The following is a 57,671-nucleotide window of genomic DNA, read 5'->3' as shown; positions in this document are numbered from 1 at the left end:
TCATGGCGAACCCCGCTGCAATGGCGACAATACGCAGAGCCCATTCGGGGCGTTCGCGCCGCCGGGCTAGCCACTCCCAAAGCGCCAGTGCCAGCCCATTAAAAACAAACATAAACCAGCGCTCAGAGCCCTCGCCTACCAACAGGCCACCAAACAAACTAAAAAACGTCGAGTAATACAAAACGGCGCTTACGTTAATCAGCGCAACCCACAACAGCCAAAGCGCCGGCAGGCGCGCCACTATCACCCACGGGGTAATCAGTAGCGCCCAATTAAAAAATAGCTGCCAAGGGTCGGCGCCGGTTTGGTAAACCTGCCCAAACAGCGCCATTAATACCCCGAGCAAAACAGAGGCAGAGAGCAGCGCCAACGCGGCCACCCAACGGCGCCGGTGCTGCCAACAGTAAAGCGCCACCGCCCCCACCAGCGCCAACTCTACCAGTGCAAAACGGCCCATTCGGCCCAGCTCTACCCAGTTGTAGGCGATAAAAAACAGCAGTGAAAAAACCAGACTTAACGCCCCCAGCAGCAATAGCAAGCGGTCGGCAAAATGGTGCCAGTCCGATGCACCGGGGCGCAAACCGGCGGCAGAGATAATGTCAGGTAATGGAGTATCGTTTGCGGCAAAAGCGCGGCGGCGCAACAGTTGCAAAAGTTGTTGTCGGCGAGTGGGCATAACCATCCTTAGTGTACAAATTTTGTTTTATTATAACGGCTCGCCGGGGCGACGACTATTTTGGCGTTGCGTTCGCAGCTTTTAGTCGGCGTTTTTGGCGTTTTTGCCAGTACCCGTTCAGGCGTACACCCAACAGTAACGCGGTAATCGCGCCGTAGAGTACCGCCTCAAAATAGCTAGAGCGTACCTGCCAGAGCACATGTACCCAGCCGAGCAGTAAGGCAACATACACCAGCCGGTGCAGTTTGGTCCAATTGCCCCCCAGGCGGCGCATCATGCCTTTAGTAGAGGTCACGCCCAGGGCAATTAAAATCAACACCGCCGGCATACCCGCGGTAATATAAGGCCGTTTGACGAGCTCGGAAAAAAAGCGGGCAAAATCCAAACCGAGAATAAACGTTAAATAAGCCGCCACATGGCATAACGCATAAAACAGCGCAAACAAACCCAGCATGCGCCGGTGCACCATCAGCCAGCGCCACTTGGCAAACTTGACCAAAGGACTCACGGCGAGGGTAATAAACAAAAAATATATCGTCCACTCGCCGGTGAACAAAACGATGGTTTTAGCCGGATCTGCACCCAGCTGCTGTGTGGCCGTAAGGTAGACGATCCAAATAAACGGGACAAGCGACAGGGTAAAAATAGCGAGTCGCCGCCAGGTTACTGCTCTCATAGGTTTGCTCACTTTTGCGCCTGCCTTAAGTGGCGCTTATTTAAATCTGGACGCGGGGGCCCAGTGGCTTCAACGTCCAAGTCGCTGGATTCCCGTTTTCACGGGAATGACCAACAGCAAAGCTCAAGGCTAATTAAGTGCCACCTGCGCCGGAGCCCAGACACTGCCCTCCAACATACGAGTCCGCACTCAAAAATATTTTTTCAAATCCATGTCACTGTACAGCGATGCCACCTCATCGTAGCCATTAAACATCTGGGTATCGATAATATTGGGGCTAAACAAACCGCTGGGCAGACGGCGCTCGGTGGCCTGCGACCAGCGCGGGTGATCGACCCTGGGGTTTACATTAGCGTAAAAGCCGTATTCGTTGGGCGCCGAGATATTCCAGCTCGTGGGTGGCTGCTTTTCGGTAAACTCAATTTTCACGATCGATTTAATGCTTTTAAAGCCGTACTTCCAGGGCACCACCAGGCGCAACGGCGCGCCGTTTTGGTTGGGCAGCGCTTTACCGTACAAACCCACCGCTAACAGCGTAAGCGGATGCATGGCCTCATCCATACGCAAACCCTCCACGTAGGGCCAGTCAATGGTGCCAAACGCGCTGCCCTGCGCCGGCATCTGCTTAGTATCTTTAAGCGTGGTAAAGGCCACGTACTTAGCGCGGCTGGTGGGGTTAAACTGCTTGAGTAGCGAGCCCAGTTCAAACCCAATCCACGGGATGACCATGGACCAGGCTTCGACGCAGCGCAGCCGATAAACGCGCTCTTGCAATTCAACTTTGCTCAGGATGTCCTCAAGGTTAAAAGTGCCGGTCTTTTCCGCCTCACCGCTAATTTCCACCTGCCAGGGATGCGGTTTAAGCGAGTCGCTGTGTTTTGCCGGGTCGTCTTTGTCGTAACCAAACTCATAAAAGTTGTTATAACTGGTGACGTGCTCGTAGGGGGTTAGCTTGTCGTTAATCTCGGAGGTATCCGCTGCGGCCCCGGCAATTTTATCGCGCAACCAAAGCGGGCTCGCCACGTCCGCCTTAGCCACAAACGATGGCTTTGCCTGCGCCCCCGCTACCGCGCCCGCCGCAATAGCCGCGCTACCCAGGGCGACACTCTGCCGCATAAATTGCCGCCGGGCGCGGTAAATAGGCTCGGGGGTGATTTCGCTAGAGGCAATGCGCGGCGGTCGTTTAATCAGCATAACGGCAGAATCCTGTGATTTAGAGTGCAATAAAACGTGCTTAACTCATAAGACGTCAAAATACGCTATTTGTTACAGTTACGCTCGCACCAGCCAATTGGATGTACCAGGTGAAGCCTATGAACCCTCAAGCGCCAATAGAGCAACAGATACAAACCCTCTACCAGTGCGAGTCGCGCAGGGTACTGGCCACCTTGATTCGCCTGCTGGGCGACTTTGATCTGGCCGAAGAGGCCCTACACGACGCTTTTGCCGCCGCGCTAGAACAGTGGCCTAAAAACGGGGTGCCCGATAACCCCCGCGCCTGGTTAGTCTCCGCGGGCCGATTTAAAGCAATCGATCGAATTCGCCGGCAGCAACGCTTTAATGCATTAAGCGACGAGCTCACAATGCTCAATGCGGTAGACGATCAAGCGTTATTCAGCGATGACGACCGCATTCCCGACGACCGTTTGCGGTTGATATTTACCTGCTGCCACCCAAGCCTAAGCCCCGAGGCCCGCACTGCGCTAACCTTACGCGAGGTGTGCGACTTAACCACCGAAGAAATCGCCAGTGCTTATCTGGCCAAGCCAAGCACTATCGCTCAGCGTATTGTGCGCGCCAAACGCAAAATACAATCGGCCAATATCCCTTACGAGGTACCGGGCCCCAGTGAGCTTAGCGAGCGCCTACAGTCGGTACTGCAAGTCATTTATCTGGTGTTCAACGAAGGTTACAGCGCCTCGAGCGGCGCCGAGGCAACCCGCGTACTATTGGCCGACGAGGCCATACGCTTAGGCCGACTGCTACGCGAGTTATTACCCGAGCCAGAGGTAACCGGGCTACTGGCACTTATGCGGCTCAACCACTCTCGCCACCAGGCGCGCACAACAGCCACCGGGGGCATCATTACCCTGGAGGAGCAAGACCGCAGCCTGTGGGACACAAGCGCCATTAGCGAAGGCTGTGCGCTGGTACGCGAGGCATTAAACGCCGGGCCACCGGGTGCCTATGTGATTCAGGCGGCTATTTCGGCGGTGCACGCCGAGGCGCCAAGCTGGGCAGCAACCGACTGGGCCGAGGTCGTGGGGTTATACGATTTACTGCTGCGCGTACAACCCTCGCCGGTGGTAGCCCTTAACCGCATTGTCGCGCTCTCCTACCACCGCGAGCCGCTAACCGCCCTCACCGAGCTAGAAACACTGCTTGCCACCGGCGAGCTTGACCAATACCTCCCCGCGCGCGCCGCGCAAGCCGATTTACTGCGGCGCTTAAATCGCCTCGATGACGCCGCATCGGCTTATGGTGCCGCCCTCAGCCTAACCAATCAGCAGCCCGAACAAGCGTTTTTAACCCGCCGGCTTAACGAGTGTAAAAAAATAGATAACCCTGTCGATTAACCACCCGGGATTTCGACTATAACTAACTCATTAACGTTTTTACGCGAGCCAGCGCCTAAGGAGCCCCATGAAATATTTATGCTTAGTGTACAGCGACGAAACCGACTTACACGGCCTGCCCGATAGCCCACAAGATTCAGAGTGCGCCGCCTATGCGCAATCGCTACAGGACAAAGGCCAGCTTTTGGCCGGCCAGGCGCTGGAGCCCGTTGCCACCGCCACCACGGTGCGAGTACGCGCCGGCGAGGTACAGATAACCGACGGCCCGTTCGCCGAAACCAAAGAGCAGCTCGCTGGCTTTTATATGATTGAAGCGCGGGATTTAAACGAGGCGCTACGCATCGCCCAGGGGATTCCGCCCGCCCGGGTGGGCAGCATAGAGGTGCGCCCGGTACGGCAACTGCAAGTGGATTAAATGTTAGTGGCCCTGTCGATTTAAGAAAGTGCCAAACGTCTATCCACCGTATTAGCGCTTTTCACTTTATACAGAGACAGGAGCCACTCAATGCAGTTTTTTATCATTATGCCGGCCAGCCCCGAGACCGAGGCGGGTGTTATGCCCGGCACAGAACTTCTTCAGGCGATGGGCGAATTTAATCAGCAACTGGCAGCGGCCGGAGTACTGGTATCAGGCAACGGCTTACACCCCACCTCACGCTCGGCGCGGGTAAACTTTAGTGACTCTGGCGCCGCGATCGAGCCGGGGCCATTTACGTTTAGCCCCAACACCATCGCCGGTTACTGGGTCTGGGAGCTGCCCTCGCTGCAAGCGGCCTGCGACTGGGCAGCCAAAATCCCCAACCCCGCCGAGGCGCACTACAGCGAAGAGATACGCCCGATTTTTGGCCCCGATGACTTTGGCGAAGCACTCACCCCCGAGCTTCGCCAGCAGGAAGAGAACCTACGCCAACGCTTAATATTAAGGAGCTAACCATGCCCAGCCAAATTTTTGTCAACTTACCTGTCGACAACCTCAACAAGTCTATCGAATTTTTTACGGCGCTAGGGTTTACGTTTAACCCCGAGTTTACCGACGAAAACGCCACATGCATGATCGTTACCGACACCAGCTACGTTATGTTGCTGGTAAAGCCGTTTTTTCAGGGCTTTACCGATAAGCCCGTCGCGGATGCAAAAACCAGTACCGAAGTATTAACAGCACTGGCCTGCGACAGCCGCGATGAAGTTGATAGCCTGCTTGAAACAGTTTGCGCACAGGGCGGGCGAGAACACCGCGAAGCCAAAGATTACGGGTTTATGTACCAGCGCAGCTTTGAGGATTTGGACGGCCATATTTGGGAGCTGTTTCATATGAGCGGCAAACCAACCACAGCCTAAGTAACGAGGCCACTTTCAGGAGGCAGCCCATGAACGTTAATCCCTATATTTTTTACAACGGCAATTGCGCCGAGGCTTTTACCTTTTACAGTGAGTGTTTAGGCCTGCCCATTGATTACATGGGCACCTACAAAGAAGCGCCCGGTGGCAACCCGGTGGACGCAAGCTTCGACGACAAAATCATGCACGTGAGTTTAACCATCGGTGGTGCAATATTGATGGGCTCAGATGTTCCATCGGGCGACTATCAAGCACCACAAGGTATCTCCGTCGCGCTGCAAACTGAAAGTGCATCACAAGCCGAAACGATGTTTAACGCCCTTAGCGCCAATGGTGAAATTATTATGCCGCTCGAAAAAACTTTCTGGGCCGAGCGCTTTGGTTTACTGCGCGATAAATTTGGCATTAAGTGGATGGTTAACTGCGATCCGGAGTAACGCCTATACCCCTCTCGCACAACCGCCTGCTAGCAGGTTAACTGGTTAGCAGGCGCCTTTCCGTCAAAGTGTGTCCGGCGTTGGCGGTATCGCCCAAAGCCTCGGGCACCATTGGCTCTGCGGGGTACTGCGCGAGCACGGCGTAGGCCGCCTGCTGAATATTGGCAATCAGCTCGGGCGGCTCCAGCACTGTCGCCTTGGGGGCAAAGCTCATCACCCGGCAGCGCGCCATATCTAAATCGGCCGTTAAGTACTCAGCTACCAGACTGCCATCCGCAAGGGTTTCGGTACTGTCCCAGCAGCAGGCGTAATCGCGGGCCAGCTCGGCGTACTGTGGCGCAAACAGTAAACGTACCCGAATCATGGGCCGGTCATCGGCGTCCTGATTAAGATACTCGTTAGGGTCAAAATCATCCGGCTTGGTAAAATGCTCCTCCAAAGGCTGTAGCGACAGCATCCGATCCACCCGAAACGAGCGCATCGCCCCGCGCAGATGGCAATAGGCCACGCAGTACTGCTGCCCCCAACTGTAAATCAGGGCATAAGGGTTTATGCGACGCGCCTCGGCCTGCTCGCGGCCACGGCCCTGATAAACAATATCCACTTGCTGGCAGCGCCGACTGGCCTGATATAGGGCCTCCAGTAAAGGCTCATCGACACCGGGGTTAGTTCGGGGCAAACCGCGGGTTAGCAGGCTGTCCTGGGCCCAGCGCACCTCGCGCAATTGCTCCTCAGGCAGAACATTGGCAATTTTACTCATGGCGCTCTGGGCCGAGGTGCGAAACAGATTACCCCATAACACCGACATCGCCGAGGTGCCAAGCGATACCGCGACGGCCTCTTCAGGTGATAGCACTAACGGCGGCATTCGATACCCGCGCACCAGCGAGTAACCGCCCTGCGAGCCGCGCTCGGCATAGACCGGCACCCCCATCTCCTCAAGCATGGTGATATAGCGCTGCACTGTACGCACCGACACATCCAACGCCTCGGCCAAGCGGGAGGCCGGCGAGTTAGGTTCGCGCTGTAGCAACATAATCAGGTTTAACAAACGGGTGGCGGTATTGGCCATAGCATCTCCGGGGCGACTCGGCGAACAGTAGAGTTTACAGGCTAGCGGTGCTATACGACAGGAACTGTCGTATATAGCCATTAGCATGCAACTTTTAACCATCCGTGTCGATTAACCTATAGTGAAAACGACAAGGTCGTACGACTATATAGCGCCCCACGCGGCTTAGAACCGCACCGGGCGCTACCACCGCAGGGAGGACTCACAATGTTTGTATCACACCGCAAAACCCAACCCGCCATAAGCGGTCACTACCACGACAAGCCAGTCACTACTCATCTGCGCGAGCTAAGCCATACACTGCAAGAAGCCGGCGCTGGCGATACACAACAGGTGCAAACAGCGGTAAACGTCTGCGCCTGGCAATTGCGGCAATTTGCCGCGCGCCAATGGGATGCCTATTATCCGTTTTTAGCCGACTACGACCCGGTGCTGGCCAACCGGCTGGAAGATCGCATCCTAAAGTTCGCCGCCGCACTGGATCGCCTGGAGTGCACCGCGCGCGGCGCCACGCTTAAGCAGGCACGCAGCTGTATACCGGCGCCAACCGTCAAACAATTATGGCGGGTATTTAACCGTGATTATCGCGCCTTTTTGGCCGAGCAAGCGGCCACGCTGCTGCCCGTACTGGGGCGCCACGGGATTACCCCCGTGGCAGGCACCCCAAGCCAATTGGGCCCTTTACTATAGCGTTCAACACGGCTGCTACCGTTACTAAAAGGAGATAACGTGCCAGATATTCTTACCCTAGAAGGCGTCGAAAAAACCTACGACACAGGCTTTACCGCACTGTCTGACGTCAATTTATCAATCCGCCGTGGCGAGATTTTTGCTCTGCTGGGCCCCAACGGCGCGGGCAAAACCACACTTATCGGTATCGTCTGTGGCATCGTCAAAGCCACAGGCGGGCGGATAATTGCCGACTCGCTCGACATCCACAAAGACTTTCGCCAGGCGCGAAAACAAATTGGCTTAGTACCACAAGAGCTGTCGGTTAATATTTTTGAGAGCGTGTGGGACACCATTCGCTTTAGTCGCGGCTTATTTGGCTGTGCCCCCGACGATGCCTACCTCGAGCAATTACTTAAAACCTTATCGCTTTGGGACAAAAAAGACTCGCGCATTATGGCGCTCTCGGGCGGCATGAAGCGCCGGGTACTGATTGCCAAAGCGCTGGCACACCAACCTAACATTTTATTTTTAGACGAGCCCACCGCGGGCGTCGACGTCGAGCTAAGGCGCGATATGTGGGCCATGATCCGGCGCCTGCGCGAAGAGGGCGTGACGATTATTCTCACCACTCATTATATCGAAGAGGCCGAGGATATGGCCGACCGCATTGGCGTTATCAACAAGGGCAAGCTGATGCTGGTTGAAGAAAAACACGCGTTAATGCGTGAGCTGGGACGAAAGAGTTTAACGATTTTTCTCACCAGTTCTGTCACTGCCCTACCGGCCCAATTAACCCGGGATGACATCCAGCTCGCCGAGGACGGCAACAGCCTTATTTACACTTACAGCAGCGCCGAGGCTGACTCGGGCATTTCGCAACTGCTAGGCCAACTACAGCAGGCGGGCATCGAGTATCACGATTTACAAACCCGTCAGAGCTCGCTGGAAGAAATTTTTGTCTCACTGGTGGAGGAAAAAGCATGAACCACTACGGTGTTAAAGCCATTTACTTTTACGAGCTGGCCCGCGCCTGGCGCACCCTGATGCAATCGATTGCCTCACCGGTTCTATCCACCTCGCTGTATTTTATTGTGTTTGGTTCAGCCATCGGCTCGCGAATTGTCGAAATTGATGGCATCAGTTACGGCGCCTTTATTATCCCGGGCCTGCTCATGCTAACCATTTTAACCGAGAGCACCTCTAACGCCTCTTTTGGCATTTACATGCCTAAATTTACCGGCACCATTTACGAGGTGTTATCGGCGCCTGTCTCCGGCGCCGAGATCATCTTGGGTTACGTGGGTGCCGCAGCCACCAAATCGGTAATTTTAGGGTTAATTATTCTCGCCACAGCGCGCCTGTTTGTGGACTACTCCATTATGCATCCGGTGTGGATGCTGATGTTTTTAGTGCTTACCGCCCTCACGTTTAGCTTACTGGGCTTTTTAATCGGGCTTTGGGCCAACAGCTTTGAGCAGCTGCAAATTATCCCGATGATGGTAATAGCCCCACTGACATTTTTAGGCGGCACTTTTTACTCCATTAATATGCTGCCCGATCTTTGGCAAAAAATTACACTACTAAACCCCGTCGTGTATTTGGTCAGTGGCTTTCGCTGGAGCTTTTACGGCAGCGCCGATGTGCACGTCGGCATAAGCTTAGGCATGATTGCGCTATTTATGGCCATTTGCCTCGGGCTTATTACCTGGATTTTTAAAACCGGCTACAAACTCAAACCTTAATAGTGTTACCGCTGCATACGTATTCATTTGTTATGTATACGTATGCAGTTTTCCCCCCTCCAAACCCTGTCGTAATCTCTCGCTGATAACAACACTTGGCCTGCCATTATTTATAAGGCAGCGCCCGCCAATAATCATAATATCTGCAAGAGGTTACCATGCGCCGTCTGACCCTAACGTGTTTGTTAAGTACCGCCGTACTCGCCGCCTGTGGCGGCAGCGATGACTCCGACACCCCGCCGGTTACATCCAGCTCATCATCCAGCTCCTCGTCTGAGTCCAGCAGTAGCGAATCCAGCTCCAGCAGCGTGCCCAGCATTGATCTGCCCGTTACGCTGGAGGACGATCAAGCCATTATTTTTTATCAGCGTGATGACGCCGACTACCAGGGCTGGGGGCTGCACCTATGGAACAACGAAACCTGCGGCGCACTCGATGACGCCGCCATCGGCGCTATTACCTGGGATGCGCCCTTCGCCGCTACCGGTATCGATGACACCTACGGCGCTTACTATCTATTGGATTTAAATGCACCCGTCACCGAGAGCGGCTGCGTTAACTTTATTGTGCATAAAGGCGACGATAAAGCGCTGGGTGATGCCGACGCCATGTTTGATTTAAGCCGTGGCGCCGTTGCCCTCACCCAACACGGTGCGGCGAACATTGACTACCCGCTCGACCACAGCAATGAAAACCCACTGCCGTTTAACCTAACCGAAACTCAGGCTGCTATTTTTTATAAGCGCAGTGATGCCAACTACGAGGGTTGGGGCCTACATTTGTGGAACGGTGGCGATTGCACTGCTCTGGCCGACAACAGTATTAACGGTGTCACCTGGGACGCACCCAAACAACCCGACGGTATCGACACCGAGCGCGGGGCATTTTTTATTCTGGATTTAAACCAGCCCGGCGGTTGCTTTAACTTTATTGTCCACAGTGGCGACGACAAAGCACTGGGCGATGCCGATGGCGTCATGGACCTAACCCAAGGCAACATCGCCTTTACCGAGCACGGCTCTGCGGCTATAACCTACAGCGGCGACACCGGCCCGGCGCAAGTTAGTTTAAGCGGCTATGCGGCTCACTGGGTGGACAGCGACACCCTCCTGTGGGACACCCCGGCAGAGACCGCCCAAGTGCAATTACTGCACGACCCCGCCGGCGCTATTAGTTTGGATAACGGACAACTAACCGGCGGCGCGACAGTTACCTTAAGCCGCAGCACTATCAGCGATGCCAGCGCTGCTAAGTTCCCGCACCTGGCTAGCTGGAGCGCCTGGCAAATCCCCACCAGCGATTTGGATATAGATCTAACACTCGCCGGCGAGCTGGTGGCGGCCGCCTTTGATGCCCAAGGCCAACTGTTAAAAGCGACCAGCGTGCAAGTAGCCGGGGCACTGGATGCCTATTACGCTACCGACGCAGAGTTGGGGGCGCGCATTACAGCCGGTAAAACGCAATTCGCCGTCTGGGCACCTACCGCGCAATCGGTTAGCTTGCAAACCTTTGCCACAAACGACACCAGTAACCCGTCCGCCGAGCTGGCGTTAACCCGCAACGCCAAAGGCGTGTGGAGTGGCGAAGTAAACCGCGACATGCACGGGGAGTATTACCGGTTTCAGGCGAGCGTATATCACTATTTAACCGATCAGGTCGAAGCCATCACCACCACCGACCCCTACGCGCTTAGCCTCGCGCAAAACGGCGAGCTGTCGCAAGTGGTTGAGCTGAACCGCGCCGACACCCAGCCCGCCAACTGGGCAAGCCATCAGGCACCAACCCTGGCAGGACCAGAAGACAGCATTATTTACGAGCTGCACATTCGCGATTTCTCGGCGCTCGATGCCAGCACTGATGTTAATCATCGCGGTAAATATTTGGCGTTTACCGATAGCCAAAGCGCACCAGTAAAACATCTAACCGATCTGCAACAAGCGGGCTTAAACACCATTCACCTGCTGCCGACGTTTGACATCGCCACCGTTAATGAAAACCCAGCCGCACGGGTTGATATTACCAACACCGTGGCCGATTTATGTGCGGTTAAAGCCGATGTCAGCGTTTGCGATAGTGTCGATAACAGCAAAACCCTAGAGACGGTGCTGGCCGAGTTTGACCCATCCACCCCGGACGCTCAGGCGCTGGTCGGCGAGTTGCGCGACATCGACTCGTTTAACTGGGGTTACGATCCTTTTCACTACACCGCCCCCGAGGGCAGCTACGCCACCAGCAGCGACAACTTTGCACCTATCCGCGAGTTTCGCGCCATGGTGCAGACGCTGCACGCTATGGACTTACGGGTAGTCATGGATGTGGTCTACAACCACACCAACTCGTCGGGCCTGTGGGATAAATCAGTACTGGATAAATTGGTGCCGGGTTACTATCACCGTCGCAACGAGTTATCGGGTGCGATAGAAACCTCTAGCTGCTGCGACAACACCGCCAGCGAACACGACATGATGGAAAAACTCATGATCGACTCGCTGGTGGTGTGGGCCCGCGATTACAAAATCGACGGCTTCCGGTTTGATTTAATGGGCCACCATATGCGCCGCAATATTCTCGCCGCGCGCGATGCAGTAGCAGCCGTTGACCCAGACACCTACTTTTACGGCGAGGGCTGGAACTTTGGCGAGGTAATGAGTAACCGTCGGGGCGTTAATGCGATTCAGGTCAATATGGCCGGCACCGGCGTGGGCAGCTTTAACGACCGCATTCGCGACGCGGTGCGAGGTGGTGGCCCCTTTGACAGTGGCGACGGCATACGCCGCAACCAAGGCTATGGCACAGGCTTATTCCACTACCCCAACAACCTCAACTCGGGCAGCGCCAGCGAGCAAGAGTCGCTTACCGACTTGACCGATCGCCTGCGCGTAAACTTAGCGGGCAGCTTAACCAGCTATCCATTAACGGACCGCCACGGCAACTCAACCACCGGCGGCGAGGTACCCTACTTTGACCTTAAAGCCGGTTACACCGAAGACCCGCAAGAGAGCATTAACTATATCTCTAAACACGACAACCAAACTCTGTGGGATAACCTGCAATACAAAGCGCCCCAAAGTATGACCACAGCCGAGCGCACGCGCATGCAAAACTTCTCACTCAGTGTGCCCATGTTGGCCCAGGGTATTCCGTTTATCCATATGGGCGTCGAGCTGCTGCGCTCTAAATCCATGCAGCGAGACAGCTACGATTCGGGCGACTGGTTTAACCGAGTGGACTTTACCGGCCAGACGAATAACTGGAATATGGGCTTGCCCCGCGAGGACAAAGACGGCAGCAACTGGCCTTTAATTGAATCCATCATTAGCGATCCCAATGCGGAACCGTCAGCAGCAGACATCAGTCAAGCACGCGAGTTGTTTAAAGAGTGGCTTGCCATTCGCACCAGCTCCCCCCTGTTTCGCCTACGTACCGCCGCTGACGTCGAACAGGTGCTTGGCTTTCACAACACAGGCCCCGAACAAAACGCCGGTGTTATTGTGATGAGCCTCGATGACTCTATCGGGCTCGATGGCACGCATCGGGCCCTGGTGGTGGTGTTTAATCCACAGGCCCAAAGCGTAACCGTCGAGAACCCACTGGCGGGCGATTTCATGCTGCATCCGGTGCAACAACAGTCGGTCGATACGACCACCCAGCAGGCAAAGGCCGATGGTACAATCCTTGTGGTGCCGGCCCTGACAACGTCTGTGTTTATACAGCTGGATTAACCCCTGCAACCTAGGTGAGCCTGCACGGGCTCACCCTGCCCCCTCCTTCGCCCCCCGGCAAAACACTAACCCATCGGTTTACGCTATAGTGTAGTTATTGGCACATATTTCCCAAACTCCATAGCACACATACTTTATGCTCGACGATAATACAGACCAAGCCTCTCCCCCAAGGCGGTTTTCCATATCCCGCTCCTACTATTTACTGATCTCTCTCGTAGTAGGGTTATCGGCTTTTACCATTGGTTACTACATCGACCGTCTGAACTATCATCACCATTTGCACCAGGTTAGGGTCGAAACCTTAGATGAACTCGCGCTCCTGCGCACTCGCATGGAGGCTAACATCAACGCCAGCCTGCAAACCGTGCAGGGGCTGGTAGCAGCAATCCAAGTCAACCCGAACATGGATCAGCAAACCTTTAGTCATTACGCCCGACACTTGTTTGGTGAAAATAACTTGCTGCTCAATATAGGAGCGGCCCCTGATTTTGTTCTCTCTCTCGTTTACCCCTATGAGCCCAGCTCCCCAGCGCTGAGGCTTGATTATCTGGCTCACCCCACCCAACACACGGCAGTAAAGCGGGCCATAGCGTCCGGCGCGATGACCATTGATGGTCCGCTCGAGCTACTTCAAGGCGGGCAGGGTCTGATTGGGCGCATTCCCGTGTACGGCGATGACGGCGAACTTTGGGGGCTGGTTTCAGCGGTGCTCGATCTGCAAGCCTACTACCAAGCCAGTGGCATCACCGAGCAATCGGGTTTAGCGTTAAGTATTACGGATGAAGGCGCTGACTCGCCCTTTTGGGGCGACGCTTCTGTGGGCACGCAAAACCCCGTGACCGCAAGCGTAGAGTTTCCTGGCGGCCAGTGGCACCTGTCCGCCATTCCGGCCAATGGCTGGCCAGCGCGGGCCCCGGACGCCCTAGCCTTGCGGCTGGCGGTAGTGTTGGTCGCATGCTTGGTTCTCGCACCGTTGTTGTGGGTTATATACCTGTTTGAGTCGCGCCGTGGTGCCGAACGGCGCCTGCATACTCTGTTTAATGCCTCGCCTTTGGCAATCTCACTGCACGATTTCGCCAGTGGCCGATTTATCGAGGCCAACCCCGCTTTGCTGCAATACTGCGCACTGACCCTAGAGCAATTACGCCAACTGACTATTGACCAATTAATAACCGAGCAACATGCCAGCGCCTTGACGCGCTTACATGATGAATTGCAGCGAACCGGGCGCTGCGGGCCGGTGCAGCTCGAATACGTAGGGCGCGACGCCAAAGTGCTGCCCATGAAACTCAGTTGCGGCCTGGTGCGCGATAGCAAGGGTCGGGGCCTGGTCTGGACTATCGCCGAGGATATTAGCGTCACCCAAGAGCAAGATCGGCGCTTGTACGAGCAACGTCAACGCCTGGAACTCGTAATAGCCAGCACCGGGGTCGGCATTTGGGATTGGGATATTTCCAGTGGAGAAACCCACGTTAATGATCGCTGGGCCGAGATCATCGGCTATCGGCTGGACGAGTTGGAGCCAACGGATATCAACACCTGGCTCGAGCACGCCCACCCCGAAGACCTCCCCATATCAGAAGCCGGCTTAAAAGCTCACTGGGAAGGACAGACCGAAAAATATGTATGTGAGTGTCGTATGCGCCACAAGGACGGCCACTGGGTATGGGTAGTCGATACCGGCGAGGTAGTGGAGTGGAACCCCGATGGCAGCCCCAAACGTATGGTGGGCACGCATTTAGACATTACCGAACACAAAAACGCACTGCGCGACGTTGAACTTTCACAGCGCGAGCTCAACCAGTTCTTTGACAGCACCAACGCTCTTTTGTGTGTAGCAAGCACCGAGGGCTACTTTGAGCGGGTCAATCAATATTTCAGCCAGCTGCTGGGCTATTCTGAGCAAACGTTACTCACGACGCCTATCATCGAGTTGATCCACCCTGACGATCTCGAGGCCACACAGGCCGCATTCGCTCAGCTCGCAAAAGGCATACCTGTTACCGCCTTCGAAAACCGCTACCGACACCACCAGGGCCACTACCTCACTCTTATGTGGAACAGCAAAATGGACGCGGATAGCGGAAAAGTTTATGGGTCTGCGGTCGACATTACCACACAAAAAGTGGCCAGTGATCAGCTAAAACGCCAGAGCCAAATGCTTAACGTCATGAGTGAGTTGGGTCAGATTGGCGCCTGGGAGTTCAACGTGCAGACGCAAACGATTTATTGGTCAGAGATGACCAAAAAAATTCACGAGGTGCCCCCGGATTATGTTCCCAACCTCGACAGCGGCATTGAGTTTTACAAAGCTGGCGAGCACCGTGAAAGAATTCAAACGCTCGTACAAGAGGCAATGCTCAACGGCAGCACCTTTTACGATGAGTTGATCATCATCACCGCCGACAACCGAGAGCGCTGGATAGCAACCTCCGGTAAGGCAGTGATGCACAAGGGCGAGTGTATCCGCTTATACGGCTCATTCCAGAATATTCATCAGCGCAAGCTGGCAGAGTTTGACTTGCGCGAGGCAAAACAACAAGCGGAAGCTGCCGCCCAGTCTAAAAGTGAATTTTTGGCGATGATGAGCCACGAAATTCGCACCCCCATGAACGGCGTGCTGGGCATGCTTAACCTACTGCAAAGGCGCAACCTGAACACAAACGAGCAGCACAAAATTAATATCGCCAAAACCAGCGCCGAGTCACTGCTTGGAATCATTAACGATATTCTCGACTTTTCTAAGGTTGACGCCGGGAAGATGCCCCTAGAGATAGTCGACTTTGAGCTGCATCAACATTTAGAAACACTGTGCCATATTCAGGCAATAAACGCGCAAAACAAAGGCCTCAATTTAAACCTCGACACAAACGGCTTAAGCATCAGCAGCGTCAAGGGAGACCCAGGTAGACTGCAACAAATTCTCAACAACCTCATTAGCAATGCCATCAAATTCACAGAACAGGGCTCAGTGAGTATTGTTTGCCACAGCCATGAGTCACCACAGGGCGTCACCTTTACCGCGCAAGTCATAGACACCGGCATTGGTATACCCTCCACAAAACTGCGCGACTTGTTTCAACCGTTCTCCCAAGTGGACGCGTCCACTACGCGCCGCTTTGGCGGCTCTGGGCTCGGCCTGGTCATTTGCCGAAAACTCTGCCAATTGATGGGAGGAGACGTCGAGTGCCACAGCAGCGAAAACAACGGCAGCTCGTTTAATTTTTCCGTACAACTGGAGAAATCAGAACAATCGCTGTATCGCGCACCAGATTTACGCGCAGCGGAAATTAATATCATCTTGCTCAGTGCCAACCCAAAACTGCTGGACATCTACCAGCGTAAGCTTGAGCTCTGGGGCGCGCACGTTTTCTTGGTAAATACAGGTCCCGAAGCGCTATCCGATTATTTTTCGCAGCTACCAGAATCTAATCATTATCATCTGGCGCTACTGGACTATGAGTCGGTCGAAAAACACCCTGATTTATTGGCGCAGCTAAAGGGTGCCCGGGACATCAAGCACTCAGTCGCGATGATCGGCATTAGCGAGAAAGCCACCTTGAACGAATTTAATCACTTCGTTTACAAACCTCCGACAACGTCTGAACTCTTTGAGCTGTTATCTCTGTGCTGTAAGCACGACGGCTTTATTAATAAGGAGATTACACTGCCGGCGGCGACAGACAAACACACAACACTAAGGTTCGGGCACGATATCCGCATACTACTGGCGGAGGACAACTCCATTAACCGCCAAGTAGCCGAACTACTACTTGGCGAGATAAACCTAAAAGCTGACTATGCTGTGAGTGGGAAAGATGCACTAGTACAAATGAAAGCTACACAAGACTCGCCCTACCAGGTCATCTTGATGGACTGCCAAATGCCGGACATGGACGGCTATGAAGCCACACGACGTATCCGTCAAGGGGAGGCGGGCGAAGTTTACCGTGATGTACCTATCATCGCCCTGACGGCCAATGCGATGGAAGGCGACCGGGATAAATGCATCGCAGCCGGCATGAATGACTACACCACTAAACCCATCAGCCTGAGTAGCCTGGCCGATGCATTAGCGCGCTGGCTTCCTGAGCCAAGCAATGTCCTTGCTAAAAACAATCAGCAGCCTGCCCCGGCGGACAAAACAGAAAAAAACCCCGATAGCGGCCCACTTATACCTTCCGCCTGGAACCCAGACGCATTGCTGCAAAGTTTATTTGGCAGACAGGACATTATGCGTAACTTGCTAACAAGCTATCTTGGGCAATTACCGGAACGATTGGCAAACATCGCTAACGCAGTCGCCAACCAATCGCGTGACGAGCTGAAGTTTCAGGCCCACTCACTAAAAGGCAATAGCGCTCAACTTATGGTGACGAGTCTCGCCGAACAGGCCTTCGTGCTAGAGCAAGCATCGGACTCAGAAAGTTGGGATCATTTAGAACGCAGATTGCAGAGCCTTGAGCAAGAAGCCGAGCGCCAAACAGATATTATCAACGAGCACCTCGCCTCGAGCGCGGAGTAAACGTATGCACTTAAGTTTTATCTATCGTGAATTATAACGAACAGCGCATTTTAAACACCTGGCAAAGCAATGCTGACAGTTGGACACGCGCCGTGCGCGACGGCACTATCGCCAGCCGGCAACAGGTGACGAACCAAGCCGTGGTAGATGCCGTGCAGCACTGCCAAGTCACCTCGGTCATCGATATTGGCTGTGGCGAAGGCTGGCTGGCGCGGCGCCTTAGCAAAAGCGGTATCGCTGTTACCGGGATAGACGCCACACAGGCACTGATCGATACCGCCAAGGTAGCCGGCGGCGGGCACTTTCAGTGTCTAAATTACAGCGAATTGCACGGTTTGGCAGACACTTGTGGCGCGCCGTTTGATCTGGCCGTATGTAATTTTTCGCTGTTGGGCGAATCCTCTACCGAGGCGCTCCTCGCGCAATTGCCTACGCTGTTACAACCAGCGGGTAGATTAATTATCCAAACCCTTCACCCGGCCGAATGCAATAGCCACCTGCCCTACCACGATGGCTGGCGCCAAAGTAGCTGGGATGGTTTCGATGACTCGTTTACCGACCCGGCGCCCTGGTATTTTCGCACGCTATCAAGCTGGCTTGCTCTGTTGCGCCGCCACGGTTTTTATCTGCAGAAAATTTCGGAGCCACTCTCCCCCACCACTCATCGCCCCGCCGCTATTATTTTTATCGCCACATTAACGCCATAACGGCAGCACACAGAAACCTACCCCATAAAAAAACGGCGACCCGAAGGCCGCCGTTTTTTATCCAAACAACCGTGTATTACGACTGCTCGATTGCCTTAGGCTTTTTGCCGCTAATACGATGGGCGATTTTAAACACCACCACAAAAAACAAGGGCACAAAGAAAATCGCCAGAAAGGTGGCAAACACAATACCGCCCAGTACCGCGGTACCGATAGCATTCTGTGCGCCGGAGCCCGCGCCCGAGGCGATAAACAGTGGCGTAACACCCAGGCCAAATGCCAGTGAAGTCATAATGATCGGTCGCAAGCGCATGCGTACCGCCTCAACCGTGGCCTCCACCAATTCCATGCCGTCTTCATACAGCGACTTAGCAAACTCCACAATCAGGATGGCGTTTTTCGCTGACAGACCGACGGTGGTTAACAGCCCCACCTGGAAGTAAACGTCATTGGATAAACCACGGGTCATCGCGAAAATTACCGCCCCTAGAACACCCAGTGGAATCACCATTAGCACCGAAATAGGCACCGACCAACTTTCATACAAGGCGGCAAGGCACAAAAACACCACCAAGATCGACAATGCGTAGAGCATAGGCGCCTGATCACCAGACTCACGCTCTTGCAGTGACATACCCGTCCACTCAAAACCGATACCCGGTGGCAGTTTTGCTATGAGCGATTCCATTAAGTTCATGGCATCACCCGAGCTAACCCCCGGCGCGCCCTGGCCCTGAATGTTCAGCGACGATACACCGTTATAACGCTCAAGCCTTGGTGAGCCAAAAACCCATCGGCCGGTCGAGAAAGCCGAGAAAGGCACCATCTCGCCGTTATTGTTGCGCACATACCAATTGCCAACGTCGTCGGGCATCATGCGAAACTCAGCGTCGCCTTGCACATACACGCGCTTAATACGACTCTGGTCGATAAAGTCATTAACGTAAGACGCGGCCCATGCAGTCGAGAAAACGCTGTTAATTTCATCGATCGATACCCCGAGTGCCGAGGCTTTTTCCATATCAATATCGAGCTTAAATTGTGGCGTATCCTCCTGGCCATTAGGGCGAACACCTACCAGTGCTTGCTCCTGCGAAGCCATCCCTAACAGCTGGTTGCGCGCCTCCATCAATGCGTCGTGGCCCACGCCGCCCAAGTCTTTAAGCTGTAAGTTAAAGCCCGTTGAGGTGCCCAGCTGGGTAATAGCCGGCGGCACAAAGGCAAACACCATGGCCTCTTTAATGGTGGAGAAGTAGCCCATAGCCGCGCCGGCCACCGAGTGCACGTCCTGACCATCCCCGGTGCGCTCAGACCAATCTTTCATACGCACAAAGGCAATGCCGTTGTTTTGACCGCGGCCACTAAAGCTAAAGCCAATCACCGAAAACACCGAGGCTACCGTGTCATCCTGGCTTAAGTAATAATTCTCGACGTCGTTCATAACCGCAATCGAGCGCTCTTTGGTCGAGCCCACCGGCAAAGTCATTTGGGTGAACATCAAGCCCTGGTCTTCATCCGGCAAGAAGGAGCCGGGCAAGCGACCAAACAACAGGGCTAACACCAACGCAATCGCGATGTAGATCGCCATAAAGCGGCCAGTGCGCGCCAAAATATAACCAACGCTGCTCTGGTAGCCTTTAGCCGAGCGATCAAAGCTGCGGTTAAACCAACCAAAGAAACCACGTTTTTGGTGGTGATCCGGATCGGCAGGTTTAAGCAATGTAGCGCACAGTGCCGGCGTCAGCGTTAACGCGACAACCACCGAAAGCACCATGGCCGAAACAACGGTAATGGAGAACTGACGATAAATCACACCGGTGGAACCGCCGAAGAATGCCATGGGGACAAACACCGCCGACAGCACCAAAGCAATACCCACCAAGGCGCCGGTAATCTGGCCCATGGATTTACGGGTCGCCTCGCGCGGCGGCAACTTATCCTCGTGCATCACCCGCTCGACGTTCTCCACCACCACGATAGCATCGTCCACCAACAGGCCGATGGCCAGCACCATACCAAACATGGTCAGAGTATTAATGCTAAAGCCAAATGCCTCTAAGATAGCGAAGGTACCCAGTAGCACCACCGGTATCGCAATGGTCGGAATCAAGGTGGCACGGAAGTTCTGTAAGAACAGGTACATCACCAGGAACACCAACACCACCGCTTCGATCAGGGTATGAACGACCCCTTCAATGGATATTTTTACGAACGGCGTTGTGTCATAGGGGTACACAACCTCAACGTTGGGCGGAAAGTATGGTTGTAGCTCGGCAATGCGCTCGCGCACACTGGATGCCGTGTCCAACGCATTGGCACCCGAGGCGAGGGTAATAGCCAAACCGGTGGCCGACTGACCGTTGTACTCAGTTTCAAACTGATAGTTTTCACCACCGAGCTCAACCCGGGCGACATCGGCCAGGCGCACCTGCGAGCCGTCTTCATTAACGCGCAGTAAAATACGGCGAAACTCCTCGGGAGTTTCTAAGCGGGTTTGCACCACAATACTGGCGTTAACATCCTGCCCCGGCACTGCTGGCGCACCGCCTAACTCGCCGGCTGCGATTTGCACGTTTTGCGCGCGAATAGCCGATACCACATCACCTGTGGTCATTTTGTAGGTGGCCAGTTTGTCGGCATTAAGCCAGATACGCATGGCGTACTGAGAACCAAATATTTGAATACTGCCCACACCACTAACGCGGCTGAGCGGCTCGCTGACATTGGCGGCGACAAAGTCGGCCAAATCGTATTTATCTAAACTGTTATCGGTAGAGACAAACCCCAGCACCATCAAGAAGCCGGCGGAGGACTTAGTCACGCGAATCCCCTGCTGCTGCACCTCTTGCGGCAGCAAAGGCATAGCGCCTTGCAGCTTGTTCTGCACCTGCACCTGAGCAATGTCCGGGTCGGTCCCGGCATTAAAGGTTACGGTAACTTGGCCGGTACCCGATGAGTCACTGGTGGAGGCCAGATACTGCACATTGTCGATACCCGTTAGGTTTTGCTCGATGATCTGTGTGACCGAGTCCTCGACCACTTTGGCCGACGCACCTGGGTAAGAAGTGCGAATCTCCACCGATGGCGGCGCCACTTCGGGGTACTGCGATATCGGCAGCGTTTCGATGGCCAGCACACCAGCCAACATAATAATGATCGAGATCACCCACGCAAAAACGGGGCGATCGATAAAAAATCGTGCCATGGTATTTACTCTCCCTCAGCGCTTCCCGCTTCAACCGCATTAACCGGCGCACCGGGGCGAACTTTTTGTAAACCAGCCACGATCACACGATCACCAGCGCTAAGGCCGTCTTCTACCAACCAATCGCTGCCTACGGCACGGCTGGCCTGGATCTGACGCAGCTCGACTTTGCCTTCGGCATTTACCACCAACGCGGTGGCGTTGCCTTCGCGATCTCGCGTTACCGCGCGCTGTGGCACTAGCACTGTGTTGTCACGCTTGCCTTCATCGACGGTAGCCCGAACAAACATTCCGGGCAGGATCAGCGAATCAGGGTTGTCAAATAAGGCGCGCAACACAACCGTACCGGTGGTCTCGTTGACACTCATGTCCGAGAACTGCAGCTCTCCCACGTGAGCGTATTGGGTGCCATCTTCCAGCTTTAAGGTCACTTTAGGTTGTTGCTCCCGAGAAACCCGACCACTCATCAATTGCCGACGCATATCCAACACGCGAGCGGCCGACTCGGATACATCAACGTAAATAGGGTCCAGCTGATGGATTGTGGTCAACACCGCACTTTGGCCGGCGGACACAAGCGCGCCTTCCGTAATAGCCGAGGTACCAATACGACCACTGATAGGCGCCATTACCTTGGTGTAACGCAAATCGATCTCGGCGGTTTGCACCGCGGCCTCACTGACCGCCACATCGGCCTTGGCTTGCTCAAAAGCTGATAGCGCATCATCGTATTCTTGCTGGCTAACGGCTTTTTCTTTTAACAGGTCTTTGTAGCGTTTTTCCCGTGCCTGAGTGGTGGTCAGGTTAGCGTTTGCACGGGCCAAACCGGCCTCGGCATTCGCCAGCGCGGCCTCGTAACGGGCGGCATCAATTTGATAGAGTTGCTGCCCCTCCTCAACAATAGCGCCTTCGGTAAACAAACGTTTTTGCAAAATACCTGTTACCTGCGGCCGTACTTCCGCCTTGCGATAAGCAACCGTGCGACCAGGCAAAGTATTGCTTAATTCAACCGTTTGCTCCTTAAGGGTAACTACCGTCACTTCGGTAGGCGGCGGCGCACCGGCACCTGCAGCTCCTTCTTGCTGTTTGGACTCGCAAGCCGACAGGCTAACCAGCGCAAGCAAGGTTACCCACAGCGGAGAGAATTTAGAGAATGAAGACGACATGTACAACTCCTTGAATGGCGTGTTAGGGGAACAATAGGCCGCAGTACCACGCAGTTAACATGGCAACAATTAAATATGAATAAACGTTCATTTACAAGCAGATCGCCCCTCTAAGGGGCAACCTTGACGTATCTTTGCAAGCGTTAAAGCTTAACGGGAAATGGCGTCCCAGGTTGCATCCAGAATTCGCTCAAATTCCGCATCACTGATACGCAGTAAATCCAGGTGATGCTGGCTAATCATGGAACACAGAGGATCAAAACACAGCGCTGCCAGCACGTCGTCGGGTAATTCTTTAATTTTACCCGCCTGCCGACCGTTATCCAAAAGCGTCAAAAATGGCTGAAAGACCATATGCGCTGCGTCGCGACGACCGCGCAAAATATCCGGCGGCAAATGATCAAATTGAGCTTTGGTCAACATAGCCGCGGGACGCCTCATGCCAAATTGCCATACATTGCGCAAAATGAGCCGCAACTGCTGCTCAAGCGGTGCACTGGTATCGAGGCCAGAGAACGCGTGAGCCGCGATCTCCCGCACCACCTCGTCATGCAGCTTGCCAATAAGGTCGTCGCGATCTTCAAAGTAGAGGTAGATGGTGCCAGCCGCCACACCGGCGCGCTCGGCTAACTGCTTCATCGAAAAGCCGTGAAACCCACGCTCGGACAACAAGCTCAGGGTTGCATCTAAAATAGCACGACGCTTATCGGCCGCTTTTGCTGTTAACTCACATGGGGACATAAACCACACTTACACCAATGAACAATCGTTCATTTTATACCCATTGGCTCGGCAGGTAAATAGCCACACCCCACGTTGTGTAAAGCGTTAACGCCCTCCGCCGGAGGGCGTCCAATCATTAGTTAGCAGGCTCATAGCTAAATTTTTGCCCACTCAAGGCCGCCTCATACATCAATCCACCCTTAGCGTGGGTAAATACAGCCACCCCGGCGTTGTACATTGCGGTTTGCTTGCCCGCTTTATCTGACACCCCTGAGGCGCCAGCGGCCATACCAGTGGTGCCGATTTTAGCGTTAGCCCCGGCGGTAATGGCAACGGCGCTGGCCTGAGCGCCAAACTCGAAATTACCCTCGGTAAAGTCGTCAAAACTGCGCTTGTTTTCAAAAAAGATAATCTCGCTAAACGCCTGCCCACCTAGCTGAAACCCAATACTCAACTGAGTCATTGTGGCGCCACCGGTCATTTGACCATTGCGGTACACCCGGCCCTTGCCGTAAGCACCACCAATACCAATACCCCCTTTACCTATGGTGGGAAAGATTGCGTAACCATAAGCCGACTGGAAAAAATGCACAACCTGAGGGGAAGACTTAAAAGTATCAACCGTATCCTGATACGGATCGGCATGAGCCGTCAAACCAACCAGTGCAACACCTAACAGGGCCCAGTGCAGTAATATTTTCATGCGTAATCTCCAATCATTAGGTAAACACAATAACCCACTTTCAGGCACCAACCGTGCCGAGGGCCAAGCTTTAGACTGTCGCCCGAAGCGACAGCGAGTTTGACGGGGCGCTAGCGTTAAGGTTCCGGCATTCTCTGGCGACAACAATATAACACCGCAAGCGCCGCTCGCAGGCTTAAAAGTAACGAAATTCAAAGATGCGACGCAAAAGAAGGGAGCGGCCGCCCCGGTAACCGGCGCGGCACGGTAAGCCAGACTTACAGAGGCTCGTACTTAAACTTCTGCCCGCTGAGCGCGGCCTCATACATTAAGCCACCTTTGGCGTGGGTAAATACCGCCATACCTTGATTATAAATAGCTTTTTGCTTGCCGGCGCTGTCAGCTTTTGCCGAGGCACCAATAGCTGTGCCGGTCGTGCCCGCCTTAGCATTCGCGCTAGCGGTAATAGCGACGGCACTGGCCTGCGCACTAAATTCAAAGTTGCCAGAGGTAAAGTTATCGAAGCTCTCTTTATCTTCAAAAAAAATCACCTCACTAAACGCCTGCCCGCCCAACTGAAACCCAACCGATAGCTGAGTCATGCTTGTTTTACCAACGGCCTGCCCGCCACGATAGACCTGCCCTTTACCGTGGGCCCCACCTATGCCAATACCGCCTTTACCAATGGTGGGGAACAGCGCATAACCATACGCGGTGTTAAAGAACTCAACCACTTGCGGGGATGATTTAAAGGTTTTCATCGTCTCTTGATAAGGATCTTCAGCCTGCGCAAACGAACACACCATCAAAAAACCTAACAAGGTAATACGCATCAATGCTTTCATGGTCACTCTCCTACATAATATTCATTGGCAACAAAACACATGACAACCGCTATAACCTACGTTCCACTCACTGGCACCCGAATCACAGCTGCGGTACGCTAAACATTAGCACAACCTTACGATACAGGTGCCATGGGCAATATTATATACAACAATTCCAGCTTCACTGTCGCCGCGGGAGAGTCCGTTTTGGACACACTTCTCAAAGCGGGCGTTCAGGTGCCTTTCAGCTGTCGCGCAGGGGTGTGCCAATCTTGTGTTATGGTGCTTAAACAAGGGGCGGTCCCGCCTCGGGCGCTAGAGGGGCTCTCCCAGGCGCAGCGCGAGCAGCAACTTTTTTTAAGCTGTTGCTGCTATCCGGAGCAAGCCATTCAGGTGGAGCACTATGACCCGCGCGCCAGCGGGGTTAAAGCTCTGGTTGTCGCCAAACAACAGCTCAGCCGCACCGTACTCGAGTTAACACTGGACGCCCCCATAGCCTACCAAGCCGGGCAGCACACCAATCTGTGGCGCAGCGAAAGTATCGCCCGCTGCTACTCTATTGCCAGCACCCCCGAAGACCCGCATTTAAGCTTTCATATTGCTTTGCAGAAGGGCGGGCAGTTCAGCCAGTGGGCACTGACATCGCTGCAACCCGGTGACACCCTGACGATACAACAGGCCCGCGGGGAGTGTTACTACCGTAGCGAGCACGCCGGTCAACCCTTACTATTAGTAGGTACCGGCACAGGCCTAGCGCCATTGCAAGCTATCGTACGCGCCGCCATAGCCGCCGGACACTGGGGTGAAATAACGCTGATCATTGGGGCGCGCAACAGCGACGAGCTTTACTTCAGCGAACCGCTACGCCAACTCGAGCGTCAGCATAGCAACGTAACCTGCACCCAGCTGGCACAACAAATTGACAACAGCGACGTAAAAAACGTCCGCCAAGCCGATATATACCAATACGTTAAACATCACTTTCCCGACTTAAATTCCCATTTGGTCTACCTCTGCGGGGCCGATACATTCGTTAGCAAATTGCGCAAACAATGCTTTTTTGCCGGGGTTAAGCCGCGCAACGTTTATACTGACGCGTTTCTGCCAGCCAGTTAGGGCCAGCACGCCGGCGCACGCGGTATATATCACACAAATTGTGTCGCGCTAAGGCCGCAAATTAGGTACACTTTAGGCCTTTGATTTATCAGTAAAAACACTAACGCGCCGCCAGGTGTGGCTGCACCACCAAAAGCCACCCCCACCGGAATGGAACCACAATAATTGATACGTAGACAACGACATGAAACCAACCATTAAAGATGTCGCGAAATTGGCTGGAGTCTCGTTTAAAACCGTATCCAGGGTTATCAATAACGAAGGAACCGTGGGTAAGGAGCTCCAGGAAAAAGTCTGGAAAGCCGTTAAACAGCTCAACTATCGCCCCAACCTATCGGCACGCGGCTTACGCGGTGCGGCATCTTCGATTGGCTTTATTTACGACAACCCCAACAGCAACTACGTGATCGATATGCAACGCGGCATTCTGGATGAGTGCGGCAAGCAAGGCTATGAGCTGGTTATTCACCCCTGCGACGCCTCCAGCCGCACCATTATTCAAGAGGTGCTGGAGATGATCGATCGCAGCCGCGTGGGTGGGTTAGTACTGACCCCTCCGATCTCAGAGAATGCCGAGATTCTCAATGCCATCATCGAGCGCAATGTAAAATTTGTCCGAATTCTGTCCGGCTCACAGGCGCCCGACACCATCTCACCCTGTGTTTTTATCGATGACCACAATGCCGCCTACGCGATTACCGAGCACTTAATTAACCTTGGGCACAAAGAAATTGCGTTTCTCGGCGGTGACGAAGAACATAAATCCAGTGGTGAGCGGTTAGCGGGCTTTAAAGCGGCCATGCGAGATCACAAAATAAAACCAAAAGACAAGTACATTGTTCCCGGTAGCTATTCATTTGAGTCTGGCGTAGACCGAACCCGAAAACTACTGAGCAACAAGCGTGCTAAGCCTACCGCCATTTTTGCCTGTAACGATGAGATTGCCGCGGGCACCCTGTTCGCCGCCCGAATCGCAGGCATTGATGTACCCGCTGAATTATCGATTGCCGGGTTTGAAAACAGCCCTTTCTCGCGCCAGGCGTGGCCCAACCTTACCACCGCCGCGCAGCCTACCAGCAGCATCGCGCAAAAAGCGGCATCGCTGCTCATAAAGTCTATTAAGCAGCAAGCCCGCGCCGGGAAGTCAATCGCCAGCGAAGGCTATTACCCCGAACTGATCGTGCGCGACTCAACCTGCCCCGCACCGGGAAAATAACCCAGCCGTCAAGCACCTGCCGGTAATGTTAGCTCGGCGCTCATAAAAAAACCGGCAGTTGCCGGTTTTTTTATGCAGAGGCTATCTTCGCCTAGAAGCTTCACTTACAAGCGCCACTTACAGGGCAATAACAATATTTTTACGGTCGAGCCACCAAGCAACACACCACAGCACCGCCACATGAATTAACGCAAACACCAGCGAAGCATTATAGTTAGACATCACCTGTGCCAGCGACTCAAAAAAGTACTGATAAGACGACATACCATTAATGCTAAACAAGGCATAGCTCTTAACCCAGACAATACTCAGAATATAAATAAACAACGGGTTTTTTCCCAGCATAGTAAAGCCATTGAACACCGGCTTTACCGCTGCCAACTTCTCTAGCTGTACCAAAATCAGTAGCACAGCAATGCCCACACCCGACGTCAACAAAACGAATGGGCTTGTCCATAGAGATTTATTAATCGGAAACACCTGATGCCAAACCACAGCGGCAACAATGGCCGCAACCGACATACATGCTAATGCTATTTGTGCACGGCGTTTATCATCGCTACCCACCAGGATGCGGGCCGCCTCAAAACCAAAAATAACATTTACCACCGCCGGCAACGTACTTAACAAACCTTCCGGGTCGAACGCCATGCCCTTACCTTGCCACAAGTGGTCGGCACCAAGCACGGCCAGATCGATCTGACGGACTAAGTTGCCCGCTACGGTATAAGGCTCGGGCACGAGGTTTAGCAGCCCCCAATACCCCAGCAGTAAAACGGCCGAGACAATAAAGCGATACAAACCGGGCAGCCAAATAATAAACGCCGCCAAACAATACGCCAGCGCAATTCGCTGTAGCACACCCAGAATTCGCAAATGATCGAGATCACCGGTAAAAGGGTAGGCGTTAAGCAGTAGTCCAATCACAAACAGCAACAGTGTACGACGAAGAATTTTTATCGTACGGGCACTATAGGCAATGCCCTGACTGGCCCTGTTTGAAAAATACATGGCCGAGCCGACAATAAACAAAAAGAAGGGAAAGATATAATCTGTCGGGGTGGCACCATGCCAGTCGGCATGCAAAAACGGAGCGTATACGTAGGACCACGACCCCGGGGTATTCACCAAAATCATCAGGGCCAGAGTAAGGCCTCGCATTACATCTAATGAAACAAATCGCTGCTTGGCCATTCTGCCCCCGGGATTACCTTGTAATTTTAACTGTACTTACGCAACCGGCTCTGCCAAAGCCTCGTGCTGAGTGCGCGCAAAACGTACCGCACCATGCTCTGGCTGACGCAAAGGCTCTGACATACGGTCGGCAATATCATCGTCCATCCAGTCAACAATTCGTTGCGAGACACCACCCAACATAGACATACGCGGCGGATTGGTCGCCCATAAGCGACGCGCAACCGCTGTGAGATAGTCGGCCCCCTCCTGAATGATACGCAACGCGACCTCATCGCCTTGCTCGGCGGCCGAAAAAACCAACGGAGTCAGCTTGGCATAGTCGCTCGACTTAGCGCCGTTTAAACGCTCAACGATCATAATGCCACGCGCTTGCAACTGCTCAGCAACCAAGTCAGTCAACACTGTTTGGGGGCCCAGCTGGTCAGAGTCAAGCAACACCGCTTTTACACACTCTAAACCAATCCATGCGCCGCTACCGACATCGCCACAGGGAAACCCGTGAGCGCCTAAAATCAAAGACTGCCCGTTAACGTGCGAAAAACCACAAGAGCCGGTACCCGAGACAATAACAGCGCCGTCATCTTGCTCATGGGCACCGATACAGGCAATGTGCAAATCAGTCGTAAGGTATTGCTCTTTAAACGGGTGCTCCCACTGCTTAACAATTTGGAACAAGCTAGGTACATTAACCCCGGCCAAGCCGAGCCCGGCCACTAATTGAGATTTGGCGCTTTTCGGCAGGCCTGCAGCACGCAGCGCGCTGTCCGCCGCGTTATCAATAGACTCCAACGCCCGCGCGACACCATGATAAGGGTTTGCGGGACCACCATTACCGACCCCCAGTGTTTTCCCGCAAGCGTCGACGATTACCGCGCGACACTTTGTGCCGCCACCATCGATGCCTAGATATAGAGTGTCGCCATCAACAGGCAGCTGCTCCATGTAATACCTCGTTATTTTAGCTATGCCAGCTTAACGCTAGCGTACAGGCAACCATGATAACGCCACCTGACGATTAAATTCGATAGTTTGCTCATGCTCTCGCCGCACTACTGTGCAGGCTCGCGTAAAAAGGTGGTTGATGGCCAACAGGCCATCAACCACAAGGAGAGCCATGATAGATGATACTTACAGTCCCTGCGTATCGCTTGATGCAGTCCATCGCACCAAGATTTAGCGGAGCCGGCCAAAATGCCCATAATGACCCGCCCCAACCAAATTCTGTATTGCACACAAGCTTGTCTGCTTGCGGGTTTTAGCCCCTACGGCCAAGATCGGCCCATGAAAACCTCACGACAAAGACAACGTTGTCAACGACTTACACCTTATTCGCGACGGACAACGTTGTCAACACTTTAACCAAAAAAATTACTACGCGGAATACTTCTTCTAACGCTCGCCAGTGCCGTCGCCTAAAAGCACCTGGAGCCCGCGTTGCACGAGCTCCGGCCGCACCAGAGTTAGCCCGTGCCCGACCAAAGCCCCTACGGCCTTCTCTGGCGGCGGTTGAAAAACCCCTGACGTACTAGGCTTTTAGGCTGATTCGTAATCCAGGCGGCATGAAGGCGTGTGTCCACCCATCGAAAAGTGGCAACGACGAGTACGGGCCAGCCTGAAAGCCCCGTAGGGCGAGACCTGAAGCGCACATCTGCCGCGCCTTGCCTCTAACAAAGGGAACCACCCTGTCCGTCGAGACAATGCACAGCATCAGCACGCTTCAGGACACCCTGAGCAGGCAAGGGGTTTTACAACCGCCTGCTAGAGCGGGTAGGCGCCCACGCTATTGCCATGAAAGCTGGGGATATACAGGGTATGAGTCTCGTGGTCATAGCCAATATCAGCGGTATTAACCTTTTCGCTACGTCTATCCAGCAAGAGGTTTAGTGTGCCATCGGTATCAACATGGTAGACCAAGCCCGCCCAGCAAGAGACGATAAACCCACCGCCTTTGATGGCCTCAACACCGTCGATATTTTCCGCAAACCCCTCGGCGATCAGGGTTGCAGTACCCTCAGCCGCTACGCGCAACAACTGGGTACCCGCCCCGACATACAGATCAGTGCCCTCAGTATAAAGCCCGTTAGCATCGGCCAGCCCCTCCCGGTAGAGGTCAATGTTGCCATTAACGAGACGGTGTACCTTTCCGGTGCGGGTATCAGACACATACACCACACCCTTCACATCCACCGCGACATCGTTTAAAAACACCGCCTCTGCTACCGGGTATCGTGCCACCACCTCCCGGCTGCCGAGATCAATCGCCACCAGCTCGGTAATATCGGCGACATACAGAGTGTCCGCAAACACCGCCATACCTTTGGGGGCATTAAGCCCGCGGACGAAATTCTGCTCGATTACCGCACCATCCAATGCCAGCATGGCAATACCACCGGCGCCGTCAGCATCGCTGCTGCCCCCTTCTATCTCAGACACCAGCAATACCTTGCGCCCCTCCAGCGGATGCACCAATACCGACTCTGGCGTACGCAGTGATAGCGTCTCCCAGCTTGGCTTTTGCAATGCGCCCACCGCCATCGCGTTAACGGCCAGAGCCAGCAGACAAGCTCCCAGATATACTTTCATCGTCTCCCTCCACAGGTTATATTCGACGATCTATAGTACTGCAGGCACACGCAAATCGCACTGCAGTGAAAAACGCCTCCGGAGTCGTTTAACCACCCCCGCTTCTGCTACACTCGCGCACCGACAAAATAGCGAATTAAGAGCTGATTATGTGGTTTAAAAATATACGAATCTTCCGGTTGGCCGAGCCCTTTACCCTCACCGCCGAAGCGTTGGATGAAGCGCTGCAAGAACACAGTTTTAACCCCTGTGGCAAAATGGATATGTCGCGCTATGGCTGGGTATCGCCTTTGGGGCCCGACGGACAAACCCTAACCCACGCCGCCAATGGCTATATCGCCATCGCCGCCAAAAAGCAGGAGAAAATCCTTCCCGCGGGCGTTATTAAAGAGCTGCTTGATGAGAAAGTGCGGGCAATACGCGTCGAAGAGGGCCGCCCCGTAGGGCGCAAAGAGCGCGATGGCATGAAAGATGAAATCATCTTCACCCTGCTGCCTCAGGCCTTCACTAAATCAAGCATCGACTTTGCCTATATCGATACCCGCAACAGCCAAATTGTGGTGAATGCCTCCAGCGCTAGCCGCGCCGAGGACATGCTCAGCGCACTGCGCGAATCACTCGGCAGCCTGCGGGCCGTGCCCCTTACCCCCAAAGACCCGGCAGTACAAGTGATGACGCACTGGGTGCGCGAGCATGAACTGGCGCAAGACTTTGAGCTGGGGGACGAGTGCGAGCTAAACGCCAGCAGCGATGAGCGCGTTATTCGCTGCAAAAAACTCGATCTACACGACGATCAAGTGCGCCAGCACATTGAAACCGGGATGTACGTCAACAAGCTGGCCATTCAGTGGAAAGAGGCCATCAGCTGCATTATCGACGACCAGTTCACCTTTAAGCGGGTAAAGTTTGCCGATGAGCTACTGGAGCGCGCGGGCGACCGGGCGCCGGAGACACTCGCCGAGCAGTTTGACGCCGAGTTTGCCATTATGACGCTAGAGTTATCGGCGTTTATTCGTGCTGTAACCGACGCCTTTGGCGGTGAAGGTAGCGATACACTGGCAGATGAGATTGTCGGGGGCTAAGATGAACACAGTACCCGCGTTTTGCGGGTACTCCTTCAGGCAGTTTAGTTTACCCACAGGAGGCACCTTGAGACTCTACGGCAGTTATACCTCTCCGTTTGTGCGCCATTGCCGCATTGCACTGGATGAAACCGGCTGCAAGTACGAGCTGGTCGAGACCGATGCCAGCGCCAGCGCCAAACAATCGCCCACCAAGCGGGTTCCCTTTTTACAGGACGGTGACATCAGCCTGACCGACTCCACCGCCATCGTAAAATACCTTCGTGAAAGGTCCGGCCAACCGTACCTTGCCGACATCGCCGAGTACGACGCCTTTTGCCTGGTTAACACCTCGCTCGACGCTTGCGTAAATGTATTTTTCTTAGAGCGCGACGGCATTCACGCGGCACAAAGCCCGTACCTACAACGCCAAAGCGCTCGCGTTAACTCCACCCTCGCCGAGCTCAACCAAATGTCACTGCCAACGCAAGCGCCCTACGGCGATATGGCCCTGCGCCTGGCCTGCTATTTAGCGTGGGGGCTGTACCGCGAGCGCATTTCGCTGACGGATTACCCCAACCTTGAAAATTTTTTGCACCAGATAAACCACTACCAACCGTTTAGCGCAACGGCGCCACCGCCGCTGTAATTTAGCAGCCTGCTAGACGCTTATCAGGCGAGCGGGTATCCTGCCCAAAACAACAGTAAGGGTAACCTCGTGGCCGATAATTCCGCTCGCAACGCAAACACCGTCAACTCTATTGTTATTGCCGGCGGCGGCACTGCCGGCTGGATGGCCGCCGCCTCACTCGCCCACCACTTTAAAAACCTAACGCAATTTGGCAGCGTTTCCCGCGCGCCTACAATCACCCTCATCGAATCAGAGGCGATTGGTAGCGTGGGCGTTGGAGAGGCAACCATCCCCAGCATCCGGGCCTTTAACGACTCGCTGGGTATCGACGAGCTGGATTTTATAAAAAAAACCCACGCCACGTTTAAACTTGGTATCGAATTTCGTGACTGGTACCAAGTAGGCACCGAGTTTTTTCACCCGTTTGCCGACTATGGTATGCCACTCAAAGGCGTTAAGTTTCATCACCATCTTATTCGCCTACAGTTAGCGGGAGAAACAATAAACACGGCGGACTATTCGTTTCCGGCTCAGCTGGCCAAACAGGGTCGCTTTGCCCAGCCGCACCCCAACCCACCCACACCACTGGCCGACTACGGCTACGCCTACCATTTTGATGCCGGCCGTTACGCGCTGTATTTACGCGAGTATGCCGAGCAGCGCGGCGTTACCCGACGCGAGGGCAAAATCGATAAGGTAGAACTTGATAACACAAGCGGAGACATCGCATCGCTTAAGCTTGATAGTGGTGAGCTAATAAACGGCGATTTATTTATCGACTGTACCGGCTTTCGCGGCTTACTGATCGAGCAGGCCCTGCACACGGGCTACGACGACTGGCGCCATTGGCTACCGTGCGATCGCGCCATTGCCGTACAAAGTGAAAAGGTCGGCGACCCGGCACCTTACACTCGTACCACCGCACGCGAGGCTGGCTGGCAGTGGCGCATACCGCTACAACATCGCACCGGTAATGGCTATGTGTATTCAAGTGCATTTTGCGATGCGGCGAGCGCCGAGCAAACGTTGTTAAACGGCTTAGAGGGCGCCGCCATCAAAGCGCCAAGATCATTTGAATTTGTCACCGGTAAACGCAAAAAAATCTGGCATAAAAACTGTTACGCACTGGGGCTGGCCTCGGGCTTTTTAGAGCCGCTAGAGTCCACCAGCATCAGTCTTATACAAACCGGCATAAGCCGCCTGCTGGCGTTCTTCCCGCATCAGGGCTACCGCGAGTGCGATGTGGATGAAGTAAACCGTCAGCATCATCACGAATTTGAACGTATCCGTGACTTTTTGATATTGCACTACAAGGCCACGGGCCGCTCGGACACCGAGTTTTGGCGCCACTGCCAGGCCATGGAGGTTCCCGACACCCTGCAACACAAAATGGCGCTTTACCAAAGCCGCGGCCACTTAGTAAACCACGAGCCAGAGGCCTTTGAGCCCGACAGCTGGATCTCGATGTACATGGGATTTCAGGTTAAGGCGAACGACTACGACCGCCGCGCCGATGCGATCGAGTTAAACGCATTAAAGCAGCAGCTCGCACAAATACGCGACACTATCCGCCAGGCGGCGAGCCAGCCTATGTCACACGCCGAATTTATCGCCCGGCATTGCTCAGCTGACCAATAATACGCCTTAGTAAACCATTAGGCGGATGGCTCGGCCGCACAGTGCTCGGCAATAAAATCGTCGTGGCTTTGTACCGACGCAACCGCCGTCGCCACCGACTCGCGCATTTGCTTAAACGCTGTTAACAGATATTGCGAGTCTATTTTCTTTACCCGTTGATCGTACCGCTCGGGCCAAAAATGAAAGCCATCGTAAATCGCCAGCCAGCTGGGAGGGCCAAATATCTCAACCGGATAACGAATAAATTCACCTTGCTCGCGAAATGCTGCCACTTTTTTGCGCAGCATGTCGGGCAACGGCATATCGCGGCAGTAACGCCATAACTCACCGTCGTCACGCTCGCTTAACTTATAGTGCAAGATAATAAAATCTCGTACCCGCTCGTACTCCTGAGCGGTAAGGTCATTAAAATTATCCACCGCCTGCGCGGTGTACCAGGGCTTGGCAAACGCCCGGCGTATCTTTTCTATCGCGGTCTCGATTAAGGCAATGCTGGTAGACTCCAGCGGCTCTAAAAAGCCCGCCGACAACCCCACGGCAATACAGTTTTTATTCCACGCCAACTTGCGACGCCCTGCCGTAAAACTAAAGCGCCGTGGCTCGTGTAACAGCTCGCCCGCGACATTATTGGTTAAGGTAGCGGTTGCTTCATCGTCACTGATGTAACGACTGCAAAACACATGGCCATTGCCGGCCCGGTGCTGCAGCGGGATACGCCACTGCCAACCGGCCTTATGGGCACGGCTCACCGTATAGGACGGCGCACTGCCTTCGCGGGTGCTCTGCACCGCCACCGCACTATCGCACACCAGCCATTCACTCCAATCGTGATAACCCGTATGCAGCGATTGCTCAATCAGCATTGCTTTAAACCCAGAGCAATCGATAAATAAATCGCCCGCCACTAGGGCGCCGTCCTCCAACACCAAAGAGTCTATTCCCGCCGCACCGGTATTAACCCGGTCAATTTTGGCATCAATGCGGGTGACGCCATGCTCCGTGGCGTATTCGCGCATCAATTTGGCAAACAAGGCCGCATCAAAGTGCAACGCCCAGTCGTACACTGAGAGCTCTGAGGGAGGGTTGGGCGATGGCTCGATAAACTTACTCTGCCTGGCAAGATTCACACCCAAAGAGTAATCGGCCAGCTCACTGGTATCACCCAGTTCTTTTAGACGCATCCAATAGTGATGAAACTCGACACCATTGGCTTTTTGCCCATACAACCCAAACGGGTGAATAAAAGACTCACCTGGCTTGCGCCAATCTTCAAACTGAATGCCGAGCTTACAGGTTGCCTGAGTGGCCTTCATCACCGCTAAGTCGTTCATACCTAGCTCGGCATAAAAGCGGCGTAGCGTCGGTATAGTCGCCTCACCGACTCCAACCGAACCAATCTCTGACGATTCAACTAAGGTAATTTTTATATCTGTTTTGCGAAAATGCTTGCTTAGGCTAGCGGCCGTCATCCAACCGGAGGTACCGCCGCCCACAATCACAATGCTGTTTACCTTATGTACGTCCAACCTCATCACCTTTTTGTTATAAACATCGCCCCTAAAGCACTCAATTGCGCATACGGCTTCAGGGAAAATTAAAACCAGCATATATAAAAAAACCGCCGCAAAAAAGCCTAAAGGCTCTTGCGGCGGTTGCAAGGGTCAGGCGCTTAAGCAGCACCTGATGTTTTCTATGCCTTCTGTAACCCTTAGAAGTTTACGCGAGCACCCAGTGCCCAGCGAGCTTCGTAAACGTTCTGGAAGGCCTTCTGCTCCTTAAACTCAAGATAAGTCTGTTGCAGCTCTTCGGTAATGTTAGAGCCGTTCAGGTAAACGGCAACATTATCAGTGACATCCCAAGTTACGTTCATATCCAACTGGCCATACTCGTCTTGATACAAACCTTGGCCGCCAGTAGTATCACTACCGCCCTCAATCAAACGCGCAGAACGGAAGTTATACGCCAGACGAGCCGACAGGAAGTCATTCTCAAACCAACCGACCAGGTTGTAGGTATCTTCAGAGTTGTTCGGGAAGGGAAGCTCCTCGCCGTTAAAACCCTCTGCATCCTGAGAGCTCTCAGACAATGTGTAGTTCACGTCAAAACCAAAATTAGACATAAAGTTGTCGGTTATGTCACTAAACGCAACTTTAGCCTGCAGCTCTACACCTTCGACGCTGCCACCACTACCCTGAACCAATGCCGAGGCAGTCCAATAACCATCATTCGGCCCCCGATTGACACCGTCAGCATCTGGCTCAAGCACACTGATAGTACCGTTCTCTACAAAGCTGTCTATATCCAGCTCAAAGTAGGTAGCACTAACCATAGAGGCCGCACCCAGGTACCACTCCGCTGACAGGTTTAGAGTACTAGAGCGAGTGGGCTCAAGGTCTGGGTTGCCCGCAAAACTAACACTCTCAATACGCATACAAGCACATTCACTATCGAAAGTCTGGCCGACCCTTTTACCGCCACCCCATTGCAGCAAATCAACAGGCATCATGGTCTCGCCATAACCAGCACGCAGCACGACATTCTCAGTCACACTGTAGCTCACATTCGCACTTGGCAGAACGTCAGTATAACTGCGCTCGGTTAACACATCACCCACGTCAGGAGCTGTACCAGAATGCGGGTAATTAGGGCTGCCCACCAAGTTCTGACGAATAGACAGATCCGTTTCGATAACATTAACACCCACATTACCGCTAACCGGCCCAGCCTCAAAGTTGGCTTGCAAGAAGTAACTCAGCTCATCTAACTCTACACCATAAGAATTACCGGCATTATCAAGACGGATATTGTCGCCAAATACGCGATCCATAAACGCGGCCGAGTCATCAAACTCACGAGGGTCAATAGCCCAAACTCCCGGCGCACCATTAACACTGTAATCATCAATCCAAACTACATCAGTAAACTCATCAATCCGGGTAGGAGGCAAAAGCTGATAAGGTACCCACTCGCCATCAACCATTTCACCCAGCTCATCGTCGGGTTTGTTACAAACATCAGGGAACTCAGCTACCTGATCAACCGCACGCCACTGAGCGTAGCAATCGCCGGTTTCATCCAGCCCACCAAATAATGAGTATTCCGCGCGCTCTACTGTGCGACGGCTTTGACGAACACCTACATCAACGCTTGAGATAAAAGGTGTATCATCGAAAGCATAGTTCCAGCGAGTGCTAAATGTATCCAAGGAGCCTTCAGTATCGGTGTTGTTTTCTGAAGAGAATGCACCTACGTGGTAGCTATCAATGCTCGCCATGTAATCATACACAGACATCTCACCTTGACCGCCATTTACAACTCGATCAAGGCCACCAAAGGTGATGTCCTCGCCAGTTTGCTGGTAAGTCATCATCCAGTCGGTGTCAGAAATACTATCCGCCTGATAATCAACAAAACAGCCTCCCTGATCACCAACAATATCATCACCCTCACCACAATATGAGGCGGGAACAAACCCACCTTTACCGCCGTTTAAGTTTGATGCAACGGTATCCAGTACATCACCCTCGCCATAACCGTGACGCATCTGATGCTCAGCAGAGGCCGTGGTAACCCGAACCTGACCAGTCAGCGGACCACCATGATCAAAGTTCAGCTCAACGCTGGCATTTTCTGAGTTCTCAAGGTTGAAGTTCGTCTGGCTGAAGGACTGCAAACGCAGAGGTCGCGCTTCGTAAGCTGAATTGAGTGACACCCACTGCTGCGGTGCAGCCCCGTCAGTGGACGGCTGATAAGTCCAGGAGCCTTCGCCGATCTCATTGTTAAGAGGGAAGGCGTAATCAGAGAAAGTCTGCCAGCGGTTATTTGAAGAGAAACCTGCACGTCGGTTATAGCGCTCCTGATCGCTGTAGAAGTAGTCAGCAACCAGTTCCACACCATCGCTCAACTCTGCCTGAAAAGAAACGTTTACACCGTCACGTTGACGCTCTTCTTCTTTATAGTAAGCAGAGAAGCCCTGCGGCACCATGTAGTAAACACCCGGCATATCCGGGTCAGCGCCACCATTAGCACGCGCCGCACCAATACCACCGTTTTCTGAAGTATCAAACCAACCGTTGAAATCAGTCGCCAGATTCTTCTCTGTAGTTACCGCGCTGACCAAAACACCCCACTTATCGGCGTTGTAACCAATCAAGCCACTGATGGTAGGATCATACTCGTCACTGATTGAGCCATGGTCAACTTCAGCGCTACCAGAAAATGTCCAGCCATCGTCCAAGTCGAAGGGACGGCGGGTTTTCAGATTTACAGTACCTGCTGTACCAACACTGGTTAGCGAAGCAAAAGGGGCTTTGTAGACATCAGCACCAGAGAACAACTGAGATGGCAGATCACCGAAGTCTGCGCTCGACGTATCAATGCTTGTTGCACTCAAGAAAGTTTCACCGTTCAGGGAGGTAGCTACACCCGCCATACCACGGATTTGAACCGGACCTCCTTCACCGGCAGTGCGCTCAACCTGAATACCAGGGATGCGCTGCAGCGAGTCAGAAATGGTTACATCCGGGAGCTTGCCGATATCTTCGGCGGAAATTGCATCAACCACCGCGGCGGCATCACGCTTGGTGTTAACCGCGTTTTGCTGCGAGGCATAAACACCGGTTACCACAACTTCTTCAATCATTGCATCTTCGCCGTCCTGAGCTAACGCATAGGATGACGCAAATAGGCAGGAAGCCATACTCGATACGAGCAGTTTACGTTTGAATTTTTCTTTTCCAATGTGCATATCGATCTCCTCACATATAATATAAGTTATTGTTATAGAACAATTTTTATTTAATAGCGTAATGCTGCCCGTGGAGCTTCACTGAGCGACATTCGTGCACCGTACTTGAGCGATAGCCTGGAGCAACCCAACCTTAGAAACGGCATCTTGCACTTACAGCAAGACATTTTTACATCCAACAGGACAACGTTGTCAACAGGTGGTGACAAAATTAACATTTGTTGTGCCGCATTAATCCGGCCCATACGATTATTTGAAAAATAATTAAAGAAAAATGAATCAAGTAAAGCACGCCAACCATCCTTAGTTTCCACGCAGTTGGGCAACTGCTGCTACTTTATGCCGCACCTATTAGTCAATCCGACCAGAACCTTGTGTGCAGCAACAGACAATATAGTAGGCAACTTTTGCCCGAACGCAAGGTGATTAAGCGCCATGTAGTAATTTAAAAGTTCGCGCCTTCAAGCACTTAAATAATATGATATAAAATAATGCGACACCCAACGCTGTACACCATCGGTGGCGTGCATCGACCAGTAGTAATACATTCCATGAGAATACCAAGCAAAACTCTAATGCAGACTTGCAATTAGTCATCCAACGCGCGAACCTGAAATCAAATCAGCTAGTGAAGTGAGACTGAAGGGTGAGTTAGGTCTGGCGGTAGCGGCGAACATCCCCCCCCTCGGGTCGACTCCCGAGATTGAGCGCTTATATATTGGGTCGTTACTTATCGGCAAAAAACCTAACTATAAATAATCGAACAGCGAGTAAAGTGACGCTTTCCGAATGTGACAATTGGCTTTAATAAAGCCTGTAAATGTCTTGCAATAGCGGCTCATTCTGGTAAAAGAGCATTAGATATACAAAGGCCGAACGACGATGACTCATCATACCCCCTACACATTAAACGCAGCCCCCGACATAGAGATCGCTACCTTTGGCAATGAGGGCCAGGAGGTGATTATTATCGATAATCTGCTGCAAAACCCTCAGGCACTGGTAGATTTTGCCATTCAAAAAGGTGATTTTGAGCAGTATCAGGGGCACTGTAATTTTTACCCTGGCATCCGGTTACCGGCACCACAAGAGTACTCGCGTGCAATAATGCCCAAGATTAAATCGTTGCTGCTGTCAACCTACCAAGGCTTGTCTTCAGGCTGGGAGCTGAATAAAGCCGACTGCATGATGTCGCTTATTACCATTCAGCCCGAAAATTTGCGCAAGGTACAGTCGACCCCGCACTTTGACTCAGCCAACCCTTACCAGTTTGCCGCACTTCTATACCTGTGCGATCAAGACCATGGTGGCACGGCGTTTTATCGCCACAACCAAACCGGATACGAAACTATTGCCTTTGAAGACCGGAAAAAATTTGAAGCGATTTATTTTAACGATATAGAACGTGCACCGATAAAACGCGGATATTTTTCAGAGTCCAATGAGTACTTTACCCGTATCGGCAAGGTCGATGCTAAATTTAACCGTATGGTTATTTACCGTAGCTGTCTGCTGCATTCCGCCATTATAGGCTCGAACAGCGTTGACTCTAACCCAAAAAGTGGTCGACTAACAGTAAACTCTTTTGTGGCATTTTAAACTAAGCTACTAAACATTACGCATAGCTTGTTTTAATTTGGTTAACCACTCCCGATGGCTCAGCAAACCGCCTTGCAGCCGCTTTGATTGCTCGGAAATTTTGTCTATTTGCTCCTGACTGTCGCGCGCTTCAAACTCAGACAAAAAAGACGGCGGCGTAAAAAACCTCATGCCGTATAAGACATACAGGTAGTTTTCCACGTCAAACACCTCAAAACGGCTGAAAAAATCCTGCTTTTTAGGTGGCTCAATTCTCCACAACTGCAGTCGTTCGCGCAGCGTTTGTGAAAAAGTGTCTGGGTTGCAGTTTGCCCGCCAAAAATCCGAATCACTACGATCAGACAAACAATAGTGCAGCTTGACAAAATCTATGGTTCTATCCCAACTGTAAGTTAAAGTCTTGTTATAGCGCTTGGCTAACAGTGGCATATCATCTTGGTTTTTTGGAAAGGTTTTGGCAAGATACTCCGCCGAAAAATCCGTCAGCAGTATAGACGTTGCCTCTAGCGGCTCGACAAAACCCTGCGCCAACCCAATAGCAACGCAGTTTTTTCGCCAGGGCTCTTCGCGATAGCCTACTTTTATCGGTATCTTACGAGGAGAGAGAGTTTCGGGCCCTAGACCTAGGTATAGACCAAAATCTGTTAACGCTTTCTCCTCCGACATATAGCTGCTGGAATAGACAAACCCTAAACCTCGACGATTTGGCAGAGCGATATCCCACAGCCACCCAGCCGAATGTGCTTTGGCAATGGTATAAGGCGGTATTTCTGCCTGCCCATCGGTCGGTACTTGCAACGCTAGAACGGTATCGGTTAACACTTGATCAGAGCAATCGACGAAGGGGACTTTTAACTTCTGATCAATAATAAAAGAAGAAAAACCACTGCAATCCACATAAAAATCAAAGGCTTGAATTTCGCCCGTATCGAATAGCAGATTTTTTACCGAGCCATCAGAACATTGTTCGGCATCTCGAATAGTGGCCTTTTTATGCTTTATCGAGAATTTTTCGAGCGCATTTTTAGCCAACAGCTGAGCAAACTTTAATGCATCGAAATGATAAGCATAGCCCAGTTCACCCTGATAAGGCAGCGAGGATATCCTTTTGGGCGCGCGCATAGCATCACATACACCCGCCTGAGCCGACACATGATGAAACTCGAATTTTTCCCGATTGGCTAACCAATAACGAGTGACATCACGACCAGCGGGAAAAGGAGTGTCAAATGGGTGGTAATAATAGTGATCTTTACCATGGACGGCTGGGTCTAACCACTCAACAAACTTGATACCCTGCTTAAAGGTCGCATCACAATTGGCAATTAGATCAGCCTCAGAAATGCCAAACTTTTCCAGAGCTTTTCGAATATAAGGAACTGTACCCTCACCCACACCAATGGTTGGGATATCGGGCGATTCTATAACCGTAATTTCAATCTCAGGGTCCAAACGCAGCTCAAAGCCCAAGTGGTTCGCCGCCATCCAGCCGGCGGTACCACCGCCAATAATAGCGATTTTTTTAACCGTCACTACTACCCCCTATAATCAACTATAAAAAAACCCAACGTACAAGTACGTTGGGTTTTAGCAACACTCAAACTAACACAGCATTAGAAGTTAATGCTAGCACCCAGTGTATAGGTAGCTTCGCCTTTAAAGGTCCATGCTGGGTATTTGTCCAGCAACTCAGGCTTGAGGCCTGAAGAGGCTGGAGCCACACCGTATTGCAGGTCGTCTTCTTCGGTTATGTTGCTTGCATCAAAGCTTACGGTAATCATGTCAGTCGCATACCAATTAAAGCTCATGTCCAGTTGTCCGTAAGCATCGTGCATACGGTTACCGTAGTAAAATGCACCATCGCGAATCATGTACTCAGAGCGCCAGTTGTATGCAGCGCGAGCCGAGAAAACATCATTCTCCCAATACACAACGGCGTTGGCGTTATGCTTGGATGACTCGGTAAAGATACTTTGCTGATCCGCATATACTTCTGACGGGGCTTTTGCGTCGGTAAAAGTATAGTTTAAGTTGGTACCAAAACCGTTATCAAACGCGTGATTCCATTGCAGCTCGATACCGTCGATGGTACCGCCGCCGGCATTTACTTGATCGCTCACGGTCCAACTATCTTCACCCGTATCTGGACTCACCAAACCAATGCTTTGGTTTTGCTTAATGTCTGAGACCACAAAGTTATTAAGATCTTTAACAAAGTAAGTTGCAGAGAGCAGGTTACCATCACCGTAATAGTACTCTAAACCCAGATCGGCCTGACTAGACTTTACGGGCAACAAACCAATAGAACCGGTAGTCAAAGTCTCATTACCCTGAACGGTATCAGAGTAACCACTTTGACTTGATGCCGCGAACATATCTTGGTAGTTCGCACGCGATATGGCCTGACCGGCGGCCAAACGCAGCACCAACTGATCACTTAAGTCAAATGATACGTTAACGCTTGGCAGAACATCATGGTAAGAAGCGGTATTCTCACTCAGCGTAGTGCTGTAATACTCGTTACCAGAAAAGTCACCCTCAGCAAGCGGAGTACCGTCAATAGCATAGAACTTACTAGAGGCATCCGTATGGATGTAGCGCAGACCAAAGTTACCTCTTACGCCCTCAGACTCGAAGCTGAACATACCGTAAATAGCATCGTTCTGTTCGTTGATGGTAGCGTAACCTGAACGCGCTTCCTGCCACCGGTCGAGATTCTGCCGAGTAATTTCAGCCATAGCATCGCCATTTGGCACGGGGAAGCTGGCCGCATCAGTAAAGCCCAAGTCTTCACTGCCACTGTACAGGCTTTCGGTAGGGACACTTACCGCATTCGCTTTAAGCACTGATTTAAAGTCTGACTTTTCAACATCATGGTCGGTAGTACGAACACCAAACTCAAACTTATTAATTGCACCGAAGTCGAGATCGATCTCTACGTCAATTTGCGCGTAAACCTCTTCGTCGCTATTAGGGCCTTTACCCACAGCCCAAGCAGCAGGCGCGCTAGTTGCAGCGCCTCTGACCAAATCATCTACAGTAATAACTGATTTTGGTCCACTCAGCTCAATATGATCGCCAGTAGCATCAACATTACCAACATACTTAAACTCATTCCCGTCACTGTCTAACGGAACGTAACCAAAGTTAGTCGTCAGGTCGGTACCACCTTCTGCTTTTGTGCTACCTACTACAGCGCTAACTTTAAAATTATCAGCTTCGTAGGAGGCATCGAAGGTAAATGTGTCAGAGTTCATCGTACCTTGACGAGCCCACGTCTGACCAAACTCTCTGATGCCGTCGGCCTCAGAAATAGTGCGTTTAACACAGACATTGCTGGCGTTGTATTCTGTACAAGAGCCTGGCGCATTATCAAACAGGTAAAGAGAAGTAGCTGTGTTATCACCCACCAACTCCAAAGACATGTAGTTAAGGCCGAATTGCAGCTCATCGGTAGGCGCATACTGTGCTGCGATATTACTAGTAGTACGTTCACGCTGCTGAACAAAACGTGAAGGTACCGCAGAAGCCCCCCACGTCAAATCTGTCTCATCGCCTTGACGAACATACTCGTTATCGCTGTATACGATAGAACCCAAGATACCAAAGGTTTCGGAATCGTTCTTCCAGCTATACAAGCCAGTAACGTTAGGAGCCACCTCATCGCTAATGGTACCTACGCTGCCTTTAACACCCAAGAATGCGGTGTTGGCATCCATATCCAAAGGTTTGCGGGTTTTTACAATAACAGTACCACCAATACCACCTTCGTTCAGGTTGGCTTGAGTAGACTTATACACTTCCATACCAGAAATTACTTCAGATGGCATTAAAGAGTAGTTAAATGAACGGTCAATGTTAACTTGGTCGTACCAACCAGTAGACGCGACGTCCTGACCGTTCAACTGAGTTAAGGTCAATTGTGGCGCCGCACCACGGATAGAAACCGACGCACCTTGACCAAAAGCACGACCCACAGAAACACCGGGTACACGAGCCAGGGACTCACCTAAATCTGCATCGGGAAACTTACCCACGTCTTCTGCAGAAACAGCGTCAACAACCGCTGTTGAGTTACGCTTAATATCAACGGCCTCAGTCAAAGATGCACGAATGCCGGTAACAACAACCTCTTCCATTAACGGCTCTTCTTGCGCGCTCACATAGGTTGATGCCAGCAGGCAGGAAGAAATACTGCTAACTAGCAGCCTTTTACGAAATTTACTTTGATTGTTTCCCATAACTGTCTCCTCGCTTTCATTGTTTTATTTGGCAGCCACGCGTTTTTTTGTGTGTACGCGCTATGGCTTACCTGTCTTCGTCAAACGCTTATTGGATTAACACCTCACCCTATTCCCGGTAATGAAGCATCAAAATGATCCACCGGTTCGCTGCAAGAGTCCTGTTCAAGATGCCCACCAGATCACATGGCTAGTTTTACCGCTGGCGGGACAACGTTGTCAAGAATAACTTTTGCGCACAATTGATCGACGGTCAAAAATTAACTATTAAGAATTAGCTTTTTATCTATAAATTCAGCTAGTTAGGTTGTTTTTATGGGCTTTACCTTACGGTGAATTTTTGTTTCTGCGGGGCCGCCCGACAGCCACTTGACAACGTTGTTTTATAAAAAAAGCGTCAGGCACAAAAAAGCGCCCCAATACAGCAAAATGCACTGCATTGGGGCGCCCAAGCGAAACTTATACAAATGGATTAGCGAGCCACTGTCACCCGGCTAACATAAGAGCCACTGCGACTGCGCAGCTGAATTATGGGCTCTCCCTGAATTTCCACGCCTTTACTGTATGGCTGCCACACTGCGTTTTCCCCGGCCTTGTACTCTATCTTAAGCTCAGGCCATGCAGTATTAGCACGCAACACACCATCGTCTATCACACCCCCTGGCACCGGCAGATGAACCGCAATACCGGCGCGCTCCATCCGGGGCAACTCTTTGGCGACCAAGGTTTGGCTAAAATTGGCAAACTCGCGATCACGCGCATTGGTATCGGGCGCTTCACCCTCCCAATCAGCTTTGCGCCAAGCGCGCTCGGCAAGCGCCATAACCCGGGGGTAAATCAGGGCCTCTAGCTGCTCGGGGGTACGGATCGTTTCACTCCACACCTGCCCCTGTATGCCGAGTATATTTTCCGGCTTTTGTAAGCTTGGCAGCTCGCGCCCCACCAGTGCCTCAACGTCGGTAATCGGATCGCCATTGCGGGTAAAGTCAGCGTTGGCGTAGAGGTTATCGGGCTTAAAGCCAAATACTTTGCCCACGTCGGTGGCCCGCGCCGCCCAGTAGTAACCACGCTCGGCTGGGTGCGCCTCGTAGGGGTGATCAAAGTACAAGTGAGTCGCCTGCGACATCACCACCTGATAACCGTTGTTGGCCAGGCGGTAGGCACGATCGGCTACGCCCCACTCCCAAATATTGTCCCAGGCGTTGGCAATAACGTTTTCATTCACAAATTGATTGCGGTTAAAGGTGTTGACGGCATCGTACATTAAGCCATCCTCCCACCCCTCTAGCGCTAAACCGCGCGCGTGGGCCAAACGGGACACCCGGCTCACAAAGTAGGGTTTTAAATCGGCCGGACCGGATACGCCTAGCTCGCTGGCAAACAACTCATCGCACACTGGCGACTGAGCCCACGAGCCTTTACCCACTTCATCGCCGCCCATATGGAAGATAGAGAGCTTTAAACCCGCATCGCGATACATTAGCTGCAGCTCGTACATCACTTTATCAATAAAGGTGTAGGTCGACTCCAGACATACGTTAATCGAATTATCGGTATAGTTTTGTACGGTAACGTATTGCGACTGATCCTCTGGGTCTGCCAACAAGTAGCGGCGCGCCGCTTTCTCATCGCCAGCCTCCATTAAGCGAGCAAAGCGCGCATCCATCGACTTAACCGCCGCACGCGCGTGGCCGGGCATGTCGATTTCGGGGATAACCTCAATATGTCGCTCGGCGGCGAATTTAAGAATCTCGATAAAGTCGGCCCGGCTAAAGTAACCGTTACCAGAGCCATCGGCGTGAGGGCCGGTACCCAACTGGGTAAGCAAGCACTCACGCTCAGTCAAATCAAAGCAGCGCTTAGCACCAATCTCGGTCAGCTCAGGCAACCCCGGGATTTCCAGGCGCCAGCCTTCGTCTTCGGTAAGGTGCATGTGCAGCTTATTAAGCTTATAGCGCGCCATTTGCTCAATAAGCCGCAGGGTGACCTCTTTACCGTGGAAGTTGCGGCCCATGTCGTAATGCATGCCACGCCACCCGGCGCGGGGCGTATCGGCAATGTGTACCCGCGGCACAGTGAGCGTCTCTGTCTGTGCGGGGTTAAGCAGCGCCAGCAGGCTTTGCACACCGTAAAACGCACCGGCATTATCGCGGCCGTTGATCACAATACGTTGCTTTTCCACACTTAAGGTATAGCTTTCGGCATCGCTGGCCTGTGCTAATTTACGCTCGTCGGGCAAACCTACGGCCAGAATAATTGCCGGGGCATCGTCTTCGTAATTGCCGGGCGCAACGCTCGAACTCGCCTCTAACTGTAAACCCGCCACATCGGCCAACTGAGCTTTTAAGTAATTGGCTTCTCCCTTAAGTCGGCCGGCAAATACAATGCGCCAGGATCCGTCTAATGCGGTTTCTCCACGCTGATAATCAACATTGGCCGGCGTGGGAATAATACGCTTCAAGGCATCAGAGGCATCACCCGTGGGCTGCGGCCGTGCGGCGTTGGCCTGATACCGGCTGGAAGCCGTGGCAATCGCAAACTTGTCACTGGCGCTGCGCATTTGCTGTTCCGGCCGGTCAATAGGGTCGACAAATTCACTAAACACCTCGGTATCGGTGTTGCGGAACACCTCCGGCTCGAGCCCTTTGGCGACAATAAAAGTGCGCGGCATAAAATCGCTATAACTCACCATGCCGGCCGCCGGCTTATAATCGATAACGAGTGAATCGCCCGATTTAAGACCGGCAAACTGCGCGGTGGGGTAAACCCGGTGCAAGTCACCCTGCACGTGCTCGATAGCCACAGCGCTATCACCAAGTACGGACACCTGACGCACTGAATGAAAGTAAATGGACCAGTCGCCCTCGCCCGCCGGAAGGCTTTGTTCGGCGTCATTGATCAGTATTAAGCGCATTTGCGAGCCATTGGCTCCCACGTTACTCACCACAGCAAAGCGTGTTTTGGCATTTTCAGCAAAACTGCGCAGCGACTCTTGGGTAAATGTCGCCGCCGTAGCCGCAACCCCGTAAAAACACAGTAAACCCATTAACAGGTATTTCATTGTTATATCCTCAACCCTATTTACTCGATATATGCGCGTTGGCCCGCATCTTATTACAATATTTGACAACGTTGTCCAGATTACACCATTCACACTCTCTGTCCAGCACCATCACGCATCCCCCTCAGTATTAAAGTTTCTTTACATCCAGGACGTTAAAGATTTACATTCTATAGTCGTTATACTCAATAAATGAGCATATCTACCAGTATTTGAGCTAAAAACAAACGGACTCTGGTTACAAGACTCATCCTCATAACTAAAAAAGAGAACATTTGCGAGCCTCGGACAAATAGGGAATAACGCGCCAATTCACACGTGACAACGTTGTTAATTTGGCATTAAATTCAACCACTATTGCACCTAAAAGTGAGCAAGCTTATGACTCTGCGTTTAAAAATGTGGGTGCTTAGCACTCTGATATTTGCCGGGCTCGTGGTGATCGTCACCGTCGGGCTGTTTACCCTTCGCCACGCCACCAGCCAAGATAACCAGGCACGGGTTGAGCAGCTGCTAAACAGCACCTACGCCACGGTGACTCAAATGGAGGCACTAGCGGCCGATGGCACGCTGCCCGAGTCGCAGGCCAAAGCCATTGCCACGCAACTGCTGCGCACTAACATTTATCACGAGTCGGAGTATGTTTATGTTGCCGACGAAAACCTCGACTTTGTCGCGGCCCCGCTGGACCCCCAGCTGCACGGCACCAGTTTTCACGAATTCAAAGACGCCGACAATAAAAGTGTGGGCGATATTTTGCAGCGCGCCGTCCAGGCGGCAAACGGCCAGTTAGCGCGCTATAACTGGACTCAACGCCAGGCCGACGGCTCGGTTGAAGACAAACTCTCGATCGCCAAGTTGAGCCCACGCTGGGGCTGGGTGGTAGGAACCGGGATAGGTTTTAATGAGGCCAACGCACGCTTTTGGGACAGCGCCGCCACGCAACTGGTGATTGGGCTGGTATTGATTTTAGTGATCGTGGTGCCGGTGCATTTTGCGGTAAACAGCCTACAGCGTGGGCTGGGAGGCGAGCTACGGGAGGTTGTCGCACTGGTACGCAAAGTCGCCAATGGCGATCTCACAGAGAACGATCAGACTCACCAGGCACCCGAAGACAGTATCTATGGCTCTGTGCTAAAAATGCGTCATTCGCTGCGCGAGATGATGAAAGCAATGGCCAGCGCCTCTAGCAGCCTGGATCATATTAGTGACGACATCGTGCAAAAAGCGCAAACCAGCACCGCCATGGCCGAAGAGCAAAGCACTACCACCAGCAAAATTGCCGCCTCCGCCGAGGAGTTTAATCAACAAACCCGGCACGCTATGGCGCAAGCAGAAGATGCCCGCGCGCAAACCGAGGCCGCCTCACAAACTTCCGAGCGCGGGCGCTCGCTCATTTCAGCCGCGGTACAACGTTTTACCGATATCGACCACGATATTAGCGCCACACAACAAAGCATGGATACCTTGGCCGAGCGTATTGACAATATCTCCAAGGTTATTTCCGTTATTAGCGCCGTGGCCGAGCAAACCAACTTGCTGGCGTTAAACGCGGCCATCGAGGCCGCCCGCGCCGGCGATCAAGGGCGTGGATTCGCGGTGGTTGCCGACGAGGTGCGCCAGCTAGCGTCACGCACCAGCGCCGCCACCAATGAAATCAGCGACTCAATCAATGCTGTGCAACTCAGCTCGCAGCAAAGTAAAAACAATATGGACACAATGGTAAAAGAGCTGAAGGAGGGGATCGCACAAACCGCCGAAGGCGGTAAAATTGTGCAGTCAATTCGCGAAGAAACCCGCTCGGTGGAAGATATCGTCTCGCACATTCGTCAGGCGATGGCCGAACACGTGGAAGCCAGCGGCTTAATTTTAGAATACGTCAGCCAAGTCGAACGCTCATCGGTAGGCACGAAGAACGCTGCGCAAGGCACGCTTGAAACATCGCAAAAAATTCGCGAAGCCTCCCATGATTTGTCACATCTATTAGAGCAATTTACGCTAAGTTGAGTCGGCCTCTCGGCGCCTTAATGCCCTACCATTAAGGCGCCGTTAGCGAGCATTATACGCAGTAGACTTCCTTTAACTGTCGGAGCGAACACAGCGTTGACTATCGTCGGTGCGATCACTCAAGACCTTTAAACCTGGCCCGCTCACGGGGCGAACCACTTCGACATAACAGCCGTACTTAAAGATCTCCTGTGAAATACTACTCTGATAGGGCTCTAAATCCCCAGCCACCAGTTTTTGATTAACAGAATCCAAAGAAAAGCGGTTATCTAACAACGCCAGGCGAGAAACATTCTGTGTCCGCAGTGCAGGCTCGGCGCTCTGCATAAAACGATTGCCCTGCAACAGCAACTCACTTTCGGGGTCATCTTGCTCATTGCGATAACTAATCGCATAGTCGTCATTAGCACTAAAGGTATTATCCCGTAATACCGCCGACGTAAAGTTTTCGAGATTAAGACCACTTTTACCGTTGCGCGCAAGAACATTACCCTGCAAAACCAGCGGCCCCGATTTACCATGCTCACTCTCGGCTACGGTAATTGCGTGCCCACCCGCGCGAGTAATAACGCTATCGCGCATCACTAAACTCCCTGTGGTGGATAACCACTCGATACCATGCTTTGCCGCACGATCTAGGCGGCAGCCAGACACACTCATATCGCTCGAACCTGTAACACGGATTAAACTGTTTAGACTGGCAGCATTAAACTGACTGGCGCTGATGGAAACACGGCTATCGGCGGCATCGACACCATAATGCCGACTGCCATCAAACACGGCCTGCTCGATCAATGCATCCGCACTATTAAGGTCAATCGCCGTGGTCATATCCGAGAAGCGGCTATTGCGGACCAATAGTTGTGGTATTGCGTCGGTTGCCGGCTGATCTTTGCTTCTTGTCAAAGTAACGCCTCGACTCAAATGAGCGTTATAACCCAAGCGGTCGAGGTGCGAATCCAACAGCCAGGTACGGCTACCGGCCCACGCGACAAAGAATGGCCGATAGTTTGGCACCGAGCTTGGTGCGCGATCACCCTGCCATACCGTCAAACTTGCCGAGTTGAGTTGAAAATCTCCGCGATTAATTAAGGCAGCACCACTGTAAGCGGCTAAATATAAGGTCGTGCTCTCTACCGACAAACTCGCACCAGGTAATATTTGCAGCGGGTAGCTAAGCAAAAAGCCATCTTTATGCACGCGCAATATGTTTTCGTTATTGACGGCCTTTGCCAGCTCACTCAGAGTGTAGTGTCCTGCGTTTAAGCTTAAAACCCGGGGGTGATGTTGTTGATAACCGGCAATAACAGAGAACAACCCATTATTGGCAAACGGCTCAAACGGCCAGCTACCTCGCTCTGACGCGTACATAGGATCTATCGAAAAGTCCCCTCGCTGAGCGTTACCGATAACTGATGCAAAGTCGAACACGCAACAAGGTTGTTTATCAACTAAGGCCTGTACAGAACGGCTAAGCGCTTGCGAATCGATTACCTGCCCGCCTTGCGCGGCCAGTGACGCAAAAGGCCAAGCCAACAACAGCAACAGACAACACCGACTAGCTATAATGTTGACCGTATGTGCCATAAAAGCCCCACAACGGCCGCGGTTAATTAGATTGTTTGTCATTGATTTAACCCCTGCTTGGCAGCCTTACCTTCAGGCGCTCTTGCGGCACTACCAGACAATGAGAACAAGGGTTCTATTAATCCACCTAGCTGGCTGTAGCCATCGACCTGGCCTCCACGCGCTTTAAACAGTGATCCTGCCGCCTCATCAGACGGGCGCTGATGAAGATACGGAATTAGCCATGCGAGCTTGTACGCGGGCACCGGGTCCTGCTTAGTCGTGAAAATATCGGTGACTTTTTCAGGCATCAACTCTGCGGCGCTCACAAAACGTACCATAGCGGCAAGAGTCGCCTCGTCGTTCTGGGTTAACGTATACCCTGTTCTGTCGGCGTAATACGCCACCATAATCAATGGATTAAGTGCGTAATGCATGTAATTTAAAGCGAGTTGCGAGCGTCCTATTTCGTTCGGAAGCCAACCGTACCTACCGTCATCCGAAAGCGTAACCTGCGCCAATGCACGGGCTAAAACTGCGTACGCATAATCGACATGACGATTACTTTCTGTCGCCATCGAGGTGCTTAACAGAGCCCAGGCAGTCCAATAATCGTGATTGTTGAAGTATTTGAAGCCAGGATCGAGCCTTGCCCTATAATCATCAAACACCCGATCAGCCAACGTGATTAGCCAATCTTTTTCTGTCTGCGTAAGCTGAAACTCTCCGGCACTCAAGGCGTTAAGCTTATAGACGACCATAGACACTGACGCCAGCGTCCATTTGCGCACCGCCACCCCCGTTTTACTGACATCTTTGGTCAAGAGCGCACCGGCTTCCGCCCACGCGCCCAACGCCGCATGTACACAGCTTAGCGCCACCACTCCTTTAGCAGAAGATTCACGCACATAGTAATCGGAGAAAACAACGAGCTGCTTACCGAACTGTTCTATTTGCGCTTTAACGACCTTCGAGTTATCGCTTAGCGACTCTTTCAACGTGGCTTTGGTTGCGTCTGACTGAACGTACTTGCTTTCTATTTGTAAGGGACCGACATAAGGCTCTACAATCGGCTTGGGACAGTTATCGTACATTTTTTGCGGCGGGATCTTATCGTTATCAACTGCCCACGAGTGTTCAATAAAAGCGCCAGTGAGCAGTGTGATAAAAACAAGGTTATTCATGGAAGATTTTAAACTCACCCCGCGCATAGAGCGACCTCGATATCGACTGGTGTCGCAATCGTCTGGGTAGGCTCAATAAAGACACTGAGAATATTGGCACTCGATAAACCCGGATCGCGCGTCAGCTCAAGGTAATATTGCCCGCCATCCACAATGGCGGGACGCCGAAACCAAACTTTGTCGCGATCGCCATTATCGTAATAAGTAATAACGTAAAACTCCTTGAGAGATGCATCAGAAATCCGCAAATCCAGGTACCCTTCTTGCCCACGTAAGTCGTGCCAAGCGTCTGCGGTATTACTCAGCACTTCATAACGCTGCTCCGGTACCATCGAGGAAAAACTTCCCTGCTGCTGCAATATCGCCGCAGCTTTGTCACAAGCGCCACCGACAGCGGGAATTAATTGCCGATACATTAGCGGGTCGTCCAGCGCATAACTCACTGGAAGCTCCCAAATAATGACCCTAGGCGGGTTACCAGGGTCGTAATCAGGCGATTGCAGGTATTGAATCAACGATCCATCTTGACCCGCCCCCTGCAGCGCATAATTTAATATTTCAGCCCCGATATAGTCCTGTAAGAATCCTTGAAAATTATAGTTTTTTAACTCATCTTCGCGTACTGCAGAATTACTGGTTCCGACTAAAACTAACTCTGGCGCTTCGGTATTGCCAAAAAGGGCATCGGCACTATCAAGGTCAGCAGGTACGGTCTGATACCCTTGCACATACTGAATACCAAAATTATTGCCACACACATATTTAAGGGCAGTATTCATCGTGCCATCCTTAGGCAATATAAACCCAGTCTCTGTAACATAGACCCGCTGTGGCAACTCCTCGTACCATGGCTGTTTACGCACCAGTTCAGCGACAATTTTTGCGGTTTCACGCGCGCCGGAAGGCGTCCAGTGATGATCTCGGCGAAAGAAGTACTCCTCTTCTGGCGGTTCATCTACTAGCGTCATAACATTGGGAACTACAGCGCCAGCGTCACTCAACTGAATCAGATAATTTTGCATGTTTTGTCGTGCGAGCGCCGGGTCAAAACCGTAGGGCTCATCAACGCGAACTTTATCCTTATGCATGAGCCCACGAGTTGGCTGGACAGCGATAACCAGTGCGATTCCTTTCTGATTTAAACGCTCAACGAGGCGCTTAAACTCTGCTGGATAAGGCTCTGGCATACCAAAATTATTAGCAAGATCAAAATCTGAACGAAACAGCCAGCTACCTTCGCCAACGACCACCTTACTCATTGCCTTCATCGAGCCTTCAGCGTAGGTCTCATCCAGTTGCAACGCCGGGCATAACAAAGACTCCGACCAAGCCGACGATGTCGTCGCGGCCAATATCAGAGCGGCTACGACTTTTAGGCGCAAGTGTATCGCCGTTCGCTTAAGAACCGCTTGCTGTGGTGCCAGCACGTACCGCCTCCTTAGACTAAGCATGATTAATTAACTGAAGCATCTACGGTGTTGGCCTTTGCCTGAGCGATCAACTCGCCCGCATCTCCCTGCATAACCACGTAACTGTACGTTTGTCCTTTACGCAGTAACAGGGGCTCATAGCTCGCCACCGGCTCATCGCCAGCGTAAGCCGAAAAAGGCATTTTTACCTCGTTGACGGCACGCACTCCCGACTGACCAGGGGCTACCGAATCTATGATAACGTGTTTACCGTCACCGGTTTTTAATGCAAGCGTCTGCTCTGAAAAGTTGTAAAACATTACCTGCGATTTTCGTGTGTCCTCTGGAAACGTATCCACTAAAGTTACCAACGATTTACCGTCATAGCGCAACGTTAGGCCAGATTTCGGCTTAAGCAGCAAAAACTCTTTAAGGCCATTAACTTCAGCGGGGTAATCGCCTTCTTTTAAAATCAAGTACCCCCCCATTTGGCGGCTCCCAACAGACTGCTTTTTCCCGTCTACGATAAAGGTCGCAGCCTGATCAGAAACATTAGCAATCCGCACGAAAGCAGCATCCTCCGGGATGGCATCATCATACAAGGCCGCATTCTCGTCAGCCATCGCACGGCTTTGCAACCCGGAGATGGCGACCACACCGAAAACCAACACTATGAACAGCTTGTTCATCATTTTTTTCATCACATCTTCCTCATAAAACCAAACAGTGAAATCACTGCATCGGGTTCGGCTTATCGTTGGTACTAAAATTGATTTCTTAATGCTTGCTGCCAAGACTCGATTCGGTCATCTGGCATTAACAACACCCGTACCGGAAACTCCCAGATCACCGAAGCGCTATCCGATTCCGCCAGGTCGGATTCCATATACTGACTCATAGAGACAAAAGGGCCTTTCTCTTTTAAGGAGAAAGACGTGACATCCCGTGCTAGCGACTGCTGTAAAAACCCGTGAAAGTTCCAGGCGTCGATCTCGCTGTAACTTGTACCCACTAAATCGATAGACTGCTCGACGTCACCGAACAACGCGTCAGGCGATGTCGTATCAACAATGGGGACAGTCTCATAAACCGGGACCTCTTCAGGCGCACGGATGCTTCCTGCCAGCCAGCTACTAGCCTGAACAAAGTTAGTCAGATCTCCCTGGTAATTCGTGATCTCTCGGGTAGCTGATTGATAACTTTTACCCGCCACTAAATCTGGGTACATTGTGGCGATTGTTTGCGCTGCCAGACTTGCTCCCGCCGGTGACCAATGGGTATCACGAGACAGATAAAGAGGCGCTCCTGATTTATGTGAAGCTTTGTAGTCGTTAAACGTCGAATCTAGCGGTACCACTTTAATATTTGAGCTCTTTAGGTCGCGCATAAACTTCTGGTATAAGCCCGCCAACCGAATATCAAGTGGCCTCTTCAGATGCTCTGGGTAGATCGCAGCCTTAAGTGGCACTGGAACAATAATTAAGTCGCGTCCTGCAGCTTTCAGATCATCGTTAATCGTTTTAATTTTTTTCAAATGACCACTCAGAACCTCATCAAGCTTATTGGGTATGAGAAGCTCCTCATTGGAATAAAGCCAATCGTCGCGGCCAACGACTACTCCACTCTCCCCTTCATTAAAAAATACGTAACGAATATCAGACCAAAAACTAATCGAGCTTCGCTTGAAAGGTAAGTCCCCGTCAAACTTCTGTTCAAATTTTCGCGACAACTGACCGTCCAGATATAGACTAAGCGTTTCCTCCTCGTTGGAGGCAAACGTTACTAGTTGTGGAATCGAGTAAATCATCATCAGGGCCAATAAACCGCAAAACAGGTACCCGTTCCAACGGCTGGCATTTTTCATTACCGGATACATAACAACCCCTAAAACTGAAAGTACAAAAATGGAGAGAATGAGTTGGCGGCCAACTTAGATACAGCCAGTGCAAAACCCAACCACAGTAAGACGGCCTGCCAGCCCGCTACATTCTGCATAACATAAGAACCTTTTGTACGGGCAAACCGAACGTTAATCCATCCAGCGACCACCAACCAAATAATCGAGAAGACGACAAACATCATAGCCATGGATGATGTACCAATAACGTAAGCGCTTAACGAGCCGATGCCATCTAAGCCCAACATTCCGCGGTAAATCGTTAGTGAGTGATGCAAATTACCGGTCGTGAAGAACGGCATAATCATTAACAGAATGATGACGGTAATAATGTTTCGAATAGCGTTGTAGGGTGAAGTCGGTGAGGTCACAAGATTAAACCGTCGCTCTAACACCATGAGAATGGCAAATGAAAGACCAAAAAACACAAAAGAAACGCTGGCACCATGCCATATACCGGACAGAATCATGGTACTAAAAAGAGCAGCGTCGGGGCTCAACTTGACCGTTCTGACGAGAGGCCGATACACATAGTGCATCAGGAAGTTTGCCAGAGTTAAATGCCACCTGCGCCAAAACTCGGACAAGCTCTTTGCCAAAAAGGGTTGATTAAAGTTCTCGGTAAACTTAAAGCCCATCATCATGCCAAGACCAATGGCCATATCGCTATAACCAGAGAAGTCAAAATACAGCTGTATCAAAGAGACCGCTGCTCCAAACCATGCATCAGCCATCTGCACGTCAGGGTTGCTCAAAAACTGCTCGCTTATAGGCGCGAGCGAATCGGCGATAAGTACTTTTTTAATGAACCCCAGCATAAACCGACAAACGCCTAGAGAGAACAGATCCCAAGAGTGGGTGCGCTTCTTTAACTGCTTATCAACATCTCTATAATGCAGAATCGGACCGGCGATAAGCTGCGGGAACAACGCGACGAATGCCGCAAAATCTATAAAGTTATTTGCCTTATCGGCTTCTTTTCGATAGATATCAACAATGTAACTAATCGCCTGAAAGATGTAGAACGAAATACCCAAAGGAAGAATGATGTGCTCTAAAGTAAAGGTATTTAAACCGAAGCTCTCAAACGCTGCGCCTAATACGTCTGCCCCAAAGTTGGCGTATTTAAAGTAACCTAGCGCCGCCAGATTCCCCGCAACACCCAAACACAGAATCCGAAAAGCCTTTTTCTTATCGCTGTCACGGTGCTTGTTTATCAGATCGCCAAAGAAATAGTTCCAATATGTGACAGCGACAAAAAGAAACAGAAAGTCCGGGCGCCACCACGCGTAAAACAAATAGCTGCCCGCCACAATAATGGCCGATCGCCATTGCGGCCTGGCTAAGTAGTAGCATGCCAAATACAATGGCAAGTATAAAAATAGAAATATATTCGAGGTAAAAATCACGGCGTGGTTCCTCCAGCCTAGAAGCTGATCTCAGTACTCAATAAAACCTGGCCTTCCGAGTCTCGGGGCTTGATGGCGCTACCAGCATTGAAATATCCTAAATTAAACATAACGCGCCAATCTAGACGCCGAGCACCCACCACTGTTGGGTACATATCCCACACATAATTTAGGTCGATCAGCTGACCGATGCTTCGCTCGCTGCACGAATCTGTCGCTCTTGTGCGGGTAATGGGCAACTGGCCGTCACGTGAGTGACAATATACATCGGAAACCATCACGTCTAAGTGCTGCCTAACACCTGGCTCAAGCTCTAAACGCACACCGTAGAAAAGCGCATTACTCATTGTGAGCGCTACA

At 52.1% G+C, this 57,671-nt stretch carries 42 protein-coding genes (2 of these 42 cut by a window edge); 18 read left to right on the top strand and 24 right to left on the bottom strand.

Features of this window, described 5'->3' with window-relative positions; genetic code table 11:
* The 3 genes from AAC019_RS03910 to msrP all read right to left on the bottom strand — a co-directional run.
* Nucleotides 1-676, bottom strand: the 5' portion of a protein-coding gene (locus AAC019_RS03910) for a DUF2157 domain-containing protein (RefSeq protein WP_339897259.1). 305 nt of this gene lie to the left of the window's left edge; the window shows 676 of its 981 coding nt (coding positions 1-676); its start codon is at nucleotides 674-676; its stop codon lies beyond the left edge, outside the window.
* Nucleotides 677-731: 55 nt separating this feature from the next.
* On the bottom strand, nucleotides 732-1,352 hold the full coding sequence (locus AAC019_RS03905) for a protein-methionine-sulfoxide reductase heme-binding subunit MsrQ (RefSeq protein ID WP_339897258.1): 621 nt from the start codon (nucleotides 1,350-1,352) through the stop codon (nucleotides 732-734).
* 189 nt (nucleotides 1,353-1,541) lie between these two features.
* Nucleotides 1,542-2,546 carry a protein-methionine-sulfoxide reductase catalytic subunit MsrP gene (gene msrP, locus AAC019_RS03900; RefSeq protein ID WP_339897257.1) on the bottom strand — a complete coding sequence of 335 codons (1,005 nt, stop codon included), beginning with the start codon at nucleotides 2,544-2,546 and terminating at the stop codon, nucleotides 1,542-1,544.
* Nucleotides 2,547-2,665: 119 nt separating this feature from the next.
* Here msrP and AAC019_RS03895 point away from each other — a divergent pair, with 119 nt between their 5' ends.
* The 5 genes from AAC019_RS03895 (at nucleotide 2,666) to AAC019_RS03875 (ending at nucleotide 5,703) form a co-directional block, all read left to right on the top strand.
* Nucleotides 2,666-3,928 carry an RNA polymerase sigma factor gene (locus AAC019_RS03895; RefSeq protein ID WP_339897256.1) on the top strand — a complete coding sequence of 421 codons (1,263 nt, stop codon included), beginning with the start codon at nucleotides 2,666-2,668 and terminating at the stop codon, nucleotides 3,926-3,928.
* Nucleotides 3,929-3,995: 67 nt separating this feature from the next.
* Nucleotides 3,996-4,343: a YciI family protein gene (locus AAC019_RS03890; protein WP_339897255.1), complete on the top strand. Its 348-nt coding sequence runs from the start codon at nucleotides 3,996-3,998 to the stop codon at nucleotides 4,341-4,343.
* A gap of 90 nt (nucleotides 4,344-4,433) precedes the next feature.
* Nucleotides 4,434-4,859: a YciI family protein gene (locus tag AAC019_RS03885; protein WP_339897254.1), complete on the top strand. Its 426-nt coding sequence runs from the start codon at nucleotides 4,434-4,436 to the stop codon at nucleotides 4,857-4,859.
* 2 nt (nucleotides 4,860-4,861) lie between these two features.
* Nucleotides 4,862-5,266 (top strand): VOC family protein, encoded by a 405-nt coding sequence (locus AAC019_RS03880; RefSeq protein ID WP_339897253.1) that lies wholly within the window; start codon nucleotides 4,862-4,864, stop codon nucleotides 5,264-5,266.
* A gap of 29 nt (nucleotides 5,267-5,295) precedes the next feature.
* On the top strand, nucleotides 5,296-5,703 hold the full coding sequence (locus AAC019_RS03875) for a VOC family protein (protein WP_339897252.1): 408 nt from the start codon (nucleotides 5,296-5,298) through the stop codon (nucleotides 5,701-5,703).
* Nucleotides 5,704-5,740: 37 nt separating this feature from the next.
* Here the strand turns inward: AAC019_RS03875 and AAC019_RS03870 are convergent, their stop codons facing one another.
* Nucleotides 5,741-6,775, bottom strand: coding sequence for a YafY family protein (locus AAC019_RS03870; protein ID WP_339897251.1), 1,035 nt, complete (start codon nucleotides 6,773-6,775; stop codon nucleotides 5,741-5,743).
* A gap of 207 nt (nucleotides 6,776-6,982) precedes the next feature.
* Here AAC019_RS03870 and AAC019_RS03865 point away from each other — a divergent pair, with 207 nt between their 5' ends.
* The 6 genes from AAC019_RS03865 to AAC019_RS03840 all read left to right on the top strand — a co-directional run bounded on the left by AAC019_RS03865 (nucleotide 6,983) and on the right by AAC019_RS03840 (nucleotide 18,146).
* Nucleotides 6,983-7,465 carry a hypothetical protein gene (locus tag AAC019_RS03865; RefSeq protein WP_339897250.1) on the top strand — a complete coding sequence of 161 codons (483 nt, stop codon included), beginning with the start codon at nucleotides 6,983-6,985 and terminating at the stop codon, nucleotides 7,463-7,465.
* Nucleotides 7,466-7,504: 39 nt separating this feature from the next.
* Nucleotides 7,505-8,431: an ABC transporter ATP-binding protein gene (locus tag AAC019_RS03860; RefSeq protein ID WP_339897249.1), complete on the top strand. Its 927-nt coding sequence runs from the start codon at nucleotides 7,505-7,507 to the stop codon at nucleotides 8,429-8,431.
* Nucleotides 8,428-9,189, top strand: coding sequence for an ABC transporter permease (locus tag AAC019_RS03855; RefSeq protein ID WP_339897248.1), 762 nt, complete (start codon nucleotides 8,428-8,430; stop codon nucleotides 9,187-9,189). The genes AAC019_RS03860 and AAC019_RS03855 overlap by 4 nt, the downstream gene beginning before the upstream one ends.
* A gap of 158 nt (nucleotides 9,190-9,347) precedes the next feature.
* Complete coding sequence (gene pulA / locus AAC019_RS03850) at nucleotides 9,348-12,911, top strand: pullulanase-type alpha-1,6-glucosidase (RefSeq protein ID WP_339897247.1); 3,564 nt, start codon at nucleotides 9,348-9,350, stop codon at nucleotides 12,909-12,911.
* 136 nt (nucleotides 12,912-13,047) lie between these two features.
* Nucleotides 13,048-17,439, top strand: coding sequence for a PAS domain-containing protein (locus AAC019_RS03845; protein ID WP_339897246.1), 4,392 nt, complete (start codon nucleotides 13,048-13,050; stop codon nucleotides 17,437-17,439).
* A 26-nt stretch (nucleotides 17,440-17,465) separates the two neighbouring features.
* Nucleotides 17,466-18,146: a methyltransferase domain-containing protein gene (locus tag AAC019_RS03840; RefSeq protein WP_339897245.1), complete on the top strand. Its 681-nt coding sequence runs from the start codon at nucleotides 17,466-17,468 to the stop codon at nucleotides 18,144-18,146.
* 76 nt (nucleotides 18,147-18,222) lie between these two features.
* Here the strand turns inward: AAC019_RS03840 and AAC019_RS03835 are convergent, their stop codons facing one another.
* The 5 genes from AAC019_RS03835 to AAC019_RS03815 form a co-directional block, all read right to left on the bottom strand.
* On the bottom strand, nucleotides 18,223-21,351 hold the full coding sequence (locus AAC019_RS03835) for an efflux RND transporter permease subunit (protein WP_339897244.1): 3,129 nt from the start codon (nucleotides 21,349-21,351) through the stop codon (nucleotides 18,223-18,225).
* A 5-nt stretch (nucleotides 21,352-21,356) separates the two neighbouring features.
* Nucleotides 21,357-22,517 carry an efflux RND transporter periplasmic adaptor subunit gene (locus AAC019_RS03830; RefSeq protein WP_339897243.1) on the bottom strand — a complete coding sequence of 387 codons (1,161 nt, stop codon included), beginning with the start codon at nucleotides 22,515-22,517 and terminating at the stop codon, nucleotides 21,357-21,359.
* Between the two features lie 150 nt (nucleotides 22,518-22,667).
* On the bottom strand, nucleotides 22,668-23,258 hold the full coding sequence (locus AAC019_RS03825; RefSeq protein WP_339897242.1) for a TetR/AcrR family transcriptional regulator: 591 nt from the start codon (nucleotides 23,256-23,258) through the stop codon (nucleotides 22,668-22,670).
* A 118-nt stretch (nucleotides 23,259-23,376) separates the two neighbouring features.
* Nucleotides 23,377-23,943 carry a YSC84-related protein gene (locus AAC019_RS03820; protein ID WP_339897241.1) on the bottom strand — a complete coding sequence of 189 codons (567 nt, stop codon included), beginning with the start codon at nucleotides 23,941-23,943 and terminating at the stop codon, nucleotides 23,377-23,379.
* A gap of 257 nt (nucleotides 23,944-24,200) precedes the next feature.
* Nucleotides 24,201-24,767 (bottom strand): YSC84-related protein, encoded by a 567-nt coding sequence (locus AAC019_RS03815; protein ID WP_339897240.1) that lies wholly within the window; start codon nucleotides 24,765-24,767, stop codon nucleotides 24,201-24,203.
* 132 nt (nucleotides 24,768-24,899) lie between these two features.
* Between AAC019_RS03815 and AAC019_RS03810 the strand changes: the two genes are divergently transcribed.
* Together AAC019_RS03810 and AAC019_RS03805 are read left to right on the top strand one after the other, a co-directional pair.
* The gene (locus AAC019_RS03810) at nucleotides 24,900-25,865 is read left to right on the top strand and encodes a 2Fe-2S iron-sulfur cluster binding domain-containing protein (RefSeq protein WP_339897239.1); all 966 of its coding nucleotides are present in this window, start codon (nucleotides 24,900-24,902) and stop codon (nucleotides 25,863-25,865) included.
* A gap of 184 nt (nucleotides 25,866-26,049) precedes the next feature.
* Complete coding sequence (locus AAC019_RS03805) at nucleotides 26,050-27,081, top strand: LacI family DNA-binding transcriptional regulator (protein ID WP_339897238.1); 1,032 nt, start codon at nucleotides 26,050-26,052, stop codon at nucleotides 27,079-27,081.
* 117 nt (nucleotides 27,082-27,198) lie between these two features.
* Here AAC019_RS03805 and AAC019_RS03800 read toward each other — a convergent pair whose 3' ends face one another.
* From AAC019_RS03800 to AAC019_RS03790, 3 genes are all read right to left on the bottom strand, one after another.
* Nucleotides 27,199-28,275 carry a heparan-alpha-glucosaminide N-acetyltransferase domain-containing protein gene (locus AAC019_RS03800; protein ID WP_339897237.1) on the bottom strand — a complete coding sequence of 359 codons (1,077 nt, stop codon included), beginning with the start codon at nucleotides 28,273-28,275 and terminating at the stop codon, nucleotides 27,199-27,201.
* Between the two features lie 36 nt (nucleotides 28,276-28,311).
* Nucleotides 28,312-29,220, bottom strand: a complete 909-nt coding sequence (locus AAC019_RS03795; protein WP_339897236.1) for a BadF/BadG/BcrA/BcrD ATPase family protein — start codon at nucleotides 29,218-29,220, stop codon at nucleotides 28,312-28,314.
* An 816-nt stretch (nucleotides 29,221-30,036) separates the two neighbouring features.
* Nucleotides 30,037-30,861 carry a GTP-binding protein gene (locus AAC019_RS03790; RefSeq protein ID WP_339897235.1) on the bottom strand — a complete coding sequence of 275 codons (825 nt, stop codon included), beginning with the start codon at nucleotides 30,859-30,861 and terminating at the stop codon, nucleotides 30,037-30,039.
* Nucleotides 30,862-31,010: 149 nt separating this feature from the next.
* Here AAC019_RS03790 and rdgC point away from each other — a divergent pair, with 149 nt between their 5' ends.
* The 3 genes from rdgC to AAC019_RS03775 all read left to right on the top strand — a co-directional run bounded on the left by rdgC (nucleotide 31,011) and on the right by AAC019_RS03775 (nucleotide 34,191).
* Nucleotides 31,011-31,943: a recombination-associated protein RdgC gene (gene rdgC, locus AAC019_RS03785; protein WP_339897234.1), complete on the top strand. Its 933-nt coding sequence runs from the start codon at nucleotides 31,011-31,013 to the stop codon at nucleotides 31,941-31,943.
* A 1-nt stretch (nucleotide 31,944) separates the two neighbouring features.
* On the top strand, nucleotides 31,945-32,571 hold the full coding sequence (locus AAC019_RS03780; protein WP_339897233.1) for a glutathione S-transferase family protein: 627 nt from the start codon (nucleotides 31,945-31,947) through the stop codon (nucleotides 32,569-32,571).
* A 69-nt stretch (nucleotides 32,572-32,640) separates the two neighbouring features.
* Complete coding sequence (locus AAC019_RS03775; protein ID WP_339897232.1) at nucleotides 32,641-34,191, top strand: tryptophan halogenase family protein; 1,551 nt, start codon at nucleotides 32,641-32,643, stop codon at nucleotides 34,189-34,191.
* 17 nt (nucleotides 34,192-34,208) lie between these two features.
* On the opposite strand, the gene AAC019_RS03770 is transcribed toward AAC019_RS03775, so the two are convergent.
* Together AAC019_RS03770 and AAC019_RS03765 are read right to left on the bottom strand one after the other, a co-directional pair.
* A complete protein-coding gene (locus AAC019_RS03770) occupies nucleotides 34,209-35,717 on the bottom strand; it encodes a tryptophan halogenase family protein (protein ID WP_339897231.1) in 1,509 nt (502 codons plus the stop codon).
* Between the two features lie 182 nt (nucleotides 35,718-35,899).
* Complete coding sequence (locus AAC019_RS03765) at nucleotides 35,900-38,938, bottom strand: TonB-dependent receptor (protein WP_339897230.1); 3,039 nt, start codon at nucleotides 38,936-38,938, stop codon at nucleotides 35,900-35,902.
* A gap of 882 nt (nucleotides 38,939-39,820) precedes the next feature.
* Here AAC019_RS03765 and AAC019_RS03760 point away from each other — a divergent pair.
* The gene (locus AAC019_RS03760; RefSeq protein WP_339897229.1) at nucleotides 39,821-40,537 is read left to right on the top strand and encodes a DUF6445 family protein; all 717 of its coding nucleotides are present in this window, start codon (nucleotides 39,821-39,823) and stop codon (nucleotides 40,535-40,537) included.
* A 9-nt stretch (nucleotides 40,538-40,546) separates the two neighbouring features.
* Here AAC019_RS03760 and AAC019_RS03755 read toward each other — a convergent pair whose 3' ends face one another.
* The 3 genes from AAC019_RS03755 to AAC019_RS03745 form a co-directional block, all read right to left on the bottom strand.
* Nucleotides 40,547-42,070 carry a tryptophan halogenase family protein gene (locus AAC019_RS03755; RefSeq protein WP_339897228.1) on the bottom strand — a complete coding sequence of 508 codons (1,524 nt, stop codon included), beginning with the start codon at nucleotides 42,068-42,070 and terminating at the stop codon, nucleotides 40,547-40,549.
* A gap of 80 nt (nucleotides 42,071-42,150) precedes the next feature.
* The gene (locus AAC019_RS03750) at nucleotides 42,151-44,778 is read right to left on the bottom strand and encodes a TonB-dependent receptor (RefSeq protein ID WP_339897227.1); all 2,628 of its coding nucleotides are present in this window, start codon (nucleotides 44,776-44,778) and stop codon (nucleotides 42,151-42,153) included.
* Between the two features lie 472 nt (nucleotides 44,779-45,250).
* A complete protein-coding gene (locus AAC019_RS03745) occupies nucleotides 45,251-47,839 on the bottom strand; it encodes a family 20 glycosylhydrolase (RefSeq protein WP_339897226.1) in 2,589 nt (862 codons plus the stop codon).
* Between the two features lie 381 nt (nucleotides 47,840-48,220).
* Between AAC019_RS03745 and AAC019_RS03740 the strand changes: the two genes are divergently transcribed.
* Nucleotides 48,221-49,846, top strand: coding sequence for a methyl-accepting chemotaxis protein (locus AAC019_RS03740; protein ID WP_339897225.1), 1,626 nt, complete (start codon nucleotides 48,221-48,223; stop codon nucleotides 49,844-49,846).
* A gap of 72 nt (nucleotides 49,847-49,918) precedes the next feature.
* On the opposite strand, the gene AAC019_RS03735 is transcribed toward AAC019_RS03740, so the two are convergent.
* From AAC019_RS03735 to AAC019_RS03705, 7 genes are all read right to left on the bottom strand, one after another.
* Entirely contained in the window at nucleotides 49,919-51,217 is a 1,299-nt protein-coding gene (locus AAC019_RS03735) for a right-handed parallel beta-helix repeat-containing protein (protein WP_339897224.1), read from the bottom strand.
* A 254-nt stretch (nucleotides 51,218-51,471) separates the two neighbouring features.
* The gene (locus AAC019_RS03730; RefSeq protein WP_339897223.1) at nucleotides 51,472-52,596 is read right to left on the bottom strand and encodes an alginate lyase family protein; all 1,125 of its coding nucleotides are present in this window, start codon (nucleotides 52,594-52,596) and stop codon (nucleotides 51,472-51,474) included.
* Nucleotides 52,597-52,610: 14 nt separating this feature from the next.
* On the bottom strand, nucleotides 52,611-54,023 hold the full coding sequence (locus AAC019_RS03725; protein WP_339897222.1) for an alginate biosynthesis protein AlgX: 1,413 nt from the start codon (nucleotides 54,021-54,023) through the stop codon (nucleotides 52,611-52,613).
* 26 nt (nucleotides 54,024-54,049) lie between these two features.
* A complete protein-coding gene (locus AAC019_RS03720; RefSeq protein WP_339897221.1) occupies nucleotides 54,050-54,706 on the bottom strand; it encodes an alginate O-acetyltransferase AlgF in 657 nt (218 codons plus the stop codon).
* Between the two features lie 62 nt (nucleotides 54,707-54,768).
* Nucleotides 54,769-55,869, bottom strand: a complete 1,101-nt coding sequence (locus AAC019_RS03715) for a hypothetical protein (protein ID WP_339897220.1) — start codon at nucleotides 55,867-55,869, stop codon at nucleotides 54,769-54,771.
* Between the two features lie 20 nt (nucleotides 55,870-55,889).
* Nucleotides 55,890-57,311, bottom strand: coding sequence for an MBOAT family O-acyltransferase (locus AAC019_RS03710; protein ID WP_339897219.1), 1,422 nt, complete (start codon nucleotides 57,309-57,311; stop codon nucleotides 55,890-55,892).
* Nucleotides 57,312-57,328: 17 nt separating this feature from the next.
* A protein-coding gene (locus tag AAC019_RS03705; RefSeq protein WP_339897218.1) for an alginate export family protein crosses the window boundary here: on the bottom strand, nucleotides 57,329-57,671 show its end. Its footprint extends 1,019 nt past the window's final position; 343 of the gene's 1,362 nt are visible here — the last part of the coding sequence; its start codon lies off the right edge, out of view — the gene reads right to left on this strand; the stop codon is at nucleotides 57,329-57,331.

It is taken from the genome of uncultured Gilvimarinus sp. (assembly GCF_963975215.1).
Lineage (GTDB): Bacteria > Pseudomonadota > Gammaproteobacteria > Pseudomonadales > Cellvibrionaceae > Gilvimarinus.
The sequence above is the reverse complement of the archived record's forward strand: the minus strand, read 5'-3'. Positions and strand labels throughout refer to the sequence as shown.

Coding starts and splice junctions, on each gene's coding strand:
- AAC019_RS03905 (WP_339897258.1), bottom strand. CDS start 1,352: ATGAGAGCAGTAACCTGGCGGCGACTCGCTATTTTTACCCTGTCGCTT.
- msrP (WP_339897257.1), bottom strand. CDS start 2,546: ATGCTGATTAAACGACCGCCGCGCATTGCCTCTAGCGAAATCACCCCC.
- AAC019_RS03895 (WP_339897256.1), top strand. CDS start 2,666: ATGAACCCTCAAGCGCCAATAGAGCAACAGATACAAACCCTCTACCAG.
- AAC019_RS03890 (WP_339897255.1), top strand. CDS start 3,996: ATGAAATATTTATGCTTAGTGTACAGCGACGAAACCGACTTACACGGC.
- AAC019_RS03885 (WP_339897254.1), top strand. CDS start 4,434: ATGCAGTTTTTTATCATTATGCCGGCCAGCCCCGAGACCGAGGCGGGT.
- AAC019_RS03880 (WP_339897253.1), top strand. CDS start 4,862: ATGCCCAGCCAAATTTTTGTCAACTTACCTGTCGACAACCTCAACAAG.
- AAC019_RS03875 (WP_339897252.1), top strand. CDS start 5,296: ATGAACGTTAATCCCTATATTTTTTACAACGGCAATTGCGCCGAGGCT.
- AAC019_RS03870 (WP_339897251.1), bottom strand. CDS start 6,775: ATGGCCAATACCGCCACCCGTTTGTTAAACCTGATTATGTTGCTACAG.
- AAC019_RS03865 (WP_339897250.1), top strand. CDS start 6,983: ATGTTTGTATCACACCGCAAAACCCAACCCGCCATAAGCGGTCACTAC.
- AAC019_RS03855 (WP_339897248.1), top strand. CDS start 8,428: ATGAACCACTACGGTGTTAAAGCCATTTACTTTTACGAGCTGGCCCGC.
- pulA (WP_339897247.1), top strand. CDS start 9,348: ATGCGCCGTCTGACCCTAACGTGTTTGTTAAGTACCGCCGTACTCGCC.
- AAC019_RS03845 (WP_339897246.1), top strand. CDS start 13,048: ATGCTCGACGATAATACAGACCAAGCCTCTCCCCCAAGGCGGTTTTCC.
- AAC019_RS03835 (WP_339897244.1), bottom strand. CDS start 21,351: ATGGCACGATTTTTTATCGATCGCCCCGTTTTTGCGTGGGTGATCTCG.
- AAC019_RS03830 (WP_339897243.1), bottom strand. CDS start 22,517: ATGTCGTCTTCATTCTCTAAATTCTCTCCGCTGTGGGTAACCTTGCTT.
- AAC019_RS03825 (WP_339897242.1), bottom strand. CDS start 23,258: ATGTCCCCATGTGAGTTAACAGCAAAAGCGGCCGATAAGCGTCGTGCT.
- AAC019_RS03820 (WP_339897241.1), bottom strand. CDS start 23,943: ATGAAAATATTACTGCACTGGGCCCTGTTAGGTGTTGCACTGGTTGGT.
- AAC019_RS03815 (WP_339897240.1), bottom strand. CDS start 24,767: ATGAAAGCATTGATGCGTATTACCTTGTTAGGTTTTTTGATGGTGTGT.
- AAC019_RS03810 (WP_339897239.1), top strand. CDS start 24,900: ATGGGCAATATTATATACAACAATTCCAGCTTCACTGTCGCCGCGGGA.
- AAC019_RS03805 (WP_339897238.1), top strand. CDS start 26,050: ATGAAACCAACCATTAAAGATGTCGCGAAATTGGCTGGAGTCTCGTTT.
- AAC019_RS03800 (WP_339897237.1), bottom strand. CDS start 28,275: ATGGCCAAGCAGCGATTTGTTTCATTAGATGTAATGCGAGGCCTTACT.
- AAC019_RS03795 (WP_339897236.1), bottom strand. CDS start 29,220: ATGGAGCAGCTGCCTGTTGATGGCGACACTCTATATCTAGGCATCGAT.
- AAC019_RS03790 (WP_339897235.1), bottom strand. CDS start 30,861: ATGAAAGTATATCTGGGAGCTTGTCTGCTGGCTCTGGCCGTTAACGCG.
- rdgC (WP_339897234.1), top strand. CDS start 31,011: ATGTGGTTTAAAAATATACGAATCTTCCGGTTGGCCGAGCCCTTTACC.
- AAC019_RS03780 (WP_339897233.1), top strand. CDS start 31,945: ATGAACACAGTACCCGCGTTTTGCGGGTACTCCTTCAGGCAGTTTAGT.
- AAC019_RS03765 (WP_339897230.1), bottom strand. CDS start 38,938: ATGCACATTGGAAAAGAAAAATTCAAACGTAAACTGCTCGTATCGAGT.
- AAC019_RS03760 (WP_339897229.1), top strand. CDS start 39,821: ATGACTCATCATACCCCCTACACATTAAACGCAGCCCCCGACATAGAG.
- AAC019_RS03750 (WP_339897227.1), bottom strand. CDS start 44,778: ATGGGAAACAATCAAAGTAAATTTCGTAAAAGGCTGCTAGTTAGCAGT.
- AAC019_RS03745 (WP_339897226.1), bottom strand. CDS start 47,839: ATGAAATACCTGTTAATGGGTTTACTGTGTTTTTACGGGGTTGCGGCT.
- AAC019_RS03740 (WP_339897225.1), top strand. CDS start 48,221: ATGACTCTGCGTTTAAAAATGTGGGTGCTTAGCACTCTGATATTTGCC.
- AAC019_RS03735 (WP_339897224.1), bottom strand. CDS start 51,217: ATGTACGCGTCAGAGCGAGGTAGCTGGCCGTTTGAGCCGTTTGCCAAT.
- AAC019_RS03730 (WP_339897223.1), bottom strand. CDS start 52,596: ATGAATAACCTTGTTTTTATCACACTGCTCACTGGCGCTTTTATTGAA.
- AAC019_RS03720 (WP_339897221.1), bottom strand. CDS start 54,706: ATGAAAAAAATGATGAACAAGCTGTTCATAGTGTTGGTTTTCGGTGTG.
- AAC019_RS03715 (WP_339897220.1), bottom strand. CDS start 55,869: ATGAAAAATGCCAGCCGTTGGAACGGGTACCTGTTTTGCGGTTTATTG.